Source organism: Variovorax sp. GW821-FHT10C12, from assembly GCF_059415405.1.
Window position 1 is genome coordinate 564,131 of sequence record NZ_JBWKNE010000003.1, and the last position, 56,273, is coordinate 620,403.

Genomic DNA, 56,273 nt, shown 5'->3' on the forward strand with positions numbered 1-56,273 from the left:
TCATTCCGCTGACCGTGGGCGGCGGCGTGCGCACCGTGGCCGACGTGCGCCGGCTGCTCAATGCGGGCGCCGACAAGACCAGTTTCAACTCGGCCGCCATCGCCGATCCGCAGGTGATCAGCGACGCGGCCCAGAAGTACGGCTCGCAGTGCATCGTGGTCGCCATCGACGCCAAGCGCCGCAGCCCCGAAGACGCCGCCACGCGCGGCGCGGGCTGGGACGTCTACAGCCACGGCGGGCGCAAGAACACCGGCCTGGACGTGGTGCAGTGGGCGACCGAGATGGCGCGCCGCGGCGCGGGCGAGATCCTGCTCACGAGCATGGACCGCGACGGCACCAAGAGCGGCTTCGACCTGGCCCTGACGCGCGCCGTGAGCGACGCGGTCAACGTGCCCGTGATCGCCTCGGGCGGCGTCGGCAACCTCGACGACCTGGCCGACGGCATCCAGAAGGGCGGCGCCGACGCGGTGCTGGCCGCGAGCATCTTCCACTACGGCGAGCACACCGTGGGCGAGGCCAAGGCGCGCATGGCCGAGCGCGGGATTCCCGTGCGCATCGACGCCTGAGCGGGACCGGAAGGGTCTTTTCCTATCCTCGACAATATCCCCATGAATTGGCTCGATGAAGTGAAGTGGGACGCGAACGGGTTGGTGCCCGTGATCGCCCAGGAACAAGGCACGAACGACGTGCTCATGTTCGCGTGGATGAACCGCGAGGCGCTCGAAAAGACCGCCGAGCTGGGCCGCGCGGTGTATTTCAGCCGCTCGCGCAGCAAGCTGTGGTTCAAGGGCGAGGAGTCGGGCCACGTGCAGACCGTGCACGAGATCCGCCTGGACTGCGACAACGACGTCGTCCTGCTCAAGGTGACCCAACTCGGCCACGAGCCCGGCATCGCCTGCCACACCGGCCGCCACAGCTGCTTCTTCAGCAAGTACGAGAAGGGTCAGTGGACCGTGGTCGAGCCGGTCTTGAAAGACCCGGAGTCGATCTACAAATGAGCGCCACAGTGAACGATTCGAACACCTCCGACGCGCTCGCCCGCCTGGCCGCGGTGCTCGAGAGCCGCCTGCCCGCGAACGGCGGCGACCCCGAGAAGAGCTACGTCGCCCGGCTGCTGCACAAGGGCCCCGACGCCTTCCTCAAGAAGATCGGCGAGGAAGCCACCGAGGTCGTGATGGCCGCCAAGGACGCCGACCACGGCGGCGACCGCTTGAAAATAGTGAACGAAGTGGCCGACCTGTGGTTCCACACCATGGTGGCGCTGGCCCACTACGGTTTCTCGCCAGCCGACGTCGTCGCGGAGCTCGAACGCCGCGAGGGCACCAGCGGCATCGAGGAAAAAGCCCTGCGCAAGGTGCAGGCCCGCGAAGCTTCCAACGACTGACTGATCGATTGAAAGGGCATCGACCATGGCCAATGACATCGTGAACGTGGAACCCGACGACTCCCTCAAGACCTGGGGCTGGGTCAGCTACGTGCTGCACCTGATCGTGGCCATCGGCGCGGTCGTGCCGGGCGCACAGGCCTCCGTGCTGCTGCTGCTCATCGCCCTGCTGATCGATTTCGTGAAGCGCGACGACGCGGCCGGCACCTGGCAGGCCTCGCACTTCAGCTGGCGCATCCGCTCGGTGCTGTGGGCCGGCCTGCTGTACATCGTCACCTCGTGGCTCTGGCTGCTGCTGTTCGTGCCGGGCTGGATCGCCTGGAGCCTGATTTCGCTGTGGTTCCTCTACCGGATCGTGAAAGGCATGATCCGGATGAACGACGGCCGTCCCATGGAACCCAAAGATGTCATCTGATCCGAACTGCGTCTTCTGCAAAATCATCGAAGGCAAGATCCCCTCGCGCAAGGTCTACGAAGACGACGACCTGTTCGGCTTTCACGACATCTCGCCCTGGGCGCCCGTGCATTTCATGCTGGTGCCCAAGAAGCACATCGCCTCGATGGCCCAGCTCACGCCCGAGGATTCGGCGCTCATGGGCAAGATCATGACCCTGGCCCCCCAGCTGGCGCTGGAGCAGGGCTGCCGGCCCTATCCGGACGGCGGCTACCGGGTCGTCGTGAACACCGGCGCCGAGGGCGGGCAGGAGGTTCACCATCTCCATGTGCACGTCATGGGCGGCCCCCGGCCCTGGCTTCGCGGCTGAGCAGGGTTAAGCCAAACTGTCACATTCCCCCCGACTAAAATCGGACACATTCTTAGGAGTTCTCCATGGGTTCTTTTTCCATCTGGCACTGGCTGATCGTGCTGCTCGTCGTGGTCATGATCTTCGGCACCAAGAAGCTGCGGAACATGGGTTCGGATCTCGGTGGCGCCGTCAAGGGCTTCAAGGACGGCATGAAGGACGGCTCGGCCTCCCCCGACGCCTCCACCACGTCGGCCCCCACGCAGCAAGTGACCGGCCAGCCGGCCAACAGCGACAAGTCGACGATCGACGTCGAAGCGCGCCAGAAGTCCTGAGCACCGCAGGCACACATCCGTGATCGACCTCGGCATTGAGAAGCTGGCGCTCATCGGCGTCGTGGCGCTGATCGTGATCGGGCCGGAGAAGCTGCCGCGCGTTGCACGCACGGTGGGCGCCCTGCTCGGCAAGGCACAGCGCTACGTGAACGACGTCAAGGCCGAAGTCAACCGTTCGATGGAGCTCGACGAGCTCCGCAAGATGAAGACCACGGTCGAGGACGCGGCGCGCGACGTGGAGCACAGCATCCACACCGGCGCCAGCGAGTTCGAGAAGCAGTTTTCCGGCGCGTCCGGCGACACCCTGTCGGCGCTGGCCGAGCCCGAGCAGGCGGTGCCCGAATACAGGCACCCCCGCAAGAACTGGCGCCTGAAGCAGGGCGCCACGCCGAATTGGTACAAGGCGCGCAACGGCGTGCGTACCAAGGCGCTGTCGGGCGCGGCGCGGGTCGCCCGCTTCCGCCCCCACAAGATCAACTGACGTACGCGCGCACGCCCTGCGGCGTTCCCGGGCGCCCCGTGCGCCTGTGTCTCCCAAGCTTTCTCCTTTCCCCATGGCCGATTCCGACAACAAGAACAAAGAAGAAGACGAGCTGGCGGGCACCGAGCAGCCGTTCGTGCAGCACCTGGTCGAGCTACGCGACCGGCTGCTGTACTGCGTCTACGGCCTCGCGGTCGCGGGCATCCTGCTGGCGATCTGGCCCGGCCCGGGCGGGCTGATGGACATCATCGCCATGCCGATCCGCGCGCACATGCCGCCCGATGCCAAGCTGATCGCCATCGGCGTGTTCTCGCCGTTCTTCGTGCCGCTCAAGGTGCTGATGATGGCGGCCGTGCTGCTGGCGCTGCCCTGGCTCATGTACCAGGCCTGGATGTTCGTCGCGCCGGGCCTGTACAGCCACGAAAAGCGCTTTGCACTGCCGCTGATCTTCTTCGGCAGCGCGCTGGCCTACGGCGGCATCGCCTTCGTGCAGCTGTTCGTGCTGGACAAGATGTTCGGCTTCATCCAGAAGTTCACGCCCGCGGCGGTGGCGGCCACGCCCGACATCTCGTCCTACGTCGAGGCCATCCTGTCGCTGTACATCGCCTTCGGCGTGGCCTTCCAGGTGCCGATCGTGGTGATGCTGCTGGTGCGCTTCGAGATGGTCACCATCGAGAAGCTGCGCTCGTTCCGCGGCTACTTCATCGTGATCGCCTTCGTGGTGGCCGCGGTGCTGACGCCGCCCGACGTGGTCTCGCAGCTCGCGCTGGCGGTGCCGATGTGCCTGCTGTACGAGGTGGGGATCATCGGGGCGCGCTATTTCGCGGGGGCCGGCAAGGCGCCCGAGGGTGAGGAAGAGAGCGCAGGGTCGGGGTCTTCCGGCAGTTCCTGATCCCCCGGATCGATCGGCTCCGCCCCGGCGGCTTGCCCAAAAAGAAAGCGGCCCTCGGGCCGCTTTCTTTTTGCCTTCCGCGGCCTCGGCCGCGTCTTGCGTTGCTTCGTCTATTCGTTGTTGGGCAACTGCTGCCTGATCGGGCTCTTCGGCCGCAGCCCTGGCGTCACGTCCAGTTCCATCTTGTCGGTGCCGCGCTGCAGCGCGAAGCGCGCGGTGTCGCCCGGCTTCAGGCCGGCCACGGCGGTCAGCAGGGCCTGCACGCTGTCGGTCTTCTTCTCGCCCACCGAGGTGATCACGTCGCCCGGGCGGATGCCGGCCTTGGCGGCGGGGCCGTTCTGCAGCACGCCGGTGATGATCACGCCCGCGTCGGCCTTCACGCCGAAGGTCTCGGCCAGTTCGGGCGACAGGTCGCTCGGCTCGACGCCGATCCAGCCGCGGCGCACCTGGCCCTCCTTCACGATGCCCTCGAGCACGATCTTGGCCATCGACACCGGGATGGCGAAGCCGATGCCCATGCTGCCGCCCGAGCGCGAGTAGATCGCGGTGTTGATGCCCTGCAGGTTGCCGTTGACGTCGATCAGCGCGCCGCCCGAGTTGCCGGGGTTGATGGCCGCGTCGGTCTGGATGAAGTTCTCGAACTGGTTGATGCCCAGCTGGTTGCGGCCCAGCGCCGAGACGATGCCGCTGGTCACGGTCTGGCCCACGCCGAAGGGGTTGCCGATGGCCAGCACTTGGTCGCCCACCAGCAGCTCGTCGGAGTTGCCCAGCACGATCACCGGCAGCTTGTCGAGCTCGATCTTCAGCACCGCCAGGTCGGTGTCGGGGTCGGTGCCGATCACCTTGCCGCGCGCGTGGCGGCTGTCGTTCAGGGTGACCTCGATTTCGTCGGCGCCCTCGACCACGTGGTTATTGGTGAGGATGTAGCCGTCGGGGCTCACGATGACGCCGCTGCCCAGGCCCACCTGGGGCTGGTCGGCCTGGTCGCCGAAGAAGAAGCGGAACCAGGGGTCGTTGCTGCGCGGGTGGCGCTGCGCGGCCTTGCTGGTGTTGATGCTCACGACCGCCGGCGAGGCCTTCTTGGCCGCCGCGCTCAGGCTGCCCGCGGCGGGCACGGCCGGCGCGCCGCTGGGCGCTTCCACGATGGACACCACGCCGCCCAGCGAGGTCGAGCGCTTGTGGATCCACTCGGGCTTGAGCGTCGCGACGACGAAGTAGGCCGCCAGCAGGACGGTCACGGCTTGGGCAAAGAGCAGCCAGGTGCGTTTCATGAAAGCTTGAAGAAAGAGCGTTGGAAAAGCGCTGAAAGAGGGCGCCGGTTGCAATTGTCCCTCAACCGGCCTGGCGCCATAGACCGCGCGGCAGGGTCGAGATTGCGCGGCCTTCGGGGCGTGAATACGGGCTAACCCTTAGTATCGGCAGGCGATCCGACCCGGATCGCCCCCTCAGGCCTTCCGCGCCGCCCACCCGGCGGACGCGGCCAGGCGATCCCTTCGTCGGCGTGCCACGCTCTGCCCCTATCCGGTTCAAGGCAGGCGAGCGGCCACGATCCCCCTGCCTGCCATGACCTCAGAAGCTACCTACACGGACGGCACCACGCCCGCTCCGGCGCGCACGCTCGATGCGCGCGACTACAAGACCCTGGCCCTGTCCGCCCTCGGCGGCACGCTCGAGTTCTACGACTTCGTCATCTACGTCTTCTTCGCGACCGTGCTGGGCGCGCTGTTCTTCCCCGCCGACATGCCCGACTGGCTGCGCCAGCTGCAGACCTTCGGCATCTTCGCGGCGGGCTACCTCGCGCGGCCCGTGGGCGGCATCGTCATCGCGCACTTCGGCGACCTGCTGGGGCGCAAGCGCATGTTCACGCTGTCGATCTTCCTGATGGCGGCGCCCACGCTGGTGATCGGTCTCTTGCCCACCTACGCGAGCATCGGCGTCGCGGCGCCCCTGCTGCTGCTCGCCATGCGCGTGCTGCAGGGCGCGGCCATCGGCGGCGAGATGCCCGGCGCTTGGGTGTTCGTCGGCGAGCACGTGCCGGCGAAGCGCTACGGCTTCGGCATCGGCACGCTGACCTCGGGCATCACCGGCGGCATCCTGCTGGGCTCGCTGGTGGCCGTGGCCATCAACCGCTACTACGGGCCCGAGCAGGTGCACGACTTCGCCTGGCGCATTCCCTTCATCCTGGGCGGCGTGTTCGGGCTGTTCTCGGTCTACCTGCGTCGCTTCCTGCACGAGACGCCGGTCTTCAAGGAGCTGGCCGGCCGCAAGACGGTCGCCCGCGAGCTGCCGCTGCGCACCGTGCTGCGCGAGCACCGCCTGGCGAGCGTGTATGTGGGGCTGCAGACCTGGGTGCTGTCGGCCGCGATCGTCGTGGTGGTGCTGTACACGCCCACCTACCTGCAGAAGGTGCACCACATTCCGGCCGCGCTGGCGCTCGAAGCCAACGCGCTCGCCACGCTGACCCTGACCATCGGCTGCGTGATCGTCGGCTGGGCCAGCGACCGCATCGGCACGCGCGCCGTGATGCTCATCGGCTGGGGCGGTCTCTTTGCCACCGCCTACCTGTTCTACACCGGGCTGCCCGGCACGCCGGCCACGCTGTTCTGGCACTACGGGCTGGTCGGCCTGTTCGTGGGCACCATCGCCACGGTGCCGATCGCGGGCGTGCGCGCCTTTCCGGCGCCGGTGCGCTTCACGGGGCTTTCGTTCGCCTACAACATGTCTTATGCCGTCTTCGGCGGCCTGACGCCGGTGATCCTCACGCTCTGGCTGCAGCACGACACCATGGCACCGGCGCACTACGTCGCCGCGCTGGCGGCGCTGGGCTTCCTGCTGGCCCTGTGGCCCCTGGCCGCACGCGGCCACCCGATGCGCGATGGCGCGCCGGCCGCGGGGAGCGCGACAATGTCGCGATGAGCACCACACGCCACGAACTGCTTCACGCATTCGACCTGCTGCTGGCCCCCGGGCGCTTCAAGGACTACGGACCCAACGGCCTGCAGGTCGAAGGGCGCACCGTGGTCCGCAAGATCGTCTCGGGCGTGACTGCCAGCCGCGCGCTGATCGAGGCCGCGATCCACGCCGAGGCCGATGCCATCTTTGTCCACCACGGCCTGTTCTGGCGCGGCCAGGACGGCTGCGTCACCGGCTGGATGAAGCAGCGCCTGGGCCTGCTGCTGGGCGACGACGTCAACCTCTTCGCCTACCACCTGCCGCTCGACGCGCACCCCGAGCTGGGCAACAACGCACAACTCGGTCTGCAGTTGGGGCTCGTGGCGCACCCGGGGTCGGCGGGGCGCTTCGGCGAACAGGAGCTGGGCTTCCTGGGCGCGCGCGAGAACGGCGAGAACTTCGCCAGCGCCAAGGCCCTGGCGACCCATGTCGAGAAGGTGCTGAAAAGGCCCGTCACGCTGGTCGACACGGTCCATCGTCCGATCAAGAACATCGCGTGGTGCACGGGCGGCGCCCAGGGCTACTTCGAGGCCGCCATCGCGGCCGGCGCCGACGCCTTCATCACCGGCGAGATTTCCGAGCCGCAGGCGCACTACGCCCGCGAACTGGGCGTGGCCTTCCTGGCCTGCGGCCACCACGCCACCGAGCGCTACGGCGCGCAGGCCGTGGCCGCCCATGTGGCGGCGCAGCTCGGGCTGAAGCACGAATTCATCGACATCGACAACCCCGCATGAAGGCGCCGATCGCGATCACGCTCGGCGACCCGGCGGGCATCGGCCCCGAGATCATTGCCAAGGCCTTCCGCGACGCGCCTGACGCCGTGCGCGGTGCGTTCGTGGCCGGCGACGTCGGCACGCTGCGCAGCGCCTCGCAGGCGCTCGCGGCGCCGGGGCGGCTGGGGTGGCCTGTCGTGGAGATCGCCAGCGTCGCTGAAGCGGTTGCCGTGCCGCCGGGGTGCATCCCGGTGCTGCAGGTGATCGCGCCGCCTCAGGGCATTGAACAAGGGCGCATCAGCGCCGAAGCCGGGCGCGCCGCTGGCGACTGCGTGGTGTGGGCCGCGCGCGCCGCGTTGCGCGGCGAGATCTCGGCCCTTGTCACCGCGCCGCTGCACAAGGAGGCATTGGCTGCGGCTGGCTTTCCGTACCCCGGCCATACCGAGCTGCTGCAGGCCGAGGCCGCCGCCCACCTGGGCCGCACCGTGGCCGACGTGCCCGTGCGCATGATGCTGGCCAACGACGAGCTGCGCACCGTGCTCGTGAGCATCCACATGTCGCTGCGCGACGCCATCGAGGCCGTGCGCTTCGACGGCGTGCTGGACACGCTGCGCATCACCCATCGCGCGCTGACCCACGCGCTCGGGCGCCCGCCGCGCATCGGTGTGGCCGGGCTCAACCCGCACGCGGGCGAGGGCGGCCTGTTCGGTTCGGAAGAGCGCACCGTCATCGCGCCGGCCATCGAGGCTGCGCGCGCCGAGGGCATCGACGCCCACGGGCCCCATGCGCCCGACACCGTCTTCATGCGTGCGCGCGCCAAGGCCGGCGTGCCGTCCAGCGGCGAGTTCGACGTGGTGATCGCGATGTACCACGACCAGGGCCTGATCCCGGTCAAGTACCTCGGGGTGGAGAAGGGCGTGAACGTGACGCTCGGGCTGCCGCTGGTGCGCACCAGCCCGGATCACGGCACGGCGTTCGACATTGCGGGCCAGGGCGTGGCCGATGCCTCGAGCCTTGTCGAGGCGCTGCGCATGGCGCGAACGCTGGCCGGCGCTTGAGCGCGCGGCCAGTAAGAAAAGCTCAGGGGCGCTTCAGGCTGTCGCGGATCTCGCGCAGCAGCGTGATGTCTTCCGGCGTGGCGGCCGGCGCTGCGGGGGCCGCCTCTTCGGTCTTGCGCAGCTTGTTGATCTGCTTGACCATGATGAAGATGATGAAGGCGAGGATCACGAAATTGACAGCAATCGTGATGAAGTTGCCATATGCCAGCACTGGCACGCCGGCCTTCTTCAGTTCCGCCAGCGTGTTCGCCACGCCCGGCGGCACCGTGCCCAGGATCACGTAGAGGTTCGAGAAGTCGAGCTTCCCGAACACCATGCCCACGAGCGGCATGATGATGTCGGCCACGAGCGAGTCGACGATCTTGCCGAACGCCGCCCCGATGATCACGCCGACGGCGAGGTCGATGACGTTGCCCTTGACGGCAAACTCCTTGAATTCACTGAGGATGCTCATGATTCAGAAAGGGTGCTGAAGACCTGCTGTTGAAAGGGGTGTCAGTATGCCTGCGGAAGCCATAGGGCAAGACGGCGGCGCGGCGGGTGATGCTGGACTGCAACTGAGGCATGACCGCTGGCGGCTCTTGCCTGGAACGGACGGAGGGTACCCAGTCTCCGTAGCTAAACCTTGCCGACTACGCTTTGGAACGTCTTGTTTCCAATTTCGCGGGATGGGTAGAACCGGTCGGATACGCTGTGTTTTGCTCTCGAAAAGAACGTTGAACGACGCCCCGCGGGCGGTCCAGAAGCATCCTGGAACGCAGGCACGCCCTCATTGACAGTGCACTGCACTGGTACGATGAGAGGGGAGCAGTGGGGAGCGGCCGCGCGAAATCGACCTTCAAGACTTCTGTCTGTCAGAGCGCATCCGCCCTGGGTGCGCCAGATTCTTGCGTGACCCCGCGATGAATTCTGCACCTTTGGCGCCTGAATTTGCCAGTTTCAGCGCGACTATAGCTGTTCAAATTTTTACATAAATGGTGCCGCGTAGTGGTGGCGATCACAAGTGTTTGAAAAAGAAGCGCGATACAACAGAACGAATGTGCGAGCCTCGCATGCCTCCGGGAATTGTTCTTTCGCCGCTTCGATGTTGTTGATACGACTGACTGACTTTCAAGGGACCTGAATTGAGAAGAGATGCGAAAGCCCTCGCGTGGGTAGCGCTTGCCGGCGCGGTGTTGCTCCAGGGCTGTGCCGTTGTGCCCGGCATGGGCTCGGTGGAGCCTTACGAAGCGGGCGGCGAGTTGCCGTCGCAGTTCCGGTACCTTCCTGACGAAGCGCCTGAGGGCGAAATCACCCCGATCTCGCTGGCGCTGGTGCGTACGCTGGCGGAGGTGTCGCCCAAGGGGGTGCCGCCTGAGGTGCAGGCGCTGTTTGGCAAAGGGGCTCGCTACACCATTGGGTCGGGTGATGTCGTAGGCGTGATCGTTTACGACCATCCAGAACTGTTGCCCAATGCTGGCGCCGTGATCTCGCAAGCCGCTGACCCAACCGGCGTCCAAGTGGCACCGGGCTTCATCGTTGACGCAGACGGCGAAATCGCTTTTCCATATATCGGCCGTGTGCGCGTGGCTGGCTTGAGTGAAGGCGATGCTTCCGACCTGATTGGTAAGCTTCTGCGGCCGCACGTTCGCGATCCCCAAGTGACGGTGCGCATCCAGTCCTTCCGAAGCCGCCGCGCTTATGTGGAAGGCGAAGTGCGTGTTCCGGGATCGCAAATCTTCACTGACGTGCCTATGACGTTGAACGAGGCGATCAACCGTGCTGGTGGCATGACGGCTAATGCCAATCGCGCAGCCGTCACGCTCATTCGCGATGGCCGCTCAGTCCCGATCGACATGACCCGGTTGCGTGAGGCTGGCTACGACGGGAACAACATCCCCCTGAAGAACGGCGATACCGTTCGTGTGGCGCACCGGGAAGACTCCAAGGTCTTTGTGATGGGCGAAATCATGGCGCCTGTTGCTCTGTCCATGCGCAGCAACGGGCGTTTGAGCTTGAGCGAGGCCTTGGGCGAGGCGGGTGGTCCGATGACGACGACCTCCAATGCCGGCCAGATCTACGTGATTCGCCAAGGCGCGACCGGTGCGCCGGCCATCTTCCATCTGAACGCCAAGAACCCGGCGACGATGGCTCTAGCCAGCCAGTTCCGGTTGCAGTCGCAGGACGTCGTGTATGTCGACCCGGTGCCGCTGGTCAAGTGGAACCGCGTGGTCAGTCTGATCCTGCCGTCGGCACAGGTGGTCAACAACGCCAGCGAGGTTTACGTCAGACATCGCTAATTGAGTCTGACCCGGGCCGAGTTTTTGAGGTTTGCGTCACGGGTCTGACTGCTCTTGAAGTCAGCAGCCGCGAATGCGGTGTGGCGGCATGACTCTTGATCGAGTCTGTCGCCAATTTTTCGTCTCCAGTGCTTTCAATATGCAAGTCATTCAATCAACTCAGCCCATCGCGATCATCGGCCTTGGCTACGTGGGCCTTCCCCTCGCTGTGGAGTTTGGCAAGAAGCGTCGGGTGGTCGGCTTCGATATCAATGCCAAACGCATCACGGAACTGCAGGGTGGACACGATCACACGCTCGAAACCACCAGCGAAGAGTTGAAAGCCGCGACACAGCTGGCATTCACGTCGCATGCCGATGATTTGCGTGACTGCGCTGTCTTTATCGTGACCGTGCCTACGCCTATCGACAATGCGAACCGTCCCGATCTGACACCGCTGGCCAAGGCCAGCGAAACCGTCGGCAAGGTCATGTCGAAGGGGGCGATCGTCATCTTCGAATCAACGGTCTATCCCGGGGCGACAGAAGAAGTGTGTGTGCCGGTGCTGGAAAAATTCAGCGGCAAGAAATTCAACGTCGATTTCTTCTGCGGCTACAGCCCGGAGCGGATCAATCCGGGGGACAAGGTCAACACGCTTACCAAGATCAAGAAGATCACCAGCGGAAGCACGCCCGAAGTGGCCGACTTGGTGGATGCGCTCTACAACGAGATCATCACCGCCGGTACACACAAGGCTGCCAGCATCAAGGTGGCCGAGGCCGCCAAGGTGATCGAGAACACGCAGCGCGACCTGAACATCGCGTTGGTCAATGAGCTGTCCGTGATCTTCGAGCGCCTAGGCATCGACACGCTCGACGTGCTCGAGGCCGCAGGCAGCAAATGGAATTTCCTGCCCTTCCGTCCGGGCCTTGTGGGTGGGCATTGCATAGGTGTGGACCCGTACTACCTCACGCACAAGGCGGAGCAGGTCGGCTATCACCCTCAGGTGATATTGGCGGGGCGCCGCATCAACGACAACATGGCGCGCTACGTGGCCCGCAACACCATCAAGCTGATGCTGAAGAACGGCATGGACGTGCCGCGTTGCCGTATCGGCGTACTGGGCATCACCTTCAAGGAAAACTGCCCGGACATCCGCAACAGCAAAATCGTCGACATGGTTCGCGAGTTCGAGGCATGGGGCGCTTCCGTGGAAATTGTGGACCCATGGGCTGATGCTGAAGAGGTGGCCCGCGAATATGGCCTTCAACTCGGCCAGGTCGATGCGGATCACCCGGTCGATGCGCTCGTCGTTGCCGTAGGCCACAACGAATACCGCCGCGCAACCATGACCGAGTTGCGCGCCCTGTGCCGAGGAGAGCAGCCCGTGCTGGTCGACGTCAAGAGCCTGTTCCACGCACAGGATGCCCGCGACAGCGGCTTCTCCGTATTCCGCCTGTAAGCCATTTCTCGTTTCTTTCTCGACATGAAAAACTTTGCTCTCATCGGCGCTGCCGGTTACATCGCTCCGCGCCACATGCGTGCCATCAAGGACACGGACAACCATCTGGCGGTTGCCTACGACATCAACGATTCGGTCGGCATCATCGACAGCATCTCGCCGCAGAGCGAGTTCTTCACCGAGTTCGAACGGTTCTACGAGCACGCGCAGCAGCTCAAGCGCAACCCTGCCACGGCGCTGGACTATGTGGCGATCTGCAGCCCCAACTACCTGCACCACCCGCACATTGCCGCCGGCCTGCGCCTGGGTTGCGACGTGATCTGCGAGAAGCCCCTGGTGCCCACGCCGGACCTCGTCGAAGAATTGGAGCGCGTCGAGAAGGAAACCGGCAAGCGCGTCTTCAACATCCTGCAGCTGCGCCATCACGAGGCCATCCTGAAACTGCGCGACAAGGTGGTAGCGGCGCCGGCAGACACCAAGTTCGATGTCGAGCTGACCTACATAACCTCGCGCGGCAAGTGGTACATGGAAAGCTGGAAGGGCGACAACCGCAAGTCGTTCGGCGTGGCGACCAACATCGGCGTGCACTTCTACGACATGCTGCACTTCATCTTCGGCAAGTTGCAGCGCAACGTGGTGCACTACAGCGGCACGGCCAAGGCGGCGGGTTATCTCGAATACGAACGCGCGCGCGTGCGCTGGTTCTTGTCCATCGACGCCAACGATCTGCCGGCCGATGTGAAAGGCAAGAAGACCACCTTCCGCAACATCGACATCAGCGGGGAGAAGCTCGAGTTTTCGGAAGGCTTCACCGACCTGCACACGGTGAGCTACAAGGAGATTCTGGCCGGCCGCGGCTATGGCCTCGAGGATGCGCGCCACTGCATCGAAACCGTCAACGTGATTCGCAGCGCCATGCCTGTCCAAGGCGAGCAGGGCGAAGTGCATCCGTTCGTGCAGCATCTCGCCTGACGTACTGCGAGTTTGGCATGGTATACAAAGCCCACCCCACCGCGATCATCGACGAGGGCGCCCGCATCGGCGACGGCACCCGCATCTGGCACTGGGTGCACGTTAGCGCACAGGCGTCGATCGGCGAAGGCTGTTCGCTGGGCCAGAACGTCTACGTCGGCAACGACGTGACCATCGGCCACAACGTCAAGATCCAGAACAACGTCAGCGTCTATGACGCGGTGACCCTGGAAGACGACGTGTTCTGCGGGCCGAGCATGGTCTTCACCAATGTCTACAACCCACGCTCGGCCGTCACGCGCAAGGACGAATACCGTCGAACCCTCGTGAAGCGTGGCGCGACGCTGGGGGCCAATTGCACCGTCGTCTGCGGCAATACCGTGGGCGAATACGCCTTTGTCGGCGCCGGCGCCGTGATCAACAAGAACGTGCCGGCCTATGCACTCATGGTCGGCGTGCCCGCCAGACAGATCGGCTGGATGAGCGAGTTCGGCGAGCAACTTGCGTTACCGCTGAAAGGCACAGCAGAAGCCATTTGCGCGCACACCGGCGCGCGCTACGTACTCGACGGTAATGCCGTGACCAAGTTGGATGCCAAGACGCCATGATCGAATTCATCGACCTCAAGACCCAGCAAGCCCGCATCAAGGCCCAGATCGACGCGGCGATTCAGCGTGTGTTGGCGCATGGTCAATACATCCTTGGGCCTGAAGTGGCCGAGTTGGAAGAGAAGCTGGCGGCCTATACCGGCGCCAAACATTGCATCACCGTGGCTAATGGCACGGATGCTTTGCAGATCGCTCAGATGGCGCTTGGCATCGGGCCGGGCGATGAAGTCATCACACCGGGTTTTACGTACATTGCCACTGCCGAGACGGTGGCGCTGCTGGGCGCCAAGCCGGTGTACGTGGACATCGATGCGCGCACCTACAACCTGGACCCGGCGCTGCTGGAGGCTGCGATCACGCCGCGGACCAAGGCTATTGTTCCGGTGAGCTTGTATGGGCAGTGTGCGGATTTCGACGCGATCAATGCCATTGCCGCTCGGCACGGGATTCCCGTGATCGAAGATGCGGCGCAGAGTTTTGGCGCTACCTACAAGGGACGCAAGAGTTGCAATCTCAGCACGATTGCGTGTGCGAGCTTCTTTCCGAGCAAGCCGCTGGGGTGCTATGGGGATGGTGGGGCGATCTTCACCAATGACGACGAATTGGCGAAGGTGATGCGGCAGATCGCGCGGCATGGGCAGGACCGGCGGTACCACCACATTCGGGTGGGAGTGAACAGCCGGTTGGATACCTTGCAGGCGGCGGTGCTGCTGGCGAAGCTGGAGATCTTCGATGACGAGATCGCCAGCCGGCAGCGGGTGGCTGCGGAATACGGGCGATTGCTGGGGGAGGGCGGGGGCGCTGCTGCCGCCACTGTGGCGCCTTATGTCGAGCCGCACAACCAGAGTGCTTGGGCGCAATACACGGTGCGCATCGCTGACCGGGAAGGTGTTCAGGCGCGGATGAAAGAGGCAGGGGTGCCGACGGTTGTGCATTACCCGATTCCGTTGAATCAGCAGCCGGCGGTGGCGGATGAGGGGGTCAAGCTCGCCGTCGGTGATTCCGTGGCTCAGGAGGTGCTGAGTTTTCCAATGCACGCATATCTGGACGGATCGATTCAAAAAGAAATCTTTGCCGCGCTAAATATTTCGATCTTTTCCGCAAAGAATTGATTGCTGGAACGACGAGTTTCCGAGTCTTGAAAACTGTCAATTAAATGAATTCTTGCAGCCTCGATGCTGTGGCTTAGAAGTAAGAGCGACCGTGCATATATTGTTCATTCCGTCCTGGTATCCAGTCTCTCGCAGCGATGTCGGCGGGAGCTTTTTTCGTGAGCAGGCGCAGGCACTTCATAAACAAGGCTGCCAGGTCGGCGTCATTTATCCTCATTTCAGTTCTCTTCGGAACGGGATATTTGCCAAAGAGAAGCACGGCATCCCGGAATTTGAAATTGACGAAGGCGTTTTGACTTATCGATCCTATGGGAAAAATTGGTTTCCCCGTTTCCCTGTTGGAATAAAGAAGTTATGGGAATATTTCGGGGCCCAACTTTTTGAAAAATATATAAGGACGCATGGATTGCCAGAAATTGTGCATGTGCATTCCATGCTGTACGCAGGCGTTGTTGCCCTCAGAGTCAAGTCGCGCTACGGAATTCCATATGTTGTCACCGAACACAGCTCGGCCTTCGCGCGCGGGGGAGTGACTAATTCAAGCCTTCGGATCGCTGAAAAAATCCAGCATGGAGCGGCACGGGCCTTTTCGGTGTCGAAGAGCTTTTCAATCAATTTGGATAAAAGGCTTCCTAGGGGAGATGTGCCGTGGGGCGTCGTTCCAAATATCGTGAGTCAAAAATTTGTTGACGCACCCATAAGAAAAATAAAGGATTCCCAAGGTTTTGTATTTCTTAACATCGCGCTGATGAATAAAAACAAAAACCAAAAAAATATCATCAAGGCTTTTGCGAAATACTTTTTGGAGAGCGCCCATGTCAGCTTGGTGATTGGTGGGCACGGAAACGAAATGAACGCGCTGAAGGCGCTAGCGAAAAACCTGGGTGTAGCTGCTCGCGTGAAATTTCCCGGGATGCTGTCGCGCTCCCAAGTGCTCGAGGCGATGAGCACGGCCGATGCATTCATCTTGTCCAGTGACTACGAGACGTTCGGGGTTGTTCTGGTTGAAGCGCTCGCCTTGGGAAAACCCGTCATCGCGACGCGATGTGGAGGACCTCAATCCATCGTGGAGGAAGGAGATGGAATCCTAGTCGACGTGGATGACGTGGATGAATTGGGGCGAGCCATGGTGCGGCTCAATACCGAATATTCGGTATTTAATCCGCATGAGATACGGGCGAGATGCATTGAGCGTTATAGCGAGCCTGTGATTGCAGAATCTTTAATTAAAACCTATGCCTCGGTGATTTCAAAAGATCCGAACTCGTCGCGATCTTTGAATGAATTATCAGTTGCTTGAAATGAAGCCACTTCCCAAAGTCTCGATCATCATTCCCGTATTCAATGGCGCCAACTTCTTGCGTGATGCCATCGAATCCGCACTAGCGCAAGATTATGAGAATATAGAAATAATTGTAGTCAACGATGGTTCGAACGATGCCGGTCAAACAGAGGCGATTGCTAGGGAATTTTCTGACAAAATAACCTATTATTCAAAGCCCAATGGCGGCGTGTCCACGGCGCTGAATCTAGGCATCGAAAGAATGACTGGCGACTATTTTTCCTGGCTCAGTCATGACGACTTGTACGCTGTAGATAAAGTAAAGAGCCAGATTGATTTGCTGTCAGGCCTGCCCAGCTCGGAGCGCGTGATTGCTTATAGCAACTATCAGACCTTGTTTGTTGACCGACAAGAGTTGAAGGAAACGCGACTCGACAAGACGGAGCCGCATTGCTTCCGATATCAGATCGCCACAGACAACAGGATTCACGGTTGTTCTCTTCTTATTCCTCGTGGCGCATTTTTGGAGCACGGGTTTTTTAGCGAAAAATTGCGCGCCACCCAGGACTACGACCTCTGGTTCAAGTTTTCCGAGAGCTACACATTTGTTCATTCGCCGAAACCGCTGGTCATCGGCAGGGTTCACGGCAGCCAAGTTGGCGTCCGCATGAAAGAGATGGTTTTCAAGGAAAACGTAGCGTTCAGAAAAAAGTGTTTGGACGAATTGACGAATGAGGAAGTGATCGCCGCGACTGGAAAAACAAAAAGCTTGTCCTATGCAATTTTGGTTGAAAAGTTCCTGCGAAAAGCTTTATTTCCCGTTGCCTTTCACGCGTTCAAGATTTCCTTGAAATGTTTGCCGAATGACGGCATCCAAAGTGTCCTTCGCTGGCCGTTTTATTTTTTTAGATCAGCATCGATTGGCTCGGCTTTTTTTGTCTATTCCTCGCTCGCGAAAATGCGTGCCCGCTAAATGCGGGGCAATGTCGCTATTTATTTGTGCAGACATTGCTGGGTTCACGTCGCGGAAAGTAAATCGCCGCTGTAGCATGGCCAAGTATTCACTGGTATGAAAATAAAGAACGCCATCGGGTTTGCAGTCGGGCCTTTTGCTGTCGCATTTTTCAGTCTGCTGACTGTTCCAATCGTCGCTTGGGTCTTTTCGCCTGAGGATGTCGGCCGCCTGAACATCTTTCAGGTCACGGTTTCATTTCTTTTGCTTTTTTTCTCGTTGGGGCTTGATCAAGCGTTTGTTCGTGAATACCACGAAAGTGACGAGAAGAATTCTTTATTTAAGAATTGCGCAGTTCCCGGATTTTTCTTGCTGCTTGTTGCGCTTCCGTTGGGCTTGATTTTCGAGCGGCAGATAACTTCCCATCTGTATGACTCGGAGCACATTGGGTATTATTTATTGACATTCGCAGCCGCGATTGCCGGCTATTGTTCTAGATTTTTGTCGCTGATTCTCCGGATGCAAGAGCGCGGTTTGGCGTACTCGATGAGCCAAGCGATGCCCAAGGCATTTCTTTTAGTATTGCTCGGTCTTTTGGCGTTGCTTCCGATTTCGAAGAATTTTCTTGAACTGCTTTGGGCCTATTTTCTTTCGATGGCCTTTGTGCTGCTTATTTACATATGGAATACGCGATCGCAGCTGCGCGTGGCGTTCCAGACGAAGCTGAGCGGCCTTGAAGTCAGGAAACTCCTTAAATTCGGATTGCCACTCATCGTCTCCGGTGTTGCCTATTGGGCCGTAAATGCAGCAAGCACTTTCATGTTGCGCGGATTTTCGGATCTCGGACAATTGGCTATCTATTCTGTTGCCGTCAGCTTCGCTGGCGTTGCGGTTCTTGTGCAATCGATTTTCTCCGTGATCTGGACCCCTCTGGCATTCAAGTGGCAAGCAGAAGGGGTTGACATGAAGAGAGTCGACGTGGTCAGCCAACAGGTGCTAGCGCTCATTTGCATTGCACTCGTGTTCTGTGGTGCGTTTGTCTGGATCGCGGACTACTTATTGCCTCCGATTTATGCAAGCGTGAAATACCTGATCGTCTGCTGCATTATTCAGCCGCTGCTCTACACCCTGTCCATAGTAACCAGCGTTGGAATCGGTATCGCGCGAAAAAACATGCTCTCGGTGCTCGCGACGGTCACAGCACTCATGGCAAACCTTGGAGCGGGATTCTTGCTTATTCCGAAATGGGGCGCGCCAGGAGCTGCCATAGCTAATGCCTTTGCTTTTTACGTTATGTTCATTATGAATACGGAGGCATCTGCTCGTGCTTGGAGAAATTTCCCTCGACTTCGAATTTATGCTTTCACAGGGCTGGCCGTTTTGCTCTCGATCCTGACGTGCGCTTTTGCCTCGGGCCTGCCATTTAGTTTCAGCATTCTGTGGGCGCTGGCCATACCCTTTACAGTTCGGCTGTTTAAGTCTGAATTGATCAGCATTTGGAATTTATTTCGAACCAAGAGGCACGGATTGGCTCGATCTTGAGCTATTCGATCAATGATAAACCGCGACAGGATTGATTAAAATTCATCATGCTGGGTGGCCAGAATAGAAACCTGTTTTTTGCGGGCCTTGCGACAATTATTCTTAAGCGGCCGCTGCTGCAGCAGCGGAAGTTTATTGTGGATCGTGATGATTGAACTCAGGATTGGTGGCGATTGCAGCATATTGAATGCTCGTTGTTGGGGCGTGTGTTTTCTGACGGCGTTGATGAAAAGATGACATGAATTTTTTTAATCTCCAATGATTGCATCATCCAATCATTGGCGAGCATCTGATGCGGATAAAGAAGTCGCAAAAAAGCGATGTCGGCTTGGGTATTATTTATTTTCTTGATTAGGACTGGTGTTTATGAAAGTACTCACTGTGATTGGTGCACGCCCTCAATTCATCAAGGCTGCGGTAGTTTCTCGTGCGATCAGAGAGACTAGGGGCGATATGGAGGAAGTGGTCGTCCATACAGGCCAGCATTACGACGCCAATATGTCGGATGTATTTTTTGATGAGCTCGAAATTCCACGTCCCGCATATAATTTGGGAATAGGCGGAGGCACTCACGGCCAGAACACCGGTCGCATGCTCGAAAAGCTCGAAGAATTGATGCTGATCGAGCAGCCCGATTGGGTGTTGGTGTATGGCGATACCGACAGCACCCTGGCTGGGGCGCTGGCCGCGAGCAAATTGCACATTCCCGTGGCGCATGTCGAAGCGGGATTGAGATCATTCAACCGTCGCATGCCGGAAGAAATCAACCGAATTCTGGCGGACCATGTGTCCACCAAGCTTTTTGCGCCTACAGAATTAGCATTTGACAACCTTTGCAACGAAGGCGTCCCCCGCGAGAAGATTGAAATGGTGGGCGATGTCATGTGCGATGCCGCTGCCTTTTACAAGCGTCGCGCGCGCAAGCCGATCTGGTTCGACGATCTAGGATTGAAAGTTAGTGCTTTTGTGCTGTGCACGGTGCATCGCGCCGAAAACACCGATGATCCAATCCGCATGCGAGGCATCCTTGAAGGATTGCGTAAGTCCGAAGCGCAGGTCGTATTGCCTCTTCATCCCCGCACGCGGGGAAAGCTGAAGCAAATCGGCTTGATGTTGCCAAGCAACGTACAAGCGGTTGACCCCGTGGGCTATTTGGAAATGATCTGGCTCGAGGCGAATTGCAGGCTCGTAGCCACGGATTCGGGTGGCGTGCAGAAGGAAGCCTATTTCAATCAAAAGTACTGCGTGACGCTTCGGGAGGAAACGGAGTGGGTCGAGCTGGTACAAGCCGGCTTGAATGATGTGGTCGGCTCCGACTCTGAAAAAATTGCTGCGGCGTTGCGGTCTTACCGTGAATTCGCGTCTCAAAGCCAGTTTTATGGAGACGGCAAGGCGGCGAAAAAAATTGTGAATAGCTTCTTCAGTGCCGAGGTTGGCACAGAAGCCATTGCAGGCGACGGTGCCCAGAATTGAAATGGACGACTACATTTTTTTTAGCAAAAGCAATTGGCATGAAGCGCCACGGCTTCGCCATCAGGTGGCCGGCCTGATTCGGAGATTCGGAGGAAGAATATATTTCATCCAGAAGCCAGCATTTTTTTGGCAGAACCGAGTCAAGAGCGACATCGAGCAAGTCGAAAATAATCTGGTTCTCGGAAGAACCCGCCAATTGATACACCATCAGCTACGGGTTTTTCCGATGCTGGCATGGCTGAATGCGCTGATCGAGAAAAAAAGTATCCAAACCTTGATGGGCAAGATTTCCACGAAAAATTCGATTATTTTAAATTTTAACTACGACTACTATTTCCTGCGAGAAATCTTTCCGAAAAATAAAATCATCACAATCATCAACGATGATTTCGTAGCGCAGTCCAGGCTTTTTTCGGGTCGCCACGCCAAAAGGAGCCTCGGGAAAACGTGCTTGGTGAGCGATGTGGTGTTGACCGTGTCTTATCCGCTAATGAAGCAGGCGTCCGAATGGTGCTCGCCGGAATTGTTTTTTCCTTGGGCAGATGTGGAATACAAAGAGCCGGTGCGCAATGCCGAAAGAAATTCGGTGCTGTTGTGGGCCCATATCGACAATCGGGTCGATTTCGACCTGCTGAGGCAGTCTGTCTCTCTGCGGCCAGATGTGGTCTTTTATCTTGTGGGGCCGCAGGCGGCCAACGTCAAGGATCAGGTCTCGCAATTCGAGTTGCTTCCGAACGTGGTAATCGTCCCATCGGCAAAACTGGAAGAGTTGCCGCTGGAAAAATTTTTCGCAGCGGTCATTCCTTACAGGAATAATGTCGCCGATATCGAGGCAGTCACGATGTCGAACAAATCGCTCCAATTGATGTCGCGCGGGTTGCCGATTGTTGCTCATGGCATGCCCTCTTTTTACGAGCACCCGGCCATCGTCAAAGCAAATGATGTGGATGGTTTTGTGGCCGGGATGGATTATTTCCACCAGAATTTTTCGATTTTGCAGGAGTCGATAAAAAGTCTTGTGGCGAATAACCAGCCTGAAAGCAGATTTGAGTTTGTGAAAAATATTGTGAACAGAATTGAGGCAAGGATTTAAATATGTTCAACGACCGAAATTTATTGATCACCGGGGGTTCGGGCTCTTTTGGAAACGCCGTCCTCAAGGGTTTTCTAGACACCGACATCGCCGAAATCCGCATCTTCAGCCGCGACGAAAAAAAGCAGGATGACATGCGCAAGCGCTACAACCATCCCAAGCTCAAGTTCTATATCGGCGACGTTCGCGATTCGCGCAGCGTAAGTTCCGCCATGCGCGGTGTGGACTACGTCTTCCACGCAGCCGCCCTCAAGCAGGTGCCTTCCTGCGAGTTCCACCCGATGCAGGCGGTGCGCACCAACGTGCTCGGCACCGAGAATGTGCTCGAAGCCGCGATTGCCGCAGGCGTCAAGCGGGTGGTGTGCCTGAGCACCGACAAGGCTGTCTATCCCATCAACGCCATGGGCATCAGCAAAGCCATGATGGAAAAGGTGATGGTTGCCGCCAGCCGGAATCTGGAGAGCACCAACACCGTCATCTGCGGCACGCGCTACGGCAACGTTATGGCCTCGCGCGGCTCGGTCATCCCGTTGTTCGTCGAGCAGGTGCTGGCGGGCAAGCCCATCACCGTGACCGACCCGTCCATGACCCGTTTCATGATGACGCTGGAAGACGCAGTCGAACTGGTGCTGCATGCGTTCGAGCACGGCAACAACGGCGACATCTTTGTGCAGAAGGCGCCGGCTGCCACGGTTCAGGTGCTGACGAAGGCGATCCTGGAGTTGATGCAAAAACCGGATCACGAAGTGCGTGAGATCGGTACCCGCCATGGCGAGAAGCTCTACGAAGCGTTGCTGAGCCGGGAAGAAATGGCCTGCGCCGAAGACCAGGGCGATTACTATCGCGTGCCGCCCGACGGCCGCGACCTGAACTACGCCAAGTACGTGGAGCAAGGCGAGAAGCGCATCACCCACGGCACGCATGGTGAAGACTACAACTCGCACAACACCACCCGCCTCGATGTGGAAGGCATGAAGAAGCTGCTGCTCAAGCTCGACTTCATGCAGCGCATCGCACGGGGTGAACCGGCCGTGGCAGAGGGATAAGACGATGAAGGTGTTGATTACCGGCGCCGGTGGTTTCGTGGGCAAGAATCTGCAGCTGCACTTGACCGAGCGCAAGGACGTGCAGGTGGTCTGCTTCACGCGCGACCACAGCGTGGAGCAACTGCCCGCGCTGTTGGAGGGGGTGGACTTCGTGTTCCACCTCGCAGGCGTCAATCGCCCGCAAGACCCGCAGGAATTCGCCACCGGCAACGCGGAACTCACGCAGAGCCTCTGCAGCGCCGTCGGCGACGTGGCGAAGGCGACCGGCAAGAAGGTGCCGATCGTCTACACGTCGTCCACGCAGGCAGGACGCGACAACCCGTATGGCAACAGCAAGCGCGGCGCGGAAGAAGCGCTGCAAGCCGCAACCGCCAGCCTCGGCATTCCGGTGCACGTCTTCCGTTTGCCCAATGTGTTCGGCAAATGGTGCCGGCCCAACTACAACTCGGCCGTGGCCACGTTCTGCCACAACATTGCGCGCGACCTGCCGATCCAGGTCAACGACCCGGCCGCGCCGGTCACGCTGGTGTATGTCGACGATGTCATCGAGCGTTTCGTGCAGCTCATGGATGGCGCTGACGCCACTGTGGACGCAGAAGGTTTTGCCACGGTCACGCCGCAATACACCACCACGGTGGGCGAGCTGGCCCGTCAGATCCAGTCGTTCAAGGACAGCCGCAACACCCTCATGACCGACCGTGTGGGAACGGGCTTGGTGCGCGCGCTCTATTCGACTTACGTGAGCTACCTGCCGCCCGAATCGTTTGCCTACACCGTGCCGCAGCACGGGGACGCGCGCGGTGTGTTTGTCGAAATGCTCAAGACGCCGGACGCCGGCCAGTTCTCGTTTTTCACCGCGCACCCCGGCATTACGCGAGGCGGCCACTACCACCACAGCAAGACGGAGAAGTTCCTCGTCATCAAGGGGCAGGCGCGCTTCAAGTTCCGGCACATGCACACCGGAGAAACCCATGAACTGGTGACTGCGGGCGACAAGTCTGAAATTGTCGAGACCGTGCCCGGCTGGACGCACGACATCACCAACATCGGCACCGAAGAAATGGTCGTGATGCTCTGGGCCAACGAGGTGTTCGATCGCGCGCGGCCGGACACCTTCGCTTGCCCGCTGTAGTCCCAAGGCTTTGGATCCATCTCCCATGAAAAAACTCAAAGTCATGACCGTGGTCGGCACCCGGCCCGAAATCATTCGCCTGTCGCGCGTGCTGGCTCGCCTGGACGAGCATTGCGAACACGTGCTCGTGCATACCGGCCAGAACTACGACTACGAACTCAACCAGGTCTTCTTCGACGACCTGGGCGTGCGCAAGCCCGACCACTTCTTGAACAGCGCAGCCAACGCCACGAGCGCGGCGCAGACCATCGGCAACCTCATCATCGCGGTGGACCAGGTGCTGGGCGAGGTGCAGCCCGAAGCCATGCTGGTGCTGGGCGACACCAACAGCTGCCTCTCGGTGATTCCGGCCAAGCGCCGCAAGATTCCGATCTTTCACATGGAAGCGGGCAACCGTTGCTTCGACCAGCGCGTGCCCGAAGAAACCAACCGCCGCATCGTGGACCACACGGCGGACGTCAACCTCACTTACAGCACGATCGCGCGTGATTACCTGTTGCGCGAAGGGCTGCCGCCCGATCTGGTCATCAAGACCGGCAGCCCGATGTTCGAGGTGCTGACGCACTATCGCCCGCGCATCGAGGCGTCCGGCGTGCTGGAGCGGCTGGGTTTGCAGGCGGAGCAGTACTTCGTGGTCAGTGCCCATCGCGAAGAGAACATCGAGTCGCCGCAGTCCTTTAGCAAGCTGGTGGCGGTGCTGAATGCCGTGGCCGAAGACCACGACATGCCGGTCATCGTCTCGACGCACCCGCGCACGCAGAAGCGCATCGACGCGACCGGCGCGCGCTTTCATCCACAAGTGCGCCTGTTGAAGCCGCTGGGCTTTCACGACTACGTGAAGCTGCAGCTCTCGGCGCGGGCCACGTTGTCCGACAGCGGCACAATCAACGAAGAGTCGTCGATCCTGAATTTTCCGGCGCTCAACTTGCGTGAAGCGCATGAGCGGCCCGAAGGGATGGAAGAGGCGGCCGTGATGATGGTCGGCCTCGAGGTGGACCGAGTGCGCCAGGGCCTGGCCATTCTGAAGAGCCAGCCGCGAGGCGATGCGCGCGGCCTGCGCCAAGTGGCCGACTACAGCATGCCCAATGTGTCGGACAAGGTGCTGCGCATCGTTCACAGCTACACCGATTATGTGAACCGCGTGGTCTGGAAGAAGTACTGACGCATGGCAATTCGCGTGTTGTTGCTGATGCAGTGGTTCGATCCGGAGCCGACGTTCAAGGGCATCGTGTTCGCACGCGAACTGGTGCGCCAGGGCTTCGAGGTCGAAGTGTTGACGGGCTTCCCCAACTACCCGGGCGGCAAGGTGTATCCGGGCTACCGCATCAAGCTGCTGCAGCGCGAAACGATCGACGGCGTGCAGATGACGCGCGTGCCGCTCTATCCCAACCATGACCAGTCGGCGATCAAGCGGGTGTTGAACTACGCGAGCTTTGCCACGTCGTCGCTGGTCTATGGCCTGTTCATGGCGCGCCGGCCCGATGTCATCTATGCCTACCATCCGCCGCTCACGGTGGGCATCACCGCCGGCCTGCTGCGGCTGTTGCGCCGCGTTCCCGTGGTCTACGACATCCAGGACATGTGGCCCGACACCTTGCGTGCCACGGGCATGGTCAACAACGCCCGGGCCTTGAGCGCGGTGGCTGCGGTGTGCCAATGGGTGTATCGCCGCGCGGACCACATCGCGGTCCTGTCACCGGGTTTCAAGCGCCTGCTGTTGGAGCGCGGCGTGCCTGAGGTCAAGGTGGGGGTGATCTACAACTGGGCCGACGAAGTGGCGCTGGCTTCGCCGCAAGGCCAGCCGCCGACCAGCTTTCCGGGGCCGGATCAGTTCCGCGTCCTCTTTGCGGGAAACATGGGCAAGGCCCAGGCGTTGGGCGCTGTGCTCGAGGCGGCGGTTCTGCTGCAGGCGCGCAACTCGCGGGTGTGCTTTGTGCTGTTGGGTGGCGGCGTGGAAGTGCCGCGGCTCAAGCAGCGGGCTGCCGACATGCAGTTGCGCAACGTGATCTTTCTGCCGCCGGTACCGATGTCGGAAGTGGGCGCGTTGCTGAATGCAGCTGACACGCTGCTGGTGCACCTTCGCAAGGACCCGCTCTTCGAGATCACTATCCCTTCCAAGACACAGGCCTACATGGCCGTCGGCAAACCGCTGTTGATGGCGGTCGATGGCGATGCGGCCGGGTTGGTTGCGCAGTCGGGCGGTGGCGTGGTCGTTGAATCCGAAAACGCCAGCGCGCTGGCTGATGCCGCCGATGCGCTCGCAGCGATGCCGCCTGATGCCTTGGCGGCCATGGGGCAGCAGGCGCAGCGCTACTACCGTGAACAACTGGCCTTGAAGGTTGGCGTCGAAAAATTCGGTGCCATCTTCACGCGGCTGGCGAACAGGTCGAAATCCAGATGAAGCGCCTTTTTGACATCGTGCTCGCTTGTGTGGCCCTGCTGCTCCTCGGTCTTCCGCTGTTGTTCCTGACATGGCAGGTGCGCCGCAAGCTGGGCAGCCCTGCCTTCTTTCGTCAAACGAGGCCTGGTATGCGCGGGCGGCCGTTCAACATGGTCAAGTTCCGCACGATGACGGATGCGCGTGGTGTTGACGGAGAGTTGTTGCCCGACGCCGACCGCTTGACGCCCTTCGGCCGTTTCCTGCGCGCCAGCAGTCTCGACGAGTTGCCCGAACTGTGGAACGTGCTCAAGGGCGACATGAGCCTCGTCGGCCCGCGTCCGTTGCTGATGGACTACCTGCCGCTTTACTCCGCCGAGCAATCCCGTCGCCATGAGGTGCGCCCGGGCATCACGGGCTGGGCGCAAATCAACGGGCGCAACGCATTGAGCTGGGACGAGAAGTTCAAGCTGGACGTTTGGTACGTGGACAACCATTCGCTCTGGCTCGACATCAAGATCCTGTGGCTGACGGTGCGCAAGGTGCTGGTGCGTGATGGCATCAGCGCGGCGGGCGAGGCCACGATGTCTCGATTCGTAGGCTCGCAAACTGGAGACAAACAATGACTCTTCCTCTCTTTGCCGTTTATGGTGCCAGCGGATATGGGCGCGAAGTGATGCCGCTGGCGCGCGAGCAATTGCGGCGCCAGGGCATTCTGGCCGAGCAATTGGTGTTCGTTGACGATCATCCCGAGGCGCAGATGGTCAATGGTCAGCGCGTGCTCCGCTATGCGGAATTCATGCAGGCCGAAGCCAGCACGCGGTATGCGGTGCTGGCCATCGCCAACAGCGGGGTACGAGAAGAACTGGCCGCACGTTGCGCTGCGGATCAGGTGTTGCCGTGGACTGTGACTGCCGCGAACGTGGTGATGCTCGACGATGCCGTGCTGGGAGAAGGGGCCATATTGAGTCCCTTCTCCATGCTCACCTCCAATCTCCGGATAGGGCGGCACTTTCACGCCAACATCTATAGCTATGTAGCCCACGATTGCGTGGTGGGCGACTTCGTGACCTTTGCGCCTGGCGTCAAGTGCAATGGCAATGTCGTCATTGAAGACCACGCCTACATCGGAACAGGCGCAGTCATCAAGCAAGGCAAGCCCGGGCAGCCCTTGGTCATCGGCCGTGGTGCGGTGGTCGGCATGGGCGCTGTCGTCACCCGCGATGTACCGCCGGGCGCCACCGTGATCGGAAATCCCGCCAAACCATTTCTCAAAGGTTGAACTGTTGTGTTGAATACCCCTTTCTCCCCGTGGCCGAGCTTCACTGCCGAAGAGGCCGATGCCGTGCAGCGCGTGCTCCTGTCCAACAAGGTCAATTACTGGACAGGGCAGGAATGCCGTCTGTTCGAAAAGGAGTTCGCCACATGGGCAGGCACCGCGTATTCACTCGCGCTGGCTAACGGCACACTGGCCCTGGACGTGATCCTCAAAGGCATGGGCATCGGGCCCGGTGACGAGGTCATCGTCACGCCGCGCACCTTCATCGCGAGCGTGTCGTGTGTGGTGAATGCGGGCGCAACGCCGGTGTTCGCGGATGTCGATGCAGAAAGTGGCAACCTGTCGGCCGAGACCATTGCGCAGGTCGTCACGCCGCGCACCAAGGCTGTCATCTGTGTGCACCTGGGTGGTTGGCCGTGCGACATGGATCCGATCATGGCGCTTGCGGCCAAGCACGATTTCAAGGTGGTCGAAGACTGCGCGCAGGCGCATGGTGCCCGCTACAAGGGGCGATCCGTCGGCTCCATCGGTCATGCTGGCGCTTGGTCGTTCTGCCAAGACAAGATCATGACTACGGGCGGGGAGGGTGGAATGGTGACGACCAACGACGAAGCGTTGTGGCGCACTATGTGGCAGTACAAGGATCACGGAAAGAGCTACGAAGCCGTCTACGAGCGCGAGCACCCACCGGGCTATCGTTGGGTGCACGAAAGTTTCGGCACTAACTGGCGAATGCTGGAGTTGCAGGCTGTCATTGGCCGTATCCAACTGCGGCGGATGAGCGACTGGACTTCTGCGCGTACGCGCCATGCACAGGCCCTGTGGGAAGCTGCTCGTCCCCATGCCGCAGTGCGAGTGCCCGCCTTTGCGGACCAGGACGCGGCAGGTAGTGCTCATGGGCACTACAAATGCTACGTTTACGTGCAGCCGGAAAAGTTGGCGACAGGATGGGGCCGCGATCGGATTGTCGAGGCGATCCAAGCACATGGTGTGCCCTGCTATCAGGGGTCTTGTTCCGAGGTCTACCTGGAGCGAGCGTTCGATGGCACGGGTTGGCGGCCGGCTGAACGATTGCCTGTTGCTCGCGCATTGGGGGAAACGAGCCTGATGTTTCTTGTGCATCCGACACTTACCTCGATCGAGATGGAAAAGAGCTGCAAGGTCATTGGGCAGGTGCTGGCAGAGGCATCGGCGTGAGTGTGTTGTGGGCTCGCCTCGCAGCCCACGTGATCTTGTGGCGCTGGCTACTGGCCATTGCAATGCTGGCGTTGTTGGTGCTCAGTTTGATGCCCGCCGCTATTCCGGTGCCGAGTACGGGCTGGGACAAGAGCAATCACGCGCTAGGTTTTGCGGTCCTGGCATTCCTTGCGTATTGGGCGTGGCCGGGGCGCATCCCGCTATCACTGTTGGGGCTGCTCGGCTACGGAGCTCTGATTGAAGTGCTGCAGTCGCTCACGCCTGATCGCATGGCCGAGTGGAGCGATCTATGGGCAGACGGCGTTGGACTGCTGGTCGGCACTGCCGTTGCATGGTTGTTGCAACGGTTGGTGGTGATTCGATAGGTCTAAGGCGGCGGGGCTCATGCTGGTTGCCGCCATGGCAACTGCGAGACTGGCTTCGTCGAGGTGAGGCGCGAAGGGGAGGAGGTGCTTTGATAGCCCTCTCCCCTCAGCGCTGGCCCACTGAGTGCTCGTTCAAGCTTCTTTGTACTTGTACTCGGTATAGCGGTAGCCGCCGTACTTGTAGCCGTAACTGCCATAGTGCCGGCGAGAGAGGTCCATGCCGTTGAAGACCACCCCGTTGACTTGCTGGCCCGCATGCGCGAGGCGCTTGACGCTCTCATTCAGCTCGCCGAGTTGGGTCAGGTTGTCACGGGCAACCAGCAGGACAGCGCCAGCATGTGCTGCAACCGCCGCGGCGTCGGCTGCCACCAGCACGGGCGGACTGTCGATCACAACCAGGTCGTAGCGCTCCGAGAAATCGTTCAACAGCTCACTCAGCTTTGACGAAAGCATCATGTTGGCTGGATTGAATGGATAGTTTCCGGTCGTCAAAACATCCAGGTTAGGGATCACTTGCCCATGGATGGCCTGCTCGGAAGACATGTCACCTGCCAAGACGTCGGCCAAACCGCCTTTGCGTGGGAGGCCAAATGCCTTTTGGAGGTGACCCTTGCGCAAGTCGGCGTCGATCAACAGCACGCGCTTGCCCGCCTGTGCCATGATGACCGCGAAGTTGCCCGAGACGAAGCTCTTGCCCACCCCGGGGGTGGCACCTGTGATGAGCACACGATTGTTGCCACTCTCCATCAATGTCAACTGCAGGGACACCCGCAGGTTGCGCAAGCTTTCGATGGCGAGGCTTTCGGGTGAGGTGACGGCCAACAGTTGCACGCCCTTCGCACCGCCGGCAATGTGTTCCAGAATCGTTTCTTGCTCGAGTGCCAATGGAACGACGGAGTAGACGTTCAGGCCGAGTCGATCTTCGATTTCCTGAGGATTGCGGATGCCGCTCGACAACTTGGTGCGAAGGATTGCCAGCGCCACGCCTGCGAGAAGGCCGAGTACCAGCGAGAGCGCGACGATCAGAGGCTTTTGAGGTTTGACCGCGCTCTTGGGTTCGATGGCCGTGTCGAGCAGACGCACATTGCCGATCTTGCCTTCCTTGACGAGACGCAGTTGCAAAGAGCTATTAAGTAGCGACTTGTAGAGTTCGCCGTTGACGCGGACGTCGCGCTCCAACCGCAAGGCGTCCCGCTGTATGGCGGGCATGGCACTCACTCGAGTTTCCAGGCCGTTGATTTCATGACTGATGGCTGCAATCTGGCCATCCACCATGCGGACCTTCGGGTTGGTTTCGGTAAAGCGTGCGAGCAGTTCGCGCCGCTGTTGCTGGGTCTCTAGCAGCTTGGTTTGCAGCTGTACCGACATTCCCAATACAGCCTTGGCTTCTTCGTCAAAGGCGACAGTACCGTTCTTGTTGCGGAAGCGGGCATACATGTCTTCCGAGTCTTCGAGTTGCCGTTTGAATTCGGGCAGCTGTTGGTCGAGAAATCCAATCGTCTTCTCTGCCTCTGCAGCTTTCCGCTCGACATTCTGGCGAACATACTGGGCGCCGATTTCGTTGAGTGTGCGCCGTAGGCGACCACGGTCGCTACCTTCGAGAACAACACTGATTACGTTCGATTGTTTACCTTGTTCGCTGAGCTGCACGCTTCTTTGCAAGCTCTCAGTAGTGGTCAGCGACGACGCGCGCGAGACAAGAAATTCCGCTCCAGGCTTCCCATCGATCCGTGAAACCATCAGAGTGATGGCGCCGCCAGGCACCTGTTGACTGAGCATCTTGCCCGCGGTGCCTGTTAGCGACTCGGGAAGGCTGGGGTGCGAGAGTACATATTGATCGCCCGCCTGCGCGGTGATCGTGAAGGGTTGCTGGTCTTCGAGCGTAGGAGGGACACCGAACTTTGCGATGTCGATCGCTTCGGTGCCGGAAACGTAGCCGCCTATGCCCAGAAAACCAGGGTTTGATAGTTCCTTGGAACGCCGCGAAAGCCATTCGCCGATGAATGGGATATAGCGCGGTCGAGCGTTGACATAAAGTTGCGTCGCTTCCACTGCGCCCCCCATCACCATCCGCGAACGGATGATCTGGATTTCGCCAGTAGCAGGGGTCTTCACCTCGAAGAGGTTGGCCGTGTCGCCGAGAAAATTCTTGGCGTCGGGGGCGGAGTCCTCGACCTGAATCAGTAAATTGGACTGGTAGATCGGGGTGGCCAAAAGTGCATAGGCGACTCCGAACCCAAGGGCCACCGCCGTGACGCCTGCCACCAGCCATTTGCGGTCAAGCAGGATGTCGAAATACTCGGACAAGTTGATGACGCCATCGTCATCGTCGCGTGGGCGTATCGTGTTGGGTGCCGAGGGGGCCGAAGTGGAGGCGGAAGGGGTCATGAGAGTTTGCGGATGCGTTCGGCCCAAGCGTGGGCACCGTCAGCGATGAGCTGTAGGGCGTGTTCGAAAGCTGGAAGGCCCAGGCGATAGGGGTCGGGAATGTCGACGCGCGCGACCTCACCCAGTCGGAACAATTTGCCGCGAGTCAGCGGATGGCGTTGACCAATGTGGATTCGTTGCGCTTCGTCCATCGCAAGAATGAGATCGGCCTGCTGGCACATCTGCCCTGTGAGTTGGCGTGCACGGTGGTCCTCGATGTCGATGCCGCGTGCGGCCATCAACTTGCGCGCGATCGGATCTGCGGGGTGACCGACCAGAGCGCCCGTCCCGGCAGACGTGACTTGAACCTGTGGTAATGCGGCAGCGATCAGTGCTTCCCCCATGGGACTGCGACAGATGTTGCCGATGCATACCACCAGAACGGATTTCATGAGACTTGGCTCCCTGCGAAGGCTTGTGCCTCTGTTGTCAGATTCAACGTATTGCGTACCGCGTGCTTCATGTCCAGCATGAATCACAACTCATACAGAAATGTCCTCGCCATTTGTTCTTCGTTGAGCGGTCGGATCGCACTATCCAGACCCGAGAGATGAAGGACGGCTGGGTGCGCCCTTGGCATTGTAGTCAGGGCGTTGGCGCCCACTGCCTCGGGGAGATGGTCAAGCCACAGGCATTCCGGGCTTGAATCGGTCATGGCTGTCAAAGGGGACCGCTGATCGAGGATGCTGATCAGCGGTGCTATGACCAAAGTCATGTCGATGCAAAAGATACAAAAAATGACATTGTGAGTGTCGCGAATCCCCTGAATTGGGGGGGAGGGGTGGGTACCCTTCACGGACAATTGTTGCAGTGCGGTGCGTCCCAAGCGCCGCAGGAGTTTTCAGTGTGATCAATCGTCTGGCTGCGCCCTTGCTTGCTTTGCCGCGCCCCCTGAAGCGCATGCTGGCTCTGGGGGTCGATGCAATGCTCTGCGTCCTGTGTGTCTGGTTGGCATTCAGCTTTCGCTTTGAGCAATGGATGACGCCGCGCGGCGTTCAGTGGTCAGCTGTCGCAGTTGCTGTCGCTCTTGCGCTCCCCCTGTTTGTGGTTTTCGGGCTCTACCGAGCCATCTTTCGATATGCAGGCACAGCTGCAGTCATGGCTATCGTGCGCGCGTGTGTGCTCTTTGGCCTCGGCTATGCGTTGATCTTTGCGGTGGTCGGTGTGCGAGGGGTACCGCGCACGGTCGGTCTGCTGGTCCCGTTGCTCTTGTTCCTGGCCATCGCCGGCTCGCGCATGTTTGCGCGCTATTGGTTGGGTGGTCTCTACATGAGCGCTCTGCAGCGTAAGCAGCTGCCTCAAGTCGTGATCTACGGTGCCGGTAGCGCGGGCTTGCAGCTGGCTGCGGCGTTGGCTCAAAGTCGGGACATGGTCGTCCGCGCTTTCGTTGACGATGACTTGCATCTCCAAGGCAACACGATCAATGGTCTGCGCATTCAGTCCTCGGATTGGCTCAGCAACAACGCTGCCAGCTGGGGCATCACCGACGTGCTGTTGGCGATGCCTTCGGCCAGTCGTGGACGCCGCGTTGAAATTCTGAACCAGTTGTTGCCATTGCATCTGCATGTACGCATGCTCCCGGGGCTGCTCGATCTGGCCAATGGCAAGGTCCAGGTCAATGACTTGGTGGAAGTCGACATCGAAGACTTGCTAGGGCGGGATCCAGTCGAGCCAGTGGCAGACCTGTTGCACAAGCACATCCGCGGTCGGGTGGTGTTGGTCACCGGGGCTGGTGGCTCCATCGGCGGCGAACTGTGCCGGCAGATCGTTCAGTTGTCGCCCTCTACGCTGCTGCTCGTAGAGCTGAGCGAATACGCGCTCTATGGCATCCACCAGGAGCTGGAGCGGTTGGCGCCGAACGTACGTGTCGTCCCACTGCTCGCTTCGGTGTGCGATGCGGCGCGGCTGCGTGAAGTGATGCGCGCCTGGCGCCCTGACACGGTCTATCACGCGGCGGCGTACAAGCATGTGCCGCTCGTCGAGCACAACCCGGCGGAGGGGGTGCGAAACAACGCGATGGGCACGCTCACGACGGCGCGGATTGCGATGGAGTGCAAGGTTCCTAACTTTGTCCTGATCAGCACCGACAAGGCCGTGCGGCCGACGAACATCATGGGGGCTAGCAAGCGCGTCGCCGAAATGGCGTTGCAGGGGCTGGCACAGCAGAGTTCGGACACCTGCTTCTCGATGGTCCGTTTCGGTAACGTGCTCGGCTCCAGTGGTTCAGTGGTTCCGTTGTTTCGAAAGCAGATCGAGGCGGGTGGCCCGATCACGCTGACACATGCGGACATCACGCGCTATTTCATGACCATTCCGGAAGCCGCCCAGTTGGTGATTCAGGCGGGCGCGATGGCGCAGGGCGGCGATGTCTTTGTGCTCGACATGGGTGAGCCGGTCCGGATCATTGATCTCGCGCGCCGACTGGTAGAGCTTTCGGGACGTACCGTTCGCGACGAGCACTCGCCGGATGGTGACATTGAACTTCAGGTGACTGGGCTGCGACCTGGCGAGAAACTCTACGAAGAACTCCTGATTGGTGACAGCGCGATGCCTACGCTGCATCCTCGTGTCATGAAGGCACACGATCCCTGCCTGCCCTGGAATGAACTCTGGCGCCAGTTCGAGATGCTGAATGCGGCACTCGAAAGCAGCGATGTGCCGATGCTGAAGCAGACGCTGACGCAGATCCTGCCCGGCTATCGGCCTCATGCGGAGGTGGTGGATTGGGTGCATATGGAGCGTCACCGCGTGCGTGACCGTGCTCTGCCGATCGCAGCGGCAGTCGGCGCTGCGCAGGTGGGCGAAGCCAATCAGCTATCCGCGCCGAATCAAATTACCGTGGCAATCTGATTCGATAGAACTGCCTCGTTCTTTTCTCGCCCTGGTTCGCTGGGGCGATGCTGTAACCAAGAGCCCCGGATCGGGGCTCTTTTGCTTCCAGCCGGCGGCGCCTATTGCGCCCGCTTGAAGTCGAGGATGTTATCTCCCGCCTTGGGTGCTTTGTCGTCGGGCGGCGAGAAGCTGAAAGCCTTCGGATCCCGTATCGACGTCATCTCGAACAGTGGGTTGATCCGTCCCAGTTTGGCGCCGCCATCCCGTATCAGCGGAGCCCAGGCAAAGTTCGCAGTGAACTTGCTTGAGCGAGGCAGCAACGCATCGAAGGGAATGGACACGTAGATGCCCTTGTCGAAGCTGCCTTCACCGAACTGTGCGGCTGACACATTGGTCTTGGTGGCCCAGGCGCCGATCGTCACGCCGTTGTCGAAGCGACGGCTGATGTCGAGCGTGACGCCGCGATCGCCTGCAAGGTATTGGCCGGCGCTGATCTTGGCCTGCACGCCGTTCCAGCCCGTGTCCCAATAGAGCGTGGCGTGGCCGGTGTTGACCTTGTAGTCGCGCAGGCCGAGGTCTTGCGCGAAGTCGCGCTGGCGCACGTGGTTGATGTCAACGCCGAAGGCGAACTTGCTGCGCCACGGACGGTAGAGCCATTCGGCGCCCACGCCGGCGAACATCGACTCAAGGGCACCGCCGTAGACGCTGTAGTACTGGTCTTCGTTCAGCCGGCCCACGTGGGTGAGCTGAAACACCGGCATGGTCAACCGCTTGGTCGTTGCGTACTCGCGCTGGTAGGTCCGCACGCGAGGGAGGTTGCTGGGCGCCGTATAGGTGAACTTGTCGAAGTTGTCGATCAGGCGCCAGTTCAGCGCGGCGTTCACCCAGGTGCTGGGCGTGAAGCGGTACTCCGCGGTGGCAGAGACGCCGAGTTGGTAGAGCAGGAAGGCGTCGGGGCCGCCGAGGATCTGCGAGAAGCTCGGGGTCAGGCCGAAGGTGAGTTTTTCTGTGCGTCGCTCCCAAGGAGCCATGGCCGGCGTCTCGCCGGGCGATGCGGTGGCTGTTGCGTCGGCGGGTGTACGCTGTGGCGATGCTGGCGTGTAGAGCCCGTCTTCGGTCCTGCCGCGCGGAGGGGCGTAGTCCTCACGCTGGTCCGTGGCGCGCAGTTCTGCTGGCGTCTGTGCCTGGTAGTGCGCTGTCACCCACTCGCTGCGATTGACAACCTGCGCATGCAGAGCCAGTCCGCGCTCGTTGTAATGAAGGATGAAGTGCTTGATCGACACCGGTGCATCGCGATGCATGACGGCAATGACCTGCTGCACACGGGCTTCGCGATACACCGTGTGGCTTTCGGTGATCCAGATGTGCGCGCTGTCGCCTTGCGGGGCAATGCGTTGCACGGTCCATTCGGTACGTGCCTGGATCTCCGCAGCGGTGGCGGCCCAGCCGGGTGGATTGGCCGGCGCCTCCGGCGTGAGGCGGGGCCGCGGCGGATCTGCGGGTTTGCTGGACCGCATGTTCGCCATGTTGGTGGACAGGGTCAGCCCCACCATCACCTTGTTGCCGCGCTCCAGGCCGGCGGTGAAGGCGACGCCGGGTGAGTAGCGATATTCCAGGCCAACGTTGAAAGGTGAGCGCTGAACCTGGTTGTTCTGCTGGGGCTCGTTCTTGTAGTTGTTGCCCTCGTACTCGAGCTTGAGCGTCAGGGGATCCCAGGGTGTGCGCCATTCGACACCGCCGAACAGCGCGGCGGGGCCCCGGAAGAAGGCGTTGAAATTCGCTTCACCGCCCGTTGCGGAGCTCACCGTGCGTGTTCTGAAGCGATTGCTCAGGGCTAGCAAGGGGTTGCGGATGTTTCCGCTGTTCCCCAGATATCCCCAGCCGATGCCGAGGCTGAAGTCGAGGTCGCCGTAGCGCTTGTTGGCGACCAGGTATTCGGCCGAAAAGAGGCCGGTACCGCCAAGGTCGCGAAAGCCCAGCGCAACCTGAGGCACATACGCGGATTCGCGCAGCAGCCGCAGCTTCACGTCGATGCTCTTGTCCTTGTTGCTCTGGCCAGTGGTGCTGGCGGCATACGCGCGGTTGCTGATGGAGGTGTAGCGAAAGCCGGCCTCCATCCAGTCCAGTGGCTGGAACATCACGTTCAGTCGCGTATAGGGCGACACGTGGCTGATCGACGTGCGGAAGTCGCCGGCCTCGCCCATGCGTGCCGTCGGCGTCTGGAGCAGACCGGTTTCGCCCCAGTCATTGCTGCTTGTGCGAGGCGTCTTGTATTGCGGAGCCGAGGCATCGGGGCGCACCGAGATGGCGCTTTCCGGCGGAACTGACGGTGGGATGGACGTATTGATTGCTGCGGCCGGCTTGGCTGCTGCAAGTGCGGCGGTGGTGGTGCCCAGCGCCGCTGTCTGAGGCGAAGGGCCCTGGGTCGCCAGGAATTTGATGATGCCTTCCGATGCGTCGACCAGTTCAGTCATGCTGCGCGGCGCGGCCCAGATCCATGCGCCGGGCGCCGGCTCATCGGAAGGATGACCGTTCCAGGGGGCGATGCCCACACGTGACGTCCGGCCGTCGGGTTGCGCAACCCATGCCCAGTCGTGGGTACTGTTGGGCGCGCAGGCGATGACGTAGTCCCAGGCGGTCCGTCCGGCTTCGTGCGCCACGTGGCACAACTCGCCGTTGGGTCGGACAACCGCGATGGTTTTCAATTGCGGAGAGGGCGCAACGAGCTGCTGGCCGGCCGACAGCACAGGGTCTTGATCCGGGTGTGCCTGCAGCCAGCGGGGGTCCACGATGCCCAGCGCCACGCGGCCGGTGACCGGCAGGTTCTGCAGCCACGTGATGAGCTTCAGTCGATCGAGTTGCTCGGAGCGCGGTGCGCGCCTGCTGGCCGCCTCGAGGCGCACGAGCAGGGTGTTCTTCAGGAACTGCTGGGCCAGTCGCTCCTGCGGCACGCGCCATGCCAGCCCGGGCGCAGCTGTGCCCTCGGGTTGGCGCAGCAGCCAGGTGCTCAGTCGCTCGCCGGGTCGCACTTCGGCATCGCTTGCGGGTTCAAGGGTCGCCGCGTTCTGCGACGGTTCCGCCGCGGCGCCAAGACTTGCCATCAGCGCGCAGGCAAGGGCCGTTCGACGGGGCCAATGCGGGGGACTGATGGCTCGCAGGAAGGGGGAGCTCATGTACCAGCGCGCGCCGCGGTGCCGGCTGCTGGTGCGGGGGGTGTCCACTGTTCGAAGCTCATGCAGAGGTCGCGGGAAATACATTGCTCCGAATACACGACCTGAGGGGCGCCAGAAGCAAATGAAACGCCGAAGCGGGCGGGAGGAACGGAGGCTGCCGCAGGGCGGGACACGCTGCGTTCTTCATACCAGCGCAAGGAGCTTGCGGGCACGCCGGCGAGAGTGCTGTCGGTGGGCGGCGCGATCGACGCGCGCGCGACGTCGTCGCGAATGCCGAAGCGATAGCCGGGCATCAGGTCGCGTTCGCGCGCGTAGGTCTGCGTGGTGTTGGCAGTGTGAGCTTGCCAGGCGGGTGGGTTGGCAAGTCGAACATCGCGCCAATCGGTGGACAGCCCGGTCGTGCCGACCAGTTGACCATTCAGGAGTCGGACGACCTCGCCCGTGCCGCTGTACCAAACCTCGACGGGCCCTTCGGCGCGCCGATCGATATAGCCGAGCACCATGTACAGGACGCGCCCATCGATGGTGGTCCGCAGGTACCGATAGCTGGGATTGAAATTGGGCTGGGTTGCTGCAGGCTCGCCGCGATACAGCAGTCGAGCTGAATCCAGCATGGCTGAGGTTCCGGAGGAGCAACCGCCAACGCCCAAGAAAAACGTTGCCAAAAGGCAACGTTCTAAGAGTCGCGTGGCGGAAGCAACGCGCGGACTTTTCAGCGAATGCCCTCCTTTCAGGAGGGCAACCAGCATTAACGCGTGCCGGTGGTGCCCGTGCCGGTGGTGCCGGTGCCAGGGACGAAGAAGCCGCCGCCGCCGTTGCCGTTGTTGCTGCTACCAAGGGTCAGCATCAGTGCGCCGGTGCCTGCAACAGCGCCCCATTGAACGGGGGTCAGGCCGCCAAGGCCGGCAGCGGTTGCGCTCGGAGCGCCAGCGGGGCCCGGTGCAAATGCGCGATTGTTGTTGCTTGCGGGCGCAGGGGTAACCTGCGTTTGGGCAAAAGCCGACGAGATTGCCAGGGTGGCAAGGGCGACGGTAGCAACCAGTTTGTTCGTCTTCACAGTGATCCTCTCAAAGGGTTTTTATGCTCTTGACTTGAGGTTAGCAGCATCAGAAGTGTGCCGCAACTAATTTGGCCTGGAGGATGAAGCGTTTGCCACGGCCTCCTTGTAACCGCGTATTGCCTCGATTGTTGTGGATGAGTGTGACGGGTGCATGTGTATCTCAATGCTACGTAACGTTCCGCCCAGGATGGCCGTAACGACGGCGACCGGCGCGCAGCTCCATCAGTAAGGCTCCGGGCGTTGCTGGTGCATTTCTTCAATGAAATCAACGCACTCACCGCGCCATCGTTGCGATGGGCCTCATGGCCGCCTCCCAGGCATCGTTCCTGCAGTACCTGAAACGAAAGTTGACATTCAAGGTATGCCGCGGGGCACAACAAGGGGATATGCGTGATTCGATTGTCTGAGGGTGGGGCGATGGAGAGTGTGCGGGTGTGCGTAGGCGCGGCAGATGGCGTGATCGGAGGCGTCAGCTCATGATGAATCACCAGTCCGTCAGCAGCGCGCATTCGGCGCCGGCGCTCGCGGGGCGGTACGCCGCCTTGGGCTGTGCATTCTTTGGCGCGTTGATCGTCGAGGGCGACCTGGCCCTGGCTGAGCGCATGCGGCGCCTCCTGTGCGACCTGGCCCCGGGTCGTCGCGTCGTGATTGCCTCAACGCACGCGGAAGCAACCCATCTTCTGGCGGCGCTGCCCTACGACCTGGTGCTGGTCGACATGCACCTATCTGACGACGGCGGCGTCGCACTTCTGTCGCACCTGCGGCGCGCGTATCCGCAGATCGACGCCATCGCCATGTCGAAGGACGACGACCGCCTGCTGGTCGAAGCTGCGATCTCGTCAGGAGCCTCTGGCTACCTGCTCACTAGCACCGATGATGCCGAGCTCTCTTTCTTGTTGCGCTCCATCGAGCGCGGCGGTTCGCCGATGGACGCACGCGTCGCGCGTCGCGTCCTCGGCTTGATTGCGGCGTCTGCGAAGCCGGAGGGTGTCGAGTCCGCGCTGCGCGACGGCGACACGGCCTCGCCCCCGATGCCTGCTCCCGGGCTGCTGTCACCTCGGGAGCTCAATGTGCTGCGCCTGATCGCGCAAGGCTGGAGCAATCGGCAGATTGCAGAAGCGATCTGCCTCTCGATCAACACGGTCGAGTTCCACGCCAAGCGGATCTACCGCAAGCTGGCCGTCAAGTCGCGAACCCAGGCTGTCCGGCAGGCGACCCAGTACGGGCTGCTGAGCTGAGCACTGCGGGTTGCTGAGCGCTGTCGCGCACGCGCTGCGGCGCCGTGCGGGCGCGCCGCAATCATTGAAAAACCCTTTTGCGCCCCGCTACAATCTCGGGTTGACCTTGCTGTGGCAAAGGTCAGCCCCTGCTCCAGCGAAGAAGACTTAGAGGATCCCCATGAGTGACATGACCTCCGGCTCGCCCCGGATCGACACAAGCAAGCGGACGTGGTTGATCGCATCCAGCTGTGCCGGCGTAGCGGGCGGCGTGGCCACCGCAATCCCTTTTGTGAGCACATTCCAGCCGTCCGAAAAGGCAAAAGCCGCGGGCGCCGCGGTCGAAGTGGACATCTCGGCCCTCAAGGTCGGCGAAAAAATCACCGTCGAATGGCGCGGCAAGCCGGTCTGGATTCTCAAGCGCACCCCGGAGCAGATCGCCGAACTCGCCAAGCTCGATGGCCAGCTCGCCGATCCGCTCTCCAAGCGTCACCCCGACGAATTCACGCCCAAGTACGCGCAGAACGGCCATCGTTCGATCAAGCCCGATGTGCTGGTCGTGGTCGGCATCTGCACCCACCTCGGCTGCTCGCCGGTCGACCGCCTGCAGGCCGGCCCGCAACCCTCGCTGCCGAACGACTGGGAAGGCGGTTTCCTCTGCCCTTGCCACGGTTCCACGTTCGACCTCGCCGGTCGCGTCTTCAAGAACAAGCCCGCTCCTGACAACCTCCCCGTGCCTCCGCACATGTACCTGTCCGACACGCGCCTGCTCATCGGCGACGACAGCAAGAAGGCCTGAGGGAGACCACGAACATGGCTGAATTTCACGAAGTTTCCCCCAACGCCCCCGCCGGCGAGAAGCTGCTCAACTGGGTCGACAACCGCTTCCCGCTGACCAAGCTCTGGAACGATCAGTGGGGCAAGTACTACGCACCGAAGAATTTCAACTTCTGGTACATCTTCGGCTCGCTCGCGATGCTGGTCCTCGTGATCCAGATCGTGACCGGCATCTTCCTCGTCATGCACTACAAGCCCGACGCGAACCAGGCGTTCGCATCGGTCGAGTACATCATGCGCGACGTGCCCTGGGGCTGGCTCATCCGCTACATCCACTCGACGGGCGCCTCGGCGTTCTTCATCGTGGTGTACCTGCACATGTTCCGCGGCCTCATGTACGGCAGCTACCGCAAGCCGCGCGAGCTGATCTGGGTGTTCGGCTGCGCGATCTTCCTGTGCCTGATGGCCGAAGCCTTCATGGGCTACCTGCTGCCCTGGGGCCAGATGTCCTACTGGGGCGCCCAGGTGATCGTGAACCTGTTCGCCGCCATCCCGTTCATCGGTCCTGACCTGGCCCTGTTGATCCGCGGCGACTATGTCGTGAGCGACGCCACGCTGAACCGCTTCTTCAGCTTCCACGTCATCGCCGTGCCGCTGGTGCTGCTCGGCCTCGTGGTGGCCCACCTGATCGCGCTGCACGAAGTGGGTTCGAACAACCCCGACGGCATCGAGATCAAGGCCAAGCGCGGTCCCGACGGCCATCCGCTCGACGGCATCCCGTCGCACCCGTACTACACGGTGCACGACATCTTCGGCGTGGTGGTGTTCCTCACGATCTTCTCGGCCGTGATCTTCTTCGCGCCTGAAGCCGGTGGGTACTTCCTGGAGTACAACAACTTCATCCCGGCCGATTCGCTGAAGACGCCGAACCACATCGCTCCGGTCTGGTACTTCACGCCGTTCTATTCGATGCTGCGCGCCACCACCGACGACATGGTCAACGTGTTCGCGCTGATCATCGCTGCGGCCGCCGTCTGGAACTTCATCAAGGGCAAGTCGGGCATGGGCCTGAAGGTTGCCGCTGTGGTCGTGGCCGCCGTCGCGATCTTCCTGCTCAAGACCTTCGACGCCAAGTTCTGGGGCGTGGTCATCATGGGCGGCTCGGTCATCATCCTGTTCTTCCTGCCGTGGCTCGACCACAGCGAAGTCAAGTCGATCCGCTACCGTCCGAGCTGGCACAAGTATGTCTACGGCGTGTTCGTGTTCCTGTTCCTGATCCTGGGCTACCTGGGCATCCAGGCACCCGGCGTCTGGGGCAACCTGGTCATCGGCTCGTTCGCCCTGGACATCGCCCAGACCATCTCGCAGATCGGCACGCTCTTCTACTTCGGCTTCTTCCTGCTGATGCCGTGGTGGAGCAGCAAGGGTGAATTCAAGACCGTGCCCGAGCGCGTGGTCTTCACCGCCCATTGATGCGCGAGAAGTGCAAGAGAGCTTGAGAGAAACACGATGAAGAAAAGAATTTCCGGCTGGCTCGCTGTCATGGGTCTGGCGTTGGGCCTGACCTTCTCCGCGGCCGCATCCGCCGAATCGGGCGGTCTGGCGTGGGACAAGTCGCCCAACAAGACCACCGACGTGGCGGCACTGCAGAACGGCGCCAAGCTGTTCGTCAACTACTGCCTCAACTGCCACTCGGCCGCCTTCATGCGCTACAACCGCCTGCAGGACATCGGCATCAGCGAGCAGCAGATCAAGGACAACCTTCTGTTCACGACCGACAAGGTCGGCGAGACCATGAAGGCCAACATCGACGCGCGCCAGGCCAAGGAATGGTTCGGCACCACGCCGCCCGACCTGACGCTGGTCGCACGTTCGCGCGCCGGCCACGGTGGCACGGGCCCCGACTACCTGTACACCTTCCTGCGCAGCTTCTACCGCGACGACACCAAGGCCACCGGCTGGAACAACCTGCTGTTCCCGAGCGTTGCCATGCCGAACCCGCTGTGGGAACTGCAGGGCGAGCGCCTGCCGATCTACACCAAGGTCGAACAGCACGGCCATGCCACAGATGTGTTCTCGGGCAAGTGGGAACAAGTGACCCCCGGTACCCTGAACCCGGTGCAATTCGACAGCGCGGTCGGTGACCTCGTCGGTTACCTGCAGTGGATGGCCGAGCCTGCGCAGAACACCCGCGTGCGCATCGGCGTCTGGGTGCTGCTGTTCCTGGCCATGTCGGTGGTTTTCGTATGGCGACTGAACGCCTCGTACTGGAAAGACGTCAAGTAATTCCGTTCACGCCGACCGGGCGCCTCGTGCGTCCGGTCCCACAGAGTGGGTTGCCCAGGCGACCCACTCTTTTTGATTTTTAGGAGTCTCTCGCCATGATGGTCTTGTATTCAGGAACGACCTGCCCCTTCTCCCACCGCTGCCGCTTCGTGTTGTTCGAAAAGGGCATGGACTTCGAGATCCGCGACGTCGATCTCTACAACAAGCCCGAAGACATCAGCGTGATGAATCCGTACGGCCAGGTGCCGATTCTGGTCGAGCGCGACCTGATCCTGTACGAGTCGAACATCATCAACGAGTACATCGACGAGCGCTTCCCGCATCCGCAGCTGATGCCCGGCGACCCGGTCGACCGCGCTCGTGTGCGCCTGTTCCTGCTCAACTTCGAGAAGGAACTGTTCGTGCACGTCGCCACGCTCGAGAACCGCACCGCCAAGGGCAACGAGAAGGCGCTCGAAAAGGCCCGCTCGCACATCCGCGACCGCCTCACGCAACTCGCGCCCGTGTTCCTCAAGAACAAGTACATGCTGGGCGACAACTTCTCGATGCTCGACGTGGCCATCGCGCCGCTGCTGTGGCGTCTCGACTACTACGGCATCGACCTCAGCAAGAACGCGGCGCCGCTGCTGAAGTACGCTGAGCGCATCTTCTCGCGCCCGGCCTACATCGAAGCACTGACGCCTTCCGAAAAGGTCATGCGAAAGTAAGTAAGCTGCGTGCCTGCTTCCCTCGTTTTCCGCCGCTTTTCATGATCAACGCGCTCGAGTCCTCTTCCACCCGCCCGTACCTCATCCGGGCGCTGTACGAGTGGTGCACCGACAACGGGTTCACGCCCTATGTCGCGGTGCTGGTCGACGACACCGTCCAGGTGCCGCGCGAGTACGTGAAGAACGGCGAGATCGTGCTGAACATCAGCTTCGACGCGACCAGCTCGCTGAAGCTGGGCAACGACTTCATCGAGTTCAAGGCCCGCTTCGCAGGCACGGCGCGCGAGATCAGCGTGCCGGTCGGCCGCGTGATCGCGATCTACGCCCGTGAGAACGGACAGGGCATGGCGTTCCCGGCACCCGTGCCGGCCGCCGCCACGTCCGACGATGGCGATGACGCCACCACGGCCGCGTCTTCGCCGAACAGCGCGCCGCGCATGCCGCTGCGCGATGCCTCGCGCGGCACCGAGGGCGACGCCAGCAAGGTGTTCCACCTGGTGACGGGCGAAGAGGGCGACGAGACGGTCGACGCCGGCTCGGCGCCTTCCGACCCGACCGACGAGCCGCCGCGCCCGCCGGCCGGTGGCGGCACCCGGCCGTCGCTCAAGCGCATCAAGTGACGACGCGGTCGGCCCCAAAGCCGGCCGCTTAGAATCGTCGCCAGCACTGCTTTCTTTCAGCCGCTTTAGCTCAATTGGTAGAGCACCCGCCTTGTAAGCGGAAGGTCGTCAGTTCGATTCCGACAAGCGGCACCAATCAAAAAAGCCCGACAACGTCCTGCGTTGCCGGGCTTTTTCTTTGTCTCTCTCCTGTTCGGCGATCCGGACGGACCACAGAAGGCGACAGGCCACTGCGCATCACCCCACGTCCACCGTCACCCGCAGGAACGTCGCGGCGATCAGGCAGGTGTTGGGGTACTGGCTCTGGTTCTGGCTCTGGAACAGCGTCACCAGTTCCGTGCGCAGTTCGTCGGTGCGCCCCGCCTGGGCTGCCGCGTCGAATGCGTTCATGGTCGGGCCGTAGAACTGCCGGAAGGTGTCGACGAATTCCGCCGCCGAGCCTTTGAAGTCGAAGATATAGCTGTCGCGCTCCCAGCTGATGGCCTCCGAGGCAACGCCCGCCGCGCCAAAGCGCTCGATGATGTTCGGGGTCGAGCCCCAGCCCATCGGGCTCACGAAACCCTCGGGCGGCGGGGGCGCATACGACGAGCTGATCTTCAGGATCTGCGCCACCAGCGTGGGGTCGTTCGGGATCCAGTTGCCCATGAGGATGCGCCCGCCCGGGCGTGTGACACGCACCATCTCCCGTGCCACGTCGAAGGGCCTGGGCGCGAACATGGCGCCGAACATGCTGATGACGAGGTCGAAGGACTTGTTCTCCAGCCGCAGCTCGCAGGCGTCCCCTTCCTCGAACCGGCAGCTGGCCGACAGCCCGGCCTGGGCCGCCCGCCGGTTGCCCGCGGTGACCAGGTTGGCGGCGATGTCCACGCCCAGCACCTGCGCGCCGAGCTTGGCAGCCGGGATGGCGGTGTTGCCGTCGCCGCAGCCGAGGTCCAGCACCTTCATGCCGGGCGTGATGCGGGCATGCCGCACGACGTCTTCACCGCTCTCGCGCATGCTCTCGGCGATGCGGGTGAAGTCGCCTTTTTCCCAGAGCGCCTTGTTCGGGTTCATGACTTCACCTTCTCGATCATGTGGTCGATCACGTGCGTGTGCTCGTGTTGCGGGCTGAACATCACGATCTCCGCGTCGGCGTCGACCTTGACGTTGTGGCCGGGCGGCCAATAGAACAGGTCGTTGGTCTTCACGGTCTCCTGCTCCCCGGCGTCGTCGGTGGTGGTGATCTGGCCCTTGAGCACGAACCCCCAGTGCGGGCACTGGCAGGAGTTGTGGTTGTTCAGGCCCTGGAAGAGCGGCGTCGTGTCGACGCCCGCCGACAGCGTGAAGTACTCGCCGCTGATCTTGCTGTAGCCGGTCGCGTCGCCGAAATTCAAACGCTGCCGGATCAGGGCACCGGGAATTTCCATCTTCACGTCGACTTCGTCTTTTGCGATATGCATGAGGTGCTCCTTGAGGGTCCGCGGGCGCGAGGGTGGTGCGTCTATTCGTTGCACCCGCCAGGTTCGATAGACGGCATACTGATGTTCCACGCTTGGCGTTCCTGAAACGTTCCCGGCCTGTGCTGGGGGAAAGGAATCGCGATGTCGCCCCCACCGACTCCGTCGTCCGAAGCCGTGTCCATCCGGCTGCTGGGCCCGTTCCGCCTGAGCGTGGCCGGCGACGACCCGCAGATTCCACCGGTGCCGCTGACCCGGCGCGCCGCCGAGCTGCTGCAACTGCTGGCATTGCAGCCCGGACGCAGCCTGGCGAACGAGCAGGTGGTGGAAGCCCTGTGGCCGCACCTGGACCCCGACGCGGGCAGCGCCAACCTGCGCAAGGCCGCGCACCACGCGCGCCAGTTCATCGGCCAACCCGACGCCCTGGTGCTGCGAGGCGGCCGCGTTTTCCTGTTGCCCGACCAGGCGGTGGCGTGCGACGCCGAGCAGTTCGAGCGCGCAGCGGACGAGGCCCTGCACAGCGGCGATCCGCAGGCCTGCAAAGCGGCCGCGCAGCTCTACGGTGGCGACCTCCTGCCAGACGCCCGCTACGAAGCCTGGACCGAGGCACCGCGCCAGCGGTTGCGCGACAAGTTCCTGCGGCTGCTGCGCCAGACCGGCGACCTGGAACGGCTGGTGCGCGAAGACCCCACCGACGAGGCGGCCCATGTGCAGCTGATGCGCGAGGAACTGGCGGCCGGGCGACGCTCTTCGGCGCTGCGCTGGTACGGCCACCTGCGCGACCATCTGCAGCAGACCTTGGGAATGCGCCCAGGTCCTTCGGCCGAGGCGCTGTATCGCGAATGCGTGGCGGGCCTGGAGGGCACCGCGCCGCGTTTCGTCGGCCGTGCCATGGAACTGGTGCGCGTCCTGGGGTGGTTGCGCGCCAGCCTCGCGGGCCGGCCGGGGGGCGCGGTGGTGCGCGCGCCGGCGGGCATGGGCAAGACCGCGTTCTGCCGCCGCGTCGCCGAGGAAGCGCGGGGCCTGGGCTGGCAGGTGCGCTCGTTGCAGGCCGGTGACTGGACCCGGCCCTACGGCATCGCGGCCGACCTGGTGGAGCCCTTGCTCGGCGAACTGCCCGACGCGGCGCAGGCCATCGGTGCGCACGCCCAGGCCGTGCTGGCGCAGATGACCGCCTCGGGCGACGTGAAACCGCTGGCCCTGCCGCTCGGGCGCCACCAGATGGTGGGCGCCGTGCGCCGGCTGCTGCTGGCCACCGCCGCGCACAAGCCGGTGCTGCTCATCGTCGACGATGCGCACGCGGCGGACGATGCGAGCGCCCAGGCGCTGACGCAACTGGCGGCGAGCGGCCCCCCGGTGTTCGTGCTGCTCGCGTGCCGGCACGTACTGCCGCCGCTGCTGGATCGGAACACCTCACGCCTGCAGCGTGCCGGCCAGCTGGAGGCCCTTGAACTGGGTCCGCTGTCCGAGGAGGAAGCGGCACTGCTCGCGGCCCGCTCAGCCGATGCACCGATGACGGCCGAGGCCGCCACCGCCATCGCGCGTCGAGCCGAAGGCCTGCCGTTTGCCGTGGTCGAGCTCGCGCGCGGTGCGGCCACGTCGGACGGCGCCACGGCGGTGATGTCGCGCAGCCTGTCGTCGGCCCTGGCCGAACGCCTGTGCGATCTGGACCCCGGCACGACAGAGGCCTTGCGCCGGTTGGCGCTGTCGGCCGAAGATTTCGACGTGGCCACGGCCGTTGCGCTGGCCGCCGACGAGGGCCACGACGCGTTGGCGCGGCTCGACCAGGCGTTGGCCGCAGGCGTGCTGGTGGTGGCTGATGGTCGCTACCGCTTCCGCCACGCCCTCGTGAGGGAAGCGCTGGCCGAAGGCATCCCGCCGCACCGGCGTGTGCTGTGGCATCGCGACGTGGCGGTGCGGCTCGCGCAGGGCGGTGCGGCACCAGGCCTGGTGGGCCATCACTGGCTCGCCGCGGGCGACGCCGAGCAGGCCATGCCGTGTGCGCTGGCGGCTGCGCGCCAGGCCTTTCGCCTCGGCGCCTACGAGGACGTGTTGCGCCACGTCGAGCCGCTGCTCGCGCACCGGGCGGCGCAGCCGGAAGCACTGGCGCTGCGTGCCGAGTCCCTGGACGCCCTGGGCCGACTAGGCACGTTGGCCGCCTACGATGCGGCCTCCGCTGTCGCGGAGGAAGCGCTGTCCCACGAATTGCGCGCCAAGCGGGCCCTGGCGCAAGTGAAGATGAGCGACCCGCCCGGCGCCCTGCAGTACCTGAAGGACGTGCATCCCACCACGGTGGCGGGGCGCCTCGCCGAAGCGCTGGCCTACAGCGGCGCGGCGGCCCTGGGCTTCGGGGACCCCGCCGAAGGCACGCGCCGCTCGGCCGAAGTGCGCCGGATCGCCCTGGAGACCGGCGACGAAGGCACGCTCGTGATCGCCTCCTGGTCGCAAGCCGCGGCGGCGCACGCGCGCGGCGACCTGCACGGCAGCGTGTGGGCCGACCTGAAGGAGACGAGCCACCTGCCGCAGCTGGCGGTGCGCGTGTTCGACGGCCACCTGTGCATCACGCAGCGCTTTTTGTACGGCTCGCGGCCGTACGCCGAGGTCATCGCGTTCGCCGATGCGCTGGCCACGGAAGCGCAGCGGCTGGGCGCGGCGCGCGGGCATGCGTTCGCGGTCACGCTGCGCGGCGAGGCCTGGCTGCTCAGCGGCCAGCTCGACGCCGCCGAGCAGGACCTGATGGCGGGCGGGCGCATGCACCGCGCGATCGGCGGCGCGACCGGCGAGGCGCTGTCGCTGCAGCGCCGCTCCGAACTGGCGATCTACCGCGGGCAGATGGGCCGGGCGCGCGGCCTGCTCGACGAAGCGCTCGACGTCGCGCGCCAGTCCGACGTCGGCTTCCACCTGCTGGACCGCATCTACGGCACCCGCATCGCGATGGCCACGCAGCCCGACGCCGCGCTGGGCGTGCTGGAGGAGGCCGAGGCCAACGTGCGCGGCCCGCTGGAAAGCTGCCCCGGCTGCCGCATCACCTTCGCCATCCCGGCCACCATCGCGGCCGCGAGAGGGCACGCGCTGGACCTGGCAGCCAGCCACCAGCAGCAGTCCGAATACCTGGCCAATGTGGTGATGAAGCTGCCGGCCTGGTACGCGTCGCTGCACGAGGCGCAGGCCCACATCGAACGGGCCTCTGGCCGTGTCGCTGCCGCGCGCGAAGGCTTCGCCGCGGCGGCGCGGGAGTTCCACGCCTGCGGCCATGCGCTGGACGCCGCGCGCTGTCGGGAGTTGGCCAGCTAGGAAGTCCGTGCGGCACCGGCGTGACGAGCGGACAGCGAGACGCTGCGCCGCATGCGTCAGGCCGGTCTCACGCCTTGCGCACGAATTCCGACTTCAGCTTCATCGCGCCAATGCCGTCGATCTTGCAATCGATGTCGTGGTCGCCATCGATCAGGCGGATGTTCTTCGCCTTGGTGCCGACCTTCACGACCAGCGACGAGCCCTTGACCTTGAGGTCCTTGATGACGGTGACGGTGTCGCCGTCGTTCAGCACGTTGCCGACCGAATCCTTGATGACCCGGCCCTCATCGGCCGCGCTTTCGGCGGCAGTGCCCGAGGCGGACCATTCGTGAGCGCATTCGGGGCAGACAAGGTTGAGGCCGTCTTCGTAAGTGAATTCCGAATGGCATTGGGGGCAAGGGGGCAGGGTGCTCACGGCGGTAGGTGGGGTCCGTATCGGTTGAAGGGCGTGGATGTTAGCCCGCCCTCATGGAAGCAGGTCCTGTTGGTCCGCCCGCGTCACACCTCCGCACCCTCGACCAGAAAGCGCAACCGTCGCACCCCTTGCCACTCGTCCGCATCGAGCCTGAACGCCAGCTTCACGCGCGGCGGCAGCGGCTCGGTGTGGCTGAACCAGATCGCGTCGATGGGCTGGCCCTGGTGCTTGAGCTTGAGCGCCAGGTGCTTCTCGCCCACCAGCCGCTGCGACACCACCTCGACCTCTTCGCTGAAGGTGGGCGGCGCAAAGCCCTGGCCCCAGACCTCGCGGTGCAGCGTGTCGACCAGATCGATGCGCATGTACTCGCGCGCGATCGGCCCGTCGGTCTCGATCTGGCGCGTGAGCGCGGCCTCGGCCAGCCATTCGCCGGCCACCTGGGCCAGCGCGCGCTCGAAGACGGGAAAGTGCTCGCGCGCCACGGTGCAGCCCGCGGCCATCGCGTGGCCGCCGAAGCGCAGCAGCACGCCGGGGTGGCGCTTGGCCACGAGGTCGAGCGCATCGCGCAGGTGAAAGCCCGGGATCGAGCGTCCCGAGCCCTTCAGCTCCTGCTCCTTGCCCGGCGCCGCGCTGGCCGCGAACACGAAGGTGGGGCGATGGAAGCGGTCCTTGATGCGCGAGGCCACGATGCCCACAACGCCTTCGTGGAAGTCCGCGCCGAACACGCTGATGGCCGGCGGCGGCGCTTCCACGCCTTCGCCGTCGGCCGCGAACAGCGACTCGGCCAGCAGCAGTGCCTGGTCGCGCATGCCGCCCTCGATGTCGCGCCGCTCGCGGTTGATGCCGTCGAGCATGCGTGCGAGTTCGTCGGCACGGCCGGCGTCGTCGGTCAGCAGGCATTCGATGCCCAGCGTCATGTCGGCCAGCCGGCCGGCCGCGTTGATGCGCGGGCCGAGGGCAAAGCCGAAATCGAAGGTGGTCGCGGCCGAGGCGGTGCGCCCCGCCGCCTTGAACAGCGCCGCCACGCCGGCCGGCATCGCGCCCGCGCGGATGCGGCGCAGGCCCTGCGCCACGAGGCGGCGGTTGTTGGCGTCGAGCTTCACCACGTCGGCCACGGTGCCCAGCGCCACCAGCGGCAGCAGCGCATCGAGCTTGGGTTGCGTGGCGGTGTCGAACACGCCGCGCGTGCGCAGCTCGGAGCGCAGCGCGAGCAGCACGTAGAACATCACGCCGACGCCGGCGATGCTCTTGCTTTCGAACTCGCAGCCGGGCTGGTTCGGGTTGACCATCACATCGGCCAGAGGCAGCTCGGGGCCGGGCAGGTGATGGTCGGTCACCAGCACCTGCAGGCCGCGCGCCTTGGCGGCGGCCACGCCTTCGACGCTGGCGATGCCGTTGTCGACGGTGATCAGCATGTCGGCGCCGGCCGCGGCCACGCGCTCGGCGATGGGCGGCGTCAGGCCGTAGCCGTCCACCACGCGGTCGGGCACGAGGTAGCTCACGTTCTTGCCGCCCAGCAGGCGCAGGCCGCGCACGCCGACGGCACACGCGGTGGCGCCGTCGCAGTCGTAGTCGGCCACGATGCACAGGCGCTTGTCCTGTGCGATGGCGTCGGCCAGCAGCACGGCGGCTTCGCGCGTGCCGCGCAGCGTGTCGGGCGGCAGCAGGCGCGCGAGCCCGTCGTCGAGCTCGTCCTTGCCGCGCACGCCGCGCGCGGCAAAGAGGCGCGCCAGCAGCGGATGCACGCCGGCCTGTTCCAGCGCCCAGACGGTGCGCGGCGGGATGTCCCGGGCAATGATCTTCATAGGGACTCCAGCACCTGCGTGGCGCGGTTGCGGTCGAACAGGCCCTTGGCCCAGCGGGCGAGGCCGCGCGGCTGCACGGTGAAAAGCTGTGCGCCGCGGTCGCCGCACAGCGAGAGCGCCACGTCGGCGCCGCGCGTGAGGTCGGCGAGCAGGCCGGCGACGGCGCCCGCATCCAAGGCCTGCCAGGCAGCAGCCCAGGCCAGGCCGTCGTCGCGCAGCGCGGCGTCGCGCAATGCGAGCTCGACGACCGGCGTGCGCGAAAGGGGCGGCGAGGGAAGGGTGCCGTCCTTCAGGACGCCGGTGCCGCTGAGCCAGAACGAGTTGATCGGCGGCACGCCGCGCGCGGTGCGCTCGTCGTTCACGCGCTGCGTGTACAGCAGCATCTGCATCTCGTTCTGCAGCCGGCGCAGCGGCCGCGAGGCATCGCCCAGCGGCGACCATTGCGAAATGGGGTACCCCACCGCGCGGTCGATGGAGGCCGTGGCCAGTCCGTCGAAGATGGGGGCGCGGGCGAGCCAGCGGCCTGGCGTGTCGCTGGGGTGCAGCGCGATGCCGTCTTCCTCGAAGAACGGCTGCGCCACGGCCAGCAGGGCCATCGATTCAGCCGCGTCGATCTCGATGGCGCTCGGGTCACCCAGCGCCACGTCGTCGATGCCGACCTGCCAGTTGCACAGCGTCACCTGGCCCCAGGCCTCGTGATCGCCGGGCGCGGCCAGGCCGGTCTTGCGGGCTTCGAGCGCGGCCCAGGGAATGCAGCCGTCGTCGGCGGGAGGCAGGCCGAGCGCGCGGGCCAGGGCGCGTTCGTGCGGCGGGGAGCGGGTGCTGTCGTCCTGCGTGTCGGTGTCGGCGAGCGTCAGGCGCAGCAGCAGGGTTTCGAGGTTCGGCAGCCGCAGGGTCGCGAGCGCCGCGCGGCAAGCCGGGGAACCGCGGCCGGCAAAGGGAATCAACAGATGACGTGGGAGAGGTTCGGCCATTTCCCTATTGTCCGGGATGCCACAATTCCACCGTATGACCTACCCCCTCGCTCCTCACCCCGAGTATTTGCCGCCCCCCGCGGGCGCGCCCATGCCCCTTGAGGCCACGGGGCGAGGCCGCTGATGCGATTCCCCTACGAACTGCAGCTCGGCTGGCGCTACACGCGCGCAGGCCGGGCCACGCGACGCAACGGCTTCATCTCCTTCATCTCCGGCGTGTCGATGCTCGGCATCGCCCTGGGCGTGGCGGCGCTGATCATCGTGCTCAGCGTGATGAACGGCTTCCAGAAGGAAGTGCGCGACCGCATGCTCAGCGTGGTGTCGCACATCGAGATCTTCTCGCGCGACGGCCAGGCCCTGCAGGACATCGACGCCATCATGGCCGACGCCCGCAAGAACCCCGAGGTGATCGGCGCGGCGCCGTTCATCAACACGCAGGCGCTGATCGCGCGCGGCGAAGACATGAAGGGCGCCATCGTGCGCGGCATTGACCCCGCGCTCGAACCCGAGGTCACCGACACCGGCGGCATCGCCAAGGGCGGCACCTTCGACAAGCTGGTGCCGGGCGAGTTCGGCATCGTGCTGGGCATCGAGCTCGCGCGCTCGATGTTCGTGCAGCCCGGCGACCAGGTCACGCTGGTGGCGCCGGGCGGCCAGGTCACGCCGGCTGGCGTGGTGCCGCGCCTGAAGCAGTTCACCGTGGTCGGCGTGTTCGACTCGGGCCACTACGAGTACGACTCGGCGCTGGCGATGGTGCACGAGAAAGACGCGGCCAAGGTGTTCCGCCTCGAAGGCCCGACCGGCATCCGCCTCAAGCTGAAAGACCTGCACGAGGCGCGCGAGGTGGCCGACCAGCTCGCCGTCACGCTGCCGGGCCAGTTCCTCATCCGCGACTGGACGCGCCAGAACAAGACCTGGTTCGCGGCCGTGCAGGTCGAGAAACGCATGATGTTCATCATCCTCACGCTGATCGTCGCGGTGGCCGCCTTCAACCTCGTGTCGACGCTGGTGATGACCGTGACCGACAAGCGCGCCGACATCGCCATCCTGCGCACGCTGGGCAGTTCGCCGCGCAGCATCATGGCCATCTTCGTGGTGCAGGGCGCCATGGTGGGCGTGATCGGCACCGTGGGCGGCCTGCTGCTGGGCCTGGGCATTGCCTACAACATCGACGTGATCGTGCCCTTCCTGGAGCAGCTCTTCCACGCCAGCTTCCTGCCCAAGGACATCTACCTCATCAGCAAGATGCCGAGCGACCCGCAGCAAAGCGACATCATGCCGATCGCGATCATTTCCCTCATCCTGGCCTTCCTGGCCACGCTGTATCCGAGCTGGCGCGCCAGCCGTGTGAACCCCGCCGAGGCCCTGCGCTATGAGTGATGTCGTCCTGAAGGCCCGCGGCCTCACCAAGCGTTTTCACGAAGGCCGCATCGACCTCACCGTGCTGCACGGTGTCGACCTCGACGTGCACGCCGGCGAAACGCTGGCCATCGTCGGCGCATCGGGTTCCGGCAAGAGCACGCTGCTGCACCTGATGGGCGGGCTGGACGCACCCACCGCGGGCAAGGTCGAACTGCTGGGCAAGGACATCGCGCATGCCGACGCCGCCGAGCAGGGCCGCTTGCGCAACCACCACCTGGGCTTCGTCTACCAGTTCCATCACCTGCTGCCCGAGTTCAGCGCGCTCGACAACGTCGCGATGCCGCTGAAGATCCGCCGCGTCGAGGCCGGCGAAGCGTCGCAGGCCGCAGCGAAGATCCTCGCCAGCGTGGGCCTGGGCGAGCGCCTGCATCATCGGCCGGCCGAGTTGTCGGGCGGCGAGCGCCAGCGCGTGGCCATTGCGCGTGCGCTGGTCACGAAGCCCGCCTGCGTGCTGGCCGACGAGCCCACCGGCAACCTCGACCGCAGCACGGCCGACGCCGTGTTCGCGCTGATGCTCGACCTGGCGCACCGGCACCGCACGGCCTTCGTGATGGTCACGCACGACCAGGACCTGGCCAAGCGCTGCGACCGCGTGCTGCAACTGGTGGCGGGGCGCCTGGCGGGCTGAGCGTCGGTCAGCCGCTCGAGGGGCGTGCTCGGGCTTCCTGCGGCACACGGGACGCGCGCCGCGCGCCGGGGCGCAGGAAGGTCTGACGTTGCAACGAGACCGTCACACGCCGGTGACAGCATGCAAGTTTCCCGACTGGCGTGCGCTCCTTGCCGACTCGACTTTTTTCCCTGCCATGGCTTTCGCATCCTCACGGCGGGCGTGACGATGCGCGCGGCATCGTTGCGCCGCGAGGGTGAGCGAGGTGCACCCTGGGTTCGCGGGCTCGGCAGGCCGCAGCGTCGCACTCTGCGCGCTCGCGCTGTCGTGGCTGGCCGGCACGGCCTGGGCGAGCGACGGGCCTGCATCACCGCTGCGTGAGGGCGAGGTCCCGGCCGGCGCGGTTCCAGACACGGGTGACGCCGCACTGGCGTTCGACATTCCCTCGCTTCCCTTGGCCGATGCGCTCAAGCGCTATGCCGCCGTCACGCGGCAGCCTGCACTCTTTCGCAGCGAAATCCTGGCCGGGCTGACGTCCTCCGCGGTGCGCGGGCTTTACGCCCCCGACACCGCGCTTGAACTGTTGCTGGAGGGCTCGGGCCTGGTGGCCGAAAAGGTCCGCACGGGTTCGGCCGTCACGCTCGCGCTGAGGCCGGTGCAGGCCCGGGCGGAGGCCCCGCGCGCGGCCAGCCTTGGAAGCCTGGCGGGCTACCCCAGCCTGCTGCAGGCGCGGGTCTGGGAAGCGTTGTGCGGCAATGTGCGCACGCGGCCGGGAACGTACCGGTCCTTGCTGCGCTTCGAGGTGGACGAGGGAGGCCAGCTTCGCCGGCCGCGCCTGCTCGGCCTGACCGGCGACGCGGCCCGCGACGCCGAGATGCTGGAGGTTCTGCGGGGCGTGCGCCTCGCGCATGCGCCGCCGCCGGACCTGCCGCAGCCCTTGACGCTGCTCATCCTGCCCACCGATGCGCGCGGCGGAACGCGCTGCCGCGAGGCGGCCGGCCGCTCGCCGTCCTGACCTGTCCATGGCCGAAGACGTCCGCCCCGTGCTCATGGACTACCTGTCCAGGCACTACGACGCCCTCAAGCGCCAGCTGGGCCGCGCGTTGCGCAATGCAGACCTGGCCGAGGACGCGCTGCACGACACCTGGCTGCGCGTGAACGACCAGGGCGGAAGCGACGCAGGGCCGATCCAGCGGCCGGGCGGCTATCTCGTGCGCATGGCGTTCAACATTGCGCTGGACATCCAGCGTCGCCAGAGCCGCAACCTGCCTTTCGAAGAAGTCGATGCGCTGATGGAACTGGCCGACACGGCGCCGGGACCCGCGCGGATCGCCGAGGCGCGTTCGCAGCTGGACGCCGTGATCCAGTTGCTGGACCGCATGCCGGCGCGGCGGCGCGAGGTCGTCGTGCTCGTGCACATGGAAGGACTGACGCAGCCCGAAGTGGCCCGGCGCCTGGGCATTTCCCTGCGCACCGTCGAATACGAACTCAAGCATGCGCACGATTACCTGAGTGCCCGGATGGCCCATGACAAAAAATAGTTGCGGGATCGGCGCGGCCCGTTCGTCGTACGGAGTGAAGAATCGAATCACCCTGGCGCTCGCAACGGGCCGAGGCCCAGAAGAAGGGGCACGGCCGTGATGCACGACCCCCTGACGGCACCGGTCGACGATCCCGCCCTCGCGGTCGACACGACGCGGCACGAGGCCTGGGAGTGGCTGCGGCTGCTTCATTCGGGTGCCGTCAAGCCGCAGGACGCCCAGCGCTTCAAGCACTGGCTGGCGCGCAGCCCGGCGCACGCGGCGGTCTTCAAGGAGGCCAGGGCGCAATGGGCCGTGCTCGGTCAGGCCTCTGCCGGCGTGCTGCGTACCAATGCCGATGCCGCGGCGTTTCATGCGCGCCACCAGCCCCGGCCGGTGCTCGCGCGCCGCGCCTTCCTCGGTGCGGCAGCGGGCGCGGCGGCCATGGCCGGTGTCGCGGGCGTGGCGGTGTTCCATCCGTCCGCGGGCTTGTGGCCCGCGCCGGCGGGATCGGGTGCCGACTACCGCACCGCCACCGGCGAGCAGCTGGAGGTGGGCCTCACCGAGCGGGTGCAGGTCACCCTGAACACCCAGACCCGCATCAGGCGCCGGACGGTGGACGGCCGGACGACCGGCGTCGATCTGCTCGAGGGCGAGGCCGCGTTCGATCTGTCGTCGGCCAGTGGCGCACGGCCCTTCGGCGTCGTGGCCGGGGTCGGCCGCAGCCTGGCCGAGTCGGGGCGTTTCGAGGTCCGCTACCTGGACGCCAAGGTGTGCGTGACCTGCATCGAAGGCGCGGTGCGCGTGGAGCATCCCGCGGGTGCGCGTGAGCTGCGCGCGCGCCAGCAGACGGTGTACGACGGCACGTCGGTGAGCAGCGTGGCGCTGGTCGGCGCTGCCAACCTGTCGGCCTGGCGCAAGGGCGAGCTGGTGTTCACGCAGGCCCGGTTGTCCGACGTGCTCGACGAGATCAACCGCTACCGGCGCGGTCGT

The 56,273-nt window shown here is 63.2% G+C and carries 54 protein-coding genes and 1 tRNA gene (2 of these 55 running past the window's edge); 43 read left to right on the forward strand and 12 right to left on the reverse strand.

The features are described from left to right. The 8 genes from hisF to tatC form a co-directional block, all read left to right on the forward strand. Positions 1-566, forward strand: the 3' portion of a protein-coding gene (gene hisF, locus AC07OH_RS19105) for an imidazole glycerol phosphate synthase subunit HisF (RefSeq protein WP_056572731.1). It extends 220 nt beyond the left edge of the window; 566 of the gene's 786 nt are visible here — the last part of the coding sequence; its start codon lies beyond the left edge, outside the window; the stop codon is at positions 564-566. A 42-nt stretch (positions 567-608) separates the two neighbouring features. Then, positions 609-998, forward strand: a complete 390-nt coding sequence (hisI, locus tag AC07OH_RS19110) for a phosphoribosyl-AMP cyclohydrolase (RefSeq protein WP_095743771.1) — start codon at positions 609-611, stop codon at positions 996-998. Next, complete coding sequence (locus AC07OH_RS19115) at positions 995-1,384, forward strand: phosphoribosyl-ATP diphosphatase (RefSeq protein ID WP_495301750.1); 390 nt, start codon at positions 995-997, stop codon at positions 1,382-1,384. Before hisI ends, AC07OH_RS19115 begins: the two co-directional genes overlap by 4 nt. Before the next feature lie 25 nt (positions 1,385-1,409). Continuing rightward, positions 1,410-1,799 (forward strand): DUF4870 family protein, encoded by a 390-nt coding sequence (locus AC07OH_RS19120; RefSeq protein ID WP_056572726.1) that lies wholly within the window; start codon positions 1,410-1,412, stop codon positions 1,797-1,799. Beyond that, the gene (locus tag AC07OH_RS19125; RefSeq protein ID WP_070059922.1) at positions 1,789-2,148 is read left to right on the forward strand and encodes a histidine triad nucleotide-binding protein; all 360 of its coding nucleotides are present in this window, start codon (positions 1,789-1,791) and stop codon (positions 2,146-2,148) included. Before AC07OH_RS19120 ends, AC07OH_RS19125 begins: the two co-directional genes overlap by 11 nt. A 65-nt stretch (positions 2,149-2,213) precedes the next feature. Next, positions 2,214-2,462, forward strand: coding sequence for a Sec-independent protein translocase subunit TatA (tatA, locus tag AC07OH_RS19130; protein WP_062471655.1), 249 nt, complete (start codon positions 2,214-2,216; stop codon positions 2,460-2,462). A 19-nt stretch (positions 2,463-2,481) separates the two neighbouring features. Further along, positions 2,482-2,943: a Sec-independent protein translocase protein TatB gene (gene tatB / locus AC07OH_RS19135; RefSeq protein WP_062471652.1), complete on the forward strand. Its 462-nt coding sequence runs from the start codon at positions 2,482-2,484 to the stop codon at positions 2,941-2,943. A gap of 73 nt (positions 2,944-3,016) precedes the next feature. Then, on the forward strand, positions 3,017-3,835 hold the full coding sequence (gene tatC / locus AC07OH_RS19140; protein ID WP_489058954.1) for a twin-arginine translocase subunit TatC: 819 nt from the start codon (positions 3,017-3,019) through the stop codon (positions 3,833-3,835). 110 nt (positions 3,836-3,945) lie between these two features. Here the strand turns inward: tatC and AC07OH_RS19145 are convergent, their stop codons facing one another. Then, on the reverse strand, positions 3,946-5,106 hold the full coding sequence (locus AC07OH_RS19145; protein ID WP_495301751.1) for a S1C family serine protease: 1,161 nt from the start codon (positions 5,104-5,106) through the stop codon (positions 3,946-3,948). A 292-nt stretch (positions 5,107-5,398) separates the two neighbouring features. On the opposite strand from AC07OH_RS19145, the gene AC07OH_RS19150 reads away from it, so the two are divergent. Genes AC07OH_RS19150 through pdxA form a run of 3 tightly spaced genes read left to right on the forward strand, consistent with a single transcriptional unit; the run spans position 5,399 to position 8,558 of the window. After that, positions 5,399-6,751, forward strand: a complete 1,353-nt coding sequence (locus tag AC07OH_RS19150; RefSeq protein ID WP_495301752.1) for an MFS transporter — start codon at positions 5,399-5,401, stop codon at positions 6,749-6,751. After that, the gene (locus AC07OH_RS19155) at positions 6,748-7,521 is read left to right on the forward strand and encodes a Nif3-like dinuclear metal center hexameric protein (RefSeq protein WP_495301753.1); all 774 of its coding nucleotides are present in this window, start codon (positions 6,748-6,750) and stop codon (positions 7,519-7,521) included. The genes AC07OH_RS19150 and AC07OH_RS19155 overlap by 4 nt, the downstream gene beginning before the upstream one ends. Continuing rightward, complete coding sequence (gene pdxA, locus AC07OH_RS19160; RefSeq protein WP_495301754.1) at positions 7,518-8,558, forward strand: 4-hydroxythreonine-4-phosphate dehydrogenase PdxA; 1,041 nt, start codon at positions 7,518-7,520, stop codon at positions 8,556-8,558. The genes AC07OH_RS19155 and pdxA overlap by 4 nt, the downstream gene beginning before the upstream one ends. A gap of 22 nt (positions 8,559-8,580) precedes the next feature. Here pdxA and mscL read toward each other — a convergent pair whose 3' ends face one another. Further along, on the reverse strand, positions 8,581-9,012 hold the full coding sequence (gene mscL, locus AC07OH_RS19165; RefSeq protein WP_139701059.1) for a large conductance mechanosensitive channel protein MscL: 432 nt from the start codon (positions 9,010-9,012) through the stop codon (positions 8,581-8,583). Positions 9,013-9,763: 751 nt separating this feature from the next. Here mscL and AC07OH_RS19170 point away from each other — a divergent pair. The 18 genes from AC07OH_RS19170 (at position 9,764) to AC07OH_RS19255 (ending at position 28,708) form a co-directional block, all read left to right on the forward strand. Further along, a complete protein-coding gene (locus tag AC07OH_RS19170; RefSeq protein ID WP_390350069.1) occupies positions 9,764-10,837 on the forward strand; it encodes a polysaccharide biosynthesis/export family protein in 1,074 nt (357 codons plus the stop codon). A gap of 139 nt (positions 10,838-10,976) precedes the next feature. Further along, the gene (gene tviB / locus AC07OH_RS19175; RefSeq protein ID WP_495301755.1) at positions 10,977-12,278 is read left to right on the forward strand and encodes a Vi polysaccharide biosynthesis UDP-N-acetylglucosamine C-6 dehydrogenase TviB; all 1,302 of its coding nucleotides are present in this window, start codon (positions 10,977-10,979) and stop codon (positions 12,276-12,278) included. A 24-nt stretch (positions 12,279-12,302) separates the two neighbouring features. Beyond that, on the forward strand, positions 12,303-13,250 hold the full coding sequence (locus tag AC07OH_RS19180) for a Gfo/Idh/MocA family protein (protein WP_495301756.1): 948 nt from the start codon (positions 12,303-12,305) through the stop codon (positions 13,248-13,250). Positions 13,251-13,267: 17 nt separating this feature from the next. Further along, positions 13,268-13,858: an acyltransferase gene (locus AC07OH_RS19185; protein ID WP_390346345.1), complete on the forward strand. Its 591-nt coding sequence runs from the start codon at positions 13,268-13,270 to the stop codon at positions 13,856-13,858. Next, the gene (locus tag AC07OH_RS19190; protein WP_495301757.1) at positions 13,855-14,970 is read left to right on the forward strand and encodes a DegT/DnrJ/EryC1/StrS family aminotransferase; all 1,116 of its coding nucleotides are present in this window, start codon (positions 13,855-13,857) and stop codon (positions 14,968-14,970) included. The genes AC07OH_RS19185 and AC07OH_RS19190 overlap by 4 nt, the downstream gene beginning before the upstream one ends. Positions 14,971-15,061: 91 nt before the next feature. Next, positions 15,062-16,270, forward strand: a complete 1,209-nt coding sequence (locus AC07OH_RS19195) for a glycosyltransferase (RefSeq protein WP_495301758.1) — start codon at positions 15,062-15,064, stop codon at positions 16,268-16,270. A 1-nt stretch (position 16,271) separates the two neighbouring features. Then, a complete protein-coding gene (locus AC07OH_RS19200; protein WP_495301759.1) occupies positions 16,272-17,225 on the forward strand; it encodes a glycosyltransferase in 954 nt (317 codons plus the stop codon). A gap of 96 nt (positions 17,226-17,321) precedes the next feature. Next, on the forward strand, positions 17,322-18,746 hold the full coding sequence (locus AC07OH_RS19205) for a lipopolysaccharide biosynthesis protein (protein ID WP_495301760.1): 1,425 nt from the start codon (positions 17,322-17,324) through the stop codon (positions 18,744-18,746). Between the two features lie 366 nt (positions 18,747-19,112). Beyond that, positions 19,113-20,219 carry a non-hydrolyzing UDP-N-acetylglucosamine 2-epimerase gene (wecB, locus tag AC07OH_RS19210; protein ID WP_495301761.1) on the forward strand — a complete coding sequence of 369 codons (1,107 nt, stop codon included), beginning with the start codon at positions 19,113-19,115 and terminating at the stop codon, positions 20,217-20,219. A gap of 1 nt (position 20,220) precedes the next feature. Beyond that, the gene (locus AC07OH_RS19215) at positions 20,221-21,312 is read left to right on the forward strand and encodes a glycosyltransferase family protein (protein WP_495301762.1); all 1,092 of its coding nucleotides are present in this window, start codon (positions 20,221-20,223) and stop codon (positions 21,310-21,312) included. 2 nt (positions 21,313-21,314) lie between these two features. Beyond that, entirely contained in the window at positions 21,315-22,358 is a 1,044-nt protein-coding gene (locus tag AC07OH_RS19220; protein ID WP_495301763.1) for a polysaccharide biosynthesis protein, read from the forward strand. A gap of 4 nt (positions 22,359-22,362) precedes the next feature. Then, positions 22,363-23,490 carry a UDP-2-acetamido-2,6-beta-L-arabino-hexul-4-ose reductase gene (gene wbjC / locus AC07OH_RS19225; RefSeq protein ID WP_495301794.1) on the forward strand — a complete coding sequence of 376 codons (1,128 nt, stop codon included), beginning with the start codon at positions 22,363-22,365 and terminating at the stop codon, positions 23,488-23,490. Positions 23,491-23,515: 25 nt separating this feature from the next. After that, positions 23,516-24,652, forward strand: coding sequence for a non-hydrolyzing UDP-N-acetylglucosamine 2-epimerase (wecB, locus tag AC07OH_RS19230; RefSeq protein ID WP_495265619.1), 1,137 nt, complete (start codon positions 23,516-23,518; stop codon positions 24,650-24,652). Positions 24,653-24,655: 3 nt separating this feature from the next. Continuing rightward, positions 24,656-25,891 carry a glycosyltransferase family 4 protein gene (locus AC07OH_RS19235; RefSeq protein WP_495301764.1) on the forward strand — a complete coding sequence of 412 codons (1,236 nt, stop codon included), beginning with the start codon at positions 24,656-24,658 and terminating at the stop codon, positions 25,889-25,891. Further along, positions 25,888-26,493: a sugar transferase gene (locus AC07OH_RS19240; protein WP_390346331.1), complete on the forward strand. Its 606-nt coding sequence runs from the start codon at positions 25,888-25,890 to the stop codon at positions 26,491-26,493. Before AC07OH_RS19235 ends, AC07OH_RS19240 begins: the two co-directional genes overlap by 4 nt. Further along, the gene (locus AC07OH_RS19245) at positions 26,490-27,149 is read left to right on the forward strand and encodes an acetyltransferase (RefSeq protein ID WP_495301765.1); all 660 of its coding nucleotides are present in this window, start codon (positions 26,490-26,492) and stop codon (positions 27,147-27,149) included. The genes AC07OH_RS19240 and AC07OH_RS19245 overlap by 4 nt, the downstream gene beginning before the upstream one ends. Before the next feature lie 6 nt (positions 27,150-27,155). Beyond that, positions 27,156-28,343, forward strand: a complete 1,188-nt coding sequence (locus AC07OH_RS19250) for a DegT/DnrJ/EryC1/StrS family aminotransferase (RefSeq protein WP_495301766.1) — start codon at positions 27,156-27,158, stop codon at positions 28,341-28,343. Further along, positions 28,340-28,708, forward strand: coding sequence for a VanZ family protein (locus AC07OH_RS19255; RefSeq protein ID WP_390346326.1), 369 nt, complete (start codon positions 28,340-28,342; stop codon positions 28,706-28,708). Before AC07OH_RS19250 ends, AC07OH_RS19255 begins: the two co-directional genes overlap by 4 nt. Before the next feature lie 132 nt (positions 28,709-28,840). Here the strand turns inward: AC07OH_RS19255 and AC07OH_RS19260 are convergent, their stop codons facing one another. Continuing rightward, the gene (locus AC07OH_RS19260; protein ID WP_495301767.1) at positions 28,841-31,096 is read right to left on the reverse strand and encodes a polysaccharide biosynthesis tyrosine autokinase; all 2,256 of its coding nucleotides are present in this window, start codon (positions 31,094-31,096) and stop codon (positions 28,841-28,843) included. After that, positions 31,093-31,527, reverse strand: a complete 435-nt coding sequence (locus AC07OH_RS19265; RefSeq protein WP_390346323.1) for a low molecular weight protein-tyrosine-phosphatase — start codon at positions 31,525-31,527, stop codon at positions 31,093-31,095. Before AC07OH_RS19265 ends, AC07OH_RS19260 begins: the two co-directional genes overlap by 4 nt. 454 nt (positions 31,528-31,981) lie before the next feature. On the opposite strand from AC07OH_RS19265, the gene AC07OH_RS19270 reads away from it, so the two are divergent. Then, positions 31,982-33,985 (forward strand): polysaccharide biosynthesis protein, encoded by a 2,004-nt coding sequence (locus AC07OH_RS19270; RefSeq protein WP_495301768.1) that lies wholly within the window; start codon positions 31,982-31,984, stop codon positions 33,983-33,985. Between the two features lie 101 nt (positions 33,986-34,086). Here the strand turns inward: AC07OH_RS19270 and AC07OH_RS19275 are convergent, their stop codons facing one another. The 3 genes from AC07OH_RS19275 to AC07OH_RS19285 form a co-directional block, all read right to left on the reverse strand. Continuing rightward, positions 34,087-37,140: a YjbH domain-containing protein gene (locus tag AC07OH_RS19275; RefSeq protein WP_495301795.1), complete on the reverse strand. Its 3,054-nt coding sequence runs from the start codon at positions 37,138-37,140 to the stop codon at positions 34,087-34,089. Further along, positions 37,137-37,754 (reverse strand): YjbF family lipoprotein, encoded by a 618-nt coding sequence (locus AC07OH_RS19280; protein WP_495301769.1) that lies wholly within the window; start codon positions 37,752-37,754, stop codon positions 37,137-37,139. Before AC07OH_RS19280 ends, AC07OH_RS19275 begins: the two co-directional genes overlap by 4 nt. A 134-nt stretch (positions 37,755-37,888) precedes the next feature. Continuing rightward, positions 37,889-38,197 (reverse strand): hypothetical protein, encoded by a 309-nt coding sequence (locus AC07OH_RS19285; protein ID WP_495301770.1) that lies wholly within the window; start codon positions 38,195-38,197, stop codon positions 37,889-37,891. A gap of 479 nt (positions 38,198-38,676) precedes the next feature. Here AC07OH_RS19285 and AC07OH_RS19290 point away from each other — a divergent pair, with 479 nt between their 5' ends. The 7 genes from AC07OH_RS19290 to AC07OH_RS19320 all read left to right on the forward strand — a co-directional run bounded on the left by AC07OH_RS19290 (position 38,677) and on the right by AC07OH_RS19320 (position 43,942). After that, complete coding sequence (locus AC07OH_RS19290) at positions 38,677-39,438, forward strand: LuxR C-terminal-related transcriptional regulator (RefSeq protein ID WP_495301771.1); 762 nt, start codon at positions 38,677-38,679, stop codon at positions 39,436-39,438. Positions 39,439-39,598: 160 nt separating this feature from the next. Continuing rightward, positions 39,599-40,216, forward strand: coding sequence for a ubiquinol-cytochrome c reductase iron-sulfur subunit (gene petA / locus AC07OH_RS19295; protein ID WP_489058900.1), 618 nt, complete (start codon positions 39,599-39,601; stop codon positions 40,214-40,216). A 14-nt stretch (positions 40,217-40,230) separates the two neighbouring features. Further along, complete coding sequence (locus AC07OH_RS19300; protein ID WP_495301772.1) at positions 40,231-41,667, forward strand: cytochrome b; 1,437 nt, start codon at positions 40,231-40,233, stop codon at positions 41,665-41,667. Positions 41,668-41,703: 36 nt separating this feature from the next. Beyond that, positions 41,704-42,480, forward strand: a complete 777-nt coding sequence (locus AC07OH_RS19305; protein ID WP_099795340.1) for a cytochrome c1 — start codon at positions 41,704-41,706, stop codon at positions 42,478-42,480. 95 nt (positions 42,481-42,575) lie between these two features. Continuing rightward, positions 42,576-43,187, forward strand: coding sequence for a glutathione S-transferase N-terminal domain-containing protein (locus AC07OH_RS19310; protein ID WP_062473683.1), 612 nt, complete (start codon positions 42,576-42,578; stop codon positions 43,185-43,187). Between the two features lie 41 nt (positions 43,188-43,228). Beyond that, positions 43,229-43,807: a ClpXP protease specificity-enhancing factor gene (locus AC07OH_RS19315; RefSeq protein ID WP_495301773.1), complete on the forward strand. Its 579-nt coding sequence runs from the start codon at positions 43,229-43,231 to the stop codon at positions 43,805-43,807. Positions 43,808-43,866: 59 nt separating this feature from the next. Next, positions 43,867-43,942: transfer RNA gene (locus AC07OH_RS19320), tRNA-Thr, on the forward strand. Positions 43,943-44,044: 102 nt separating this feature from the next. On the opposite strand, the gene AC07OH_RS19325 is transcribed toward AC07OH_RS19320, so the two are convergent. Both AC07OH_RS19325 and AC07OH_RS19330 read right to left on the reverse strand, forming a co-directional pair. Further along, positions 44,045-44,860: a class I SAM-dependent methyltransferase gene (locus tag AC07OH_RS19325; protein ID WP_495301774.1), complete on the reverse strand. Its 816-nt coding sequence runs from the start codon at positions 44,858-44,860 to the stop codon at positions 44,045-44,047. Further along, positions 44,857-45,246 carry a cupin domain-containing protein gene (locus AC07OH_RS19330; protein ID WP_070059897.1) on the reverse strand — a complete coding sequence of 130 codons (390 nt, stop codon included), beginning with the start codon at positions 45,244-45,246 and terminating at the stop codon, positions 44,857-44,859. The genes AC07OH_RS19325 and AC07OH_RS19330 overlap by 4 nt, the downstream gene beginning before the upstream one ends. Positions 45,247-45,387: 141 nt before the next feature. On the opposite strand from AC07OH_RS19330, the gene AC07OH_RS19335 reads away from it, so the two are divergent. Continuing rightward, positions 45,388-48,537, forward strand: a complete 3,150-nt coding sequence (locus AC07OH_RS19335; protein WP_495301775.1) for an ATP-binding protein — start codon at positions 45,388-45,390, stop codon at positions 48,535-48,537. Between the two features lie 67 nt (positions 48,538-48,604). Here AC07OH_RS19335 and AC07OH_RS19340 read toward each other — a convergent pair whose 3' ends face one another. From AC07OH_RS19340 to AC07OH_RS19350, 3 genes are all read right to left on the reverse strand, one after another. Beyond that, on the reverse strand, positions 48,605-48,952 hold the full coding sequence (locus AC07OH_RS19340; RefSeq protein ID WP_495301776.1) for a zinc ribbon domain-containing protein YjdM: 348 nt from the start codon (positions 48,950-48,952) through the stop codon (positions 48,605-48,607). A gap of 83 nt (positions 48,953-49,035) precedes the next feature. Continuing rightward, the gene (gene recJ / locus AC07OH_RS19345; RefSeq protein ID WP_095950947.1) at positions 49,036-50,757 is read right to left on the reverse strand and encodes a single-stranded-DNA-specific exonuclease RecJ; all 1,722 of its coding nucleotides are present in this window, start codon (positions 50,755-50,757) and stop codon (positions 49,036-49,038) included. Next, complete coding sequence (locus AC07OH_RS19350; protein WP_495301777.1) at positions 50,754-51,731, reverse strand: hypothetical protein; 978 nt, start codon at positions 51,729-51,731, stop codon at positions 50,754-50,756. Before AC07OH_RS19350 ends, recJ begins: the two co-directional genes overlap by 4 nt. A gap of 123 nt (positions 51,732-51,854) precedes the next feature. Here AC07OH_RS19350 and AC07OH_RS19355 point away from each other — a divergent pair, with 123 nt between their 5' ends. From AC07OH_RS19355 to AC07OH_RS19375, 5 genes are all read left to right on the forward strand, one after another. After that, on the forward strand, positions 51,855-53,111 hold the full coding sequence (locus tag AC07OH_RS19355) for a lipoprotein-releasing ABC transporter permease subunit (RefSeq protein WP_062473701.1): 1,257 nt from the start codon (positions 51,855-51,857) through the stop codon (positions 53,109-53,111). Next, on the forward strand, positions 53,104-53,781 hold the full coding sequence (gene lolD / locus AC07OH_RS19360) for a lipoprotein-releasing ABC transporter ATP-binding protein LolD (protein WP_489058889.1): 678 nt from the start codon (positions 53,104-53,106) through the stop codon (positions 53,779-53,781). Before AC07OH_RS19355 ends, lolD begins: the two co-directional genes overlap by 8 nt. Before the next feature lie 235 nt (positions 53,782-54,016). Next, a complete protein-coding gene (locus AC07OH_RS19365; protein ID WP_495301778.1) occupies positions 54,017-54,775 on the forward strand; it encodes a hypothetical protein in 759 nt (252 codons plus the stop codon). A gap of 7 nt (positions 54,776-54,782) precedes the next feature. After that, positions 54,783-55,301 (forward strand): RNA polymerase sigma factor, encoded by a 519-nt coding sequence (locus AC07OH_RS19370; protein ID WP_495301779.1) that lies wholly within the window; start codon positions 54,783-54,785, stop codon positions 55,299-55,301. A 99-nt stretch (positions 55,302-55,400) separates the two neighbouring features. Further along, on the forward strand, positions 55,401-56,273 hold the 5' portion of the coding sequence (locus AC07OH_RS19375) for a FecR family protein (RefSeq protein ID WP_495301780.1). The gene runs 147 nt beyond the window's last position; only the first 873 of its 1,020 coding nucleotides appear in the window; the start codon lies at positions 55,401-55,403; the stop codon falls past the right edge of the window.

Excerpts from the sequence above, each read along its gene's own strand:
- hisI (WP_095743771.1), top strand. The coding sequence starts at position 609 with ATGAATTGGCTCGATGAAGTGAAGTGGGACGCGAACGGGTTGGTGCCC.
- AC07OH_RS19115 (WP_495301750.1), top strand. The coding sequence starts at position 995 with ATGAGCGCCACAGTGAACGATTCGAACACCTCCGACGCGCTCGCCCGC.
- AC07OH_RS19120 (WP_056572726.1), top strand. The coding sequence starts at position 1,410 with ATGGCCAATGACATCGTGAACGTGGAACCCGACGACTCCCTCAAGACC.
- AC07OH_RS19125 (WP_070059922.1), top strand. The coding sequence starts at position 1,789 with ATGTCATCTGATCCGAACTGCGTCTTCTGCAAAATCATCGAAGGCAAG.
- tatA (WP_062471655.1), top strand. The coding sequence starts at position 2,214 with ATGGGTTCTTTTTCCATCTGGCACTGGCTGATCGTGCTGCTCGTCGTG.
- tatC (WP_489058954.1), top strand. The coding sequence starts at position 3,017 with ATGGCCGATTCCGACAACAAGAACAAAGAAGAAGACGAGCTGGCGGGC.
- AC07OH_RS19145 (WP_495301751.1), bottom strand. The coding sequence starts at position 5,106 with ATGAAACGCACCTGGCTGCTCTTTGCCCAAGCCGTGACCGTCCTGCTG.
- AC07OH_RS19150 (WP_495301752.1), top strand. The coding sequence starts at position 5,399 with ATGACCTCAGAAGCTACCTACACGGACGGCACCACGCCCGCTCCGGCG.
- AC07OH_RS19155 (WP_495301753.1), top strand. The coding sequence starts at position 6,748 with ATGAGCACCACACGCCACGAACTGCTTCACGCATTCGACCTGCTGCTG.
- pdxA (WP_495301754.1), top strand. The coding sequence starts at position 7,518 with ATGAAGGCGCCGATCGCGATCACGCTCGGCGACCCGGCGGGCATCGGC.
- mscL (WP_139701059.1), bottom strand. The coding sequence starts at position 9,012 with ATGAGCATCCTCAGTGAATTCAAGGAGTTTGCCGTCAAGGGCAACGTC.
- AC07OH_RS19170 (WP_390350069.1), top strand. The coding sequence starts at position 9,764 with ATGGGCTCGGTGGAGCCTTACGAAGCGGGCGGCGAGTTGCCGTCGCAG.
- tviB (WP_495301755.1), top strand. The coding sequence starts at position 10,977 with ATGCAAGTCATTCAATCAACTCAGCCCATCGCGATCATCGGCCTTGGC.
- AC07OH_RS19180 (WP_495301756.1), top strand. The coding sequence starts at position 12,303 with ATGAAAAACTTTGCTCTCATCGGCGCTGCCGGTTACATCGCTCCGCGC.
- AC07OH_RS19185 (WP_390346345.1), top strand. The coding sequence starts at position 13,268 with ATGGTATACAAAGCCCACCCCACCGCGATCATCGACGAGGGCGCCCGC.
- AC07OH_RS19190 (WP_495301757.1), top strand. The coding sequence starts at position 13,855 with ATGATCGAATTCATCGACCTCAAGACCCAGCAAGCCCGCATCAAGGCC.
- AC07OH_RS19200 (WP_495301759.1), top strand. The coding sequence starts at position 16,272 with ATGAAGCCACTTCCCAAAGTCTCGATCATCATTCCCGTATTCAATGGC.
- AC07OH_RS19205 (WP_495301760.1), top strand. The coding sequence starts at position 17,322 with ATGAAAATAAAGAACGCCATCGGGTTTGCAGTCGGGCCTTTTGCTGTC.
- wecB (WP_495301761.1), top strand. The coding sequence starts at position 19,113 with ATGAAAGTACTCACTGTGATTGGTGCACGCCCTCAATTCATCAAGGCT.
- AC07OH_RS19215 (WP_495301762.1), top strand. The coding sequence starts at position 20,221 with ATGGACGACTACATTTTTTTTAGCAAAAGCAATTGGCATGAAGCGCCA.
- AC07OH_RS19220 (WP_495301763.1), top strand. The coding sequence starts at position 21,315 with ATGTTCAACGACCGAAATTTATTGATCACCGGGGGTTCGGGCTCTTTT.
- wbjC (WP_495301794.1), top strand. The coding sequence starts at position 22,363 with ATGAAGGTGTTGATTACCGGCGCCGGTGGTTTCGTGGGCAAGAATCTG.
- wecB (WP_495265619.1), top strand. The coding sequence starts at position 23,516 with ATGAAAAAACTCAAAGTCATGACCGTGGTCGGCACCCGGCCCGAAATC.
- AC07OH_RS19235 (WP_495301764.1), top strand. The coding sequence starts at position 24,656 with ATGGCAATTCGCGTGTTGTTGCTGATGCAGTGGTTCGATCCGGAGCCG.
- AC07OH_RS19240 (WP_390346331.1), top strand. The coding sequence starts at position 25,888 with ATGAAGCGCCTTTTTGACATCGTGCTCGCTTGTGTGGCCCTGCTGCTC.
- AC07OH_RS19245 (WP_495301765.1), top strand. The coding sequence starts at position 26,490 with ATGACTCTTCCTCTCTTTGCCGTTTATGGTGCCAGCGGATATGGGCGC.
- AC07OH_RS19260 (WP_495301767.1), bottom strand. The coding sequence starts at position 31,096 with ATGACCCCTTCCGCCTCCACTTCGGCCCCCTCGGCACCCAACACGATA.
- AC07OH_RS19265 (WP_390346323.1), bottom strand. The coding sequence starts at position 31,527 with ATGAAATCCGTTCTGGTGGTATGCATCGGCAACATCTGTCGCAGTCCC.
- AC07OH_RS19275 (WP_495301795.1), bottom strand. The coding sequence starts at position 37,140 with ATGAGCTCCCCCTTCCTGCGAGCCATCAGTCCCCCGCATTGGCCCCGT.
- AC07OH_RS19280 (WP_495301769.1), bottom strand. The coding sequence starts at position 37,754 with ATGCTGGATTCAGCTCGACTGCTGTATCGCGGCGAGCCTGCAGCAACC.
- AC07OH_RS19290 (WP_495301771.1), top strand. The coding sequence starts at position 38,677 with ATGATGAATCACCAGTCCGTCAGCAGCGCGCATTCGGCGCCGGCGCTC.
- petA (WP_489058900.1), top strand. The coding sequence starts at position 39,599 with ATGAGTGACATGACCTCCGGCTCGCCCCGGATCGACACAAGCAAGCGG.
- AC07OH_RS19300 (WP_495301772.1), top strand. The coding sequence starts at position 40,231 with ATGGCTGAATTTCACGAAGTTTCCCCCAACGCCCCCGCCGGCGAGAAG.
- AC07OH_RS19305 (WP_099795340.1), top strand. The coding sequence starts at position 41,704 with ATGAAGAAAAGAATTTCCGGCTGGCTCGCTGTCATGGGTCTGGCGTTG.
- AC07OH_RS19310 (WP_062473683.1), top strand. The coding sequence starts at position 42,576 with ATGATGGTCTTGTATTCAGGAACGACCTGCCCCTTCTCCCACCGCTGC.
- AC07OH_RS19315 (WP_495301773.1), top strand. The coding sequence starts at position 43,229 with ATGATCAACGCGCTCGAGTCCTCTTCCACCCGCCCGTACCTCATCCGG.
- AC07OH_RS19325 (WP_495301774.1), bottom strand. The coding sequence starts at position 44,860 with ATGAACCCGAACAAGGCGCTCTGGGAAAAAGGCGACTTCACCCGCATC.
- AC07OH_RS19330 (WP_070059897.1), bottom strand. The coding sequence starts at position 45,246 with ATGCATATCGCAAAAGACGAAGTCGACGTGAAGATGGAAATTCCCGGT.
- AC07OH_RS19335 (WP_495301775.1), top strand. The coding sequence starts at position 45,388 with ATGTCGCCCCCACCGACTCCGTCGTCCGAAGCCGTGTCCATCCGGCTG.
- recJ (WP_095950947.1), bottom strand. The coding sequence starts at position 50,757 with ATGAAGATCATTGCCCGGGACATCCCGCCGCGCACCGTCTGGGCGCTG.
- AC07OH_RS19350 (WP_495301777.1), bottom strand. The coding sequence starts at position 51,731 with ATGGCCGAACCTCTCCCACGTCATCTGTTGATTCCCTTTGCCGGCCGC.
- AC07OH_RS19355 (WP_062473701.1), top strand. The coding sequence starts at position 51,855 with ATGCGATTCCCCTACGAACTGCAGCTCGGCTGGCGCTACACGCGCGCA.
- lolD (WP_489058889.1), top strand. The coding sequence starts at position 53,104 with ATGAGTGATGTCGTCCTGAAGGCCCGCGGCCTCACCAAGCGTTTTCAC.
- AC07OH_RS19370 (WP_495301779.1), top strand. The coding sequence starts at position 54,783 with ATGGCCGAAGACGTCCGCCCCGTGCTCATGGACTACCTGTCCAGGCAC.